Annotated in this window: 52 protein-coding genes and 1 tRNA gene; 35 read left to right on the top strand and 18 right to left on the bottom strand. The window is 57.5% G+C overall.

Annotation, left to right across the window (positions count from 1 at the left end; all coding sequences use genetic code 11):
* Positions 1 to 29 precede the first annotated feature (29 nt).
* The 5 genes from AC781_RS07215 to AC781_RS07195 form a co-directional block, all read right to left on the bottom strand.
* A complete protein-coding gene (locus AC781_RS07215) occupies positions 30 to 929 on the bottom strand; it encodes a hypothetical protein (protein ID WP_067775793.1) in 900 nt (299 codons plus the stop codon).
* 215 nt (positions 930 to 1144) lie between these two features.
* The gene (locus tag AC781_RS07210; RefSeq protein ID WP_067775790.1) at positions 1145 to 1867 is read right to left on the bottom strand and encodes an HAD family hydrolase; all 723 of its coding nucleotides are present in this window, start codon (positions 1865 to 1867) and stop codon (positions 1145 to 1147) included.
* Positions 1868 to 1873: 6 nt separating this feature from the next.
* Positions 1874 to 2788, bottom strand: coding sequence for an RluA family pseudouridine synthase (locus AC781_RS07205; protein WP_067775787.1), 915 nt, complete (start codon positions 2786 to 2788; stop codon positions 1874 to 1876).
* Positions 2785 to 3546: a Nif3-like dinuclear metal center hexameric protein gene (locus AC781_RS07200; protein ID WP_067775784.1), complete on the bottom strand. Its 762-nt coding sequence runs from the start codon at positions 3544 to 3546 to the stop codon at positions 2785 to 2787. The genes AC781_RS07205 and AC781_RS07200 overlap by 4 nt, the downstream gene beginning before the upstream one ends.
* A gap of 71 nt (positions 3547 to 3617) precedes the next feature.
* The gene (locus AC781_RS07195) at positions 3618 to 5090 is read right to left on the bottom strand and encodes an alpha-L-fucosidase (protein ID WP_067775781.1); all 1473 of its coding nucleotides are present in this window, start codon (positions 5088 to 5090) and stop codon (positions 3618 to 3620) included.
* A gap of 147 nt (positions 5091 to 5237) precedes the next feature.
* Here AC781_RS07195 and AC781_RS07190 point away from each other — a divergent pair, with 147 nt between their 5' ends.
* From AC781_RS07190 to AC781_RS07155, 8 genes are all read left to right on the top strand, one after another.
* A complete protein-coding gene (locus tag AC781_RS07190) occupies positions 5238 to 6404 on the top strand; it encodes an iron-containing alcohol dehydrogenase (protein WP_067775778.1) in 1167 nt (388 codons plus the stop codon).
* Positions 6405 to 6432: 28 nt separating this feature from the next.
* Entirely contained in the window at positions 6433 to 7380 is a 948-nt protein-coding gene (locus AC781_RS07185) for a PfkB family carbohydrate kinase (protein WP_172801810.1), read from the top strand.
* A 22-nt stretch (positions 7381 to 7402) separates the two neighbouring features.
* Entirely contained in the window at positions 7403 to 8959 is a 1557-nt protein-coding gene (locus AC781_RS07180; RefSeq protein WP_067775772.1) for a pyridoxal-phosphate dependent enzyme, read from the top strand.
* Complete coding sequence (locus tag AC781_RS07175) at positions 8953 to 9501, top strand: Maf family protein (RefSeq protein ID WP_067775769.1); 549 nt, start codon at positions 8953 to 8955, stop codon at positions 9499 to 9501. The genes AC781_RS07180 and AC781_RS07175 overlap by 7 nt, the downstream gene beginning before the upstream one ends.
* 468 nt (positions 9502 to 9969) lie before the next feature.
* Positions 9970 to 10713, top strand: a complete 744-nt coding sequence (locus AC781_RS07170; RefSeq protein ID WP_067775765.1) for a hypothetical protein — start codon at positions 9970 to 9972, stop codon at positions 10711 to 10713.
* Positions 10682 to 11800, top strand: coding sequence for a phosphoadenosine phosphosulfate reductase domain-containing protein (locus AC781_RS07165; RefSeq protein WP_067775762.1), 1119 nt, complete (start codon positions 10682 to 10684; stop codon positions 11798 to 11800). Before AC781_RS07170 ends, AC781_RS07165 begins: the two co-directional genes overlap by 32 nt.
* Positions 11797 to 12312 carry an IbrB-like domain-containing protein gene (locus tag AC781_RS07160; RefSeq protein ID WP_067775759.1) on the top strand — a complete coding sequence of 172 codons (516 nt, stop codon included), beginning with the start codon at positions 11797 to 11799 and terminating at the stop codon, positions 12310 to 12312. The genes AC781_RS07165 and AC781_RS07160 overlap by 4 nt, the downstream gene beginning before the upstream one ends.
* Entirely contained in the window at positions 12305 to 13186 is an 882-nt protein-coding gene (locus tag AC781_RS07155) for a helix-turn-helix domain-containing protein (RefSeq protein ID WP_067775756.1), read from the top strand. Before AC781_RS07160 ends, AC781_RS07155 begins: the two co-directional genes overlap by 8 nt.
* A 183-nt stretch (positions 13187 to 13369) precedes the next feature.
* Here AC781_RS07155 and AC781_RS07150 read toward each other — a convergent pair.
* Positions 13370 to 13462, bottom strand: a tRNA-Ser gene (locus tag AC781_RS07150).
* Positions 13463 to 13613: 151 nt separating this feature from the next.
* On the opposite strand from AC781_RS07150, the gene AC781_RS07145 reads away from it, so the two are divergent.
* The 9 genes from AC781_RS07145 to AC781_RS07105 all read left to right on the top strand — a co-directional run bounded on the left by AC781_RS07145 (position 13614) and on the right by AC781_RS07105 (position 24544).
* A complete protein-coding gene (locus tag AC781_RS07145) occupies positions 13614 to 14210 on the top strand; it encodes a hypothetical protein (protein WP_141675809.1) in 597 nt (198 codons plus the stop codon).
* A 301-nt stretch (positions 14211 to 14511) separates the two neighbouring features.
* Positions 14512 to 15888 (top strand): efflux RND transporter periplasmic adaptor subunit, encoded by a 1377-nt coding sequence (locus AC781_RS07140; RefSeq protein WP_083076721.1) that lies wholly within the window; start codon positions 14512 to 14514, stop codon positions 15886 to 15888.
* 64 nt (positions 15889 to 15952) lie between these two features.
* On the top strand, positions 15953 to 19207 hold the full coding sequence (locus AC781_RS07135; protein WP_067775747.1) for an efflux RND transporter permease subunit: 3255 nt from the start codon (positions 15953 to 15955) through the stop codon (positions 19205 to 19207).
* A gap of 120 nt (positions 19208 to 19327) precedes the next feature.
* Positions 19328 to 20797, top strand: coding sequence for an efflux transporter outer membrane subunit (locus AC781_RS07130; RefSeq protein WP_083076706.1), 1470 nt, complete (start codon positions 19328 to 19330; stop codon positions 20795 to 20797).
* A gap of 11 nt (positions 20798 to 20808) precedes the next feature.
* The gene (meaB, locus tag AC781_RS07125) at positions 20809 to 21822 is read left to right on the top strand and encodes a methylmalonyl Co-A mutase-associated GTPase MeaB (protein WP_067775744.1); all 1014 of its coding nucleotides are present in this window, start codon (positions 20809 to 20811) and stop codon (positions 21820 to 21822) included.
* A gap of 38 nt (positions 21823 to 21860) precedes the next feature.
* A complete protein-coding gene (locus AC781_RS07120; protein ID WP_067775741.1) occupies positions 21861 to 22223 on the top strand; it encodes a DMT family protein in 363 nt (120 codons plus the stop codon).
* A 77-nt stretch (positions 22224 to 22300) separates the two neighbouring features.
* Entirely contained in the window at positions 22301 to 23023 is a 723-nt protein-coding gene (locus tag AC781_RS07115; protein WP_141675808.1) for an SH3 domain-containing protein, read from the top strand.
* 24 nt (positions 23024 to 23047) lie between these two features.
* Complete coding sequence (locus AC781_RS07110) at positions 23048 to 23947, top strand: tyrosine recombinase (RefSeq protein WP_067775735.1); 900 nt, start codon at positions 23048 to 23050, stop codon at positions 23945 to 23947.
* A 57-nt stretch (positions 23948 to 24004) separates the two neighbouring features.
* A complete protein-coding gene (locus AC781_RS07105; protein ID WP_067775731.1) occupies positions 24005 to 24544 on the top strand; it encodes a LemA family protein in 540 nt (179 codons plus the stop codon).
* Between the two features lie 72 nt (positions 24545 to 24616).
* On the opposite strand, the gene AC781_RS07100 is transcribed toward AC781_RS07105, so the two are convergent.
* Both AC781_RS07100 and AC781_RS07095 read right to left on the bottom strand, forming a co-directional pair.
* Entirely contained in the window at positions 24617 to 24892 is a 276-nt protein-coding gene (locus AC781_RS07100) for a hypothetical protein (protein ID WP_067775728.1), read from the bottom strand.
* Between the two features lie 189 nt (positions 24893 to 25081).
* A complete protein-coding gene (locus AC781_RS07095) occupies positions 25082 to 26305 on the bottom strand; it encodes a saccharopine dehydrogenase family protein (protein ID WP_067775725.1) in 1224 nt (407 codons plus the stop codon).
* A gap of 204 nt (positions 26306 to 26509) precedes the next feature.
* On the opposite strand from AC781_RS07095, the gene AC781_RS07090 reads away from it, so the two are divergent.
* The 5 genes from AC781_RS07090 (at position 26510) to AC781_RS07070 (ending at position 32776) form a co-directional block, all read left to right on the top strand.
* Positions 26510 to 27730 carry an SHD1 domain-containing protein gene (locus AC781_RS07090; RefSeq protein WP_067775722.1) on the top strand — a complete coding sequence of 407 codons (1221 nt, stop codon included), beginning with the start codon at positions 26510 to 26512 and terminating at the stop codon, positions 27728 to 27730.
* Between the two features lie 103 nt (positions 27731 to 27833).
* The gene (locus AC781_RS07085; protein WP_067775719.1) at positions 27834 to 28355 is read left to right on the top strand and encodes an STAS domain-containing protein; all 522 of its coding nucleotides are present in this window, start codon (positions 27834 to 27836) and stop codon (positions 28353 to 28355) included.
* Positions 28356 to 28385: 30 nt separating this feature from the next.
* Positions 28386 to 29768, top strand: coding sequence for a DUF2851 family protein (locus tag AC781_RS07080; RefSeq protein ID WP_067775716.1), 1383 nt, complete (start codon positions 28386 to 28388; stop codon positions 29766 to 29768).
* 94 nt (positions 29769 to 29862) lie between these two features.
* Positions 29863 to 31587, top strand: coding sequence for a hypothetical protein (locus AC781_RS07075; protein WP_067775713.1), 1725 nt, complete (start codon positions 29863 to 29865; stop codon positions 31585 to 31587).
* Between the two features lie 142 nt (positions 31588 to 31729).
* Complete coding sequence (locus tag AC781_RS07070; RefSeq protein ID WP_141675807.1) at positions 31730 to 32776, top strand: hypothetical protein; 1047 nt, start codon at positions 31730 to 31732, stop codon at positions 32774 to 32776.
* A gap of 59 nt (positions 32777 to 32835) precedes the next feature.
* Here AC781_RS07070 and metG read toward each other — a convergent pair whose 3' ends face one another.
* The gene (gene metG, locus AC781_RS07065) at positions 32836 to 34428 is read right to left on the bottom strand and encodes a methionine--tRNA ligase (RefSeq protein ID WP_067775707.1); all 1593 of its coding nucleotides are present in this window, start codon (positions 34426 to 34428) and stop codon (positions 32836 to 32838) included.
* 108 nt (positions 34429 to 34536) lie between these two features.
* Positions 34537 to 34887: a hypothetical protein gene (locus tag AC781_RS07060; protein ID WP_067775704.1), complete on the bottom strand. Its 351-nt coding sequence runs from the start codon at positions 34885 to 34887 to the stop codon at positions 34537 to 34539.
* Between the two features lie 126 nt (positions 34888 to 35013).
* On the opposite strand from AC781_RS07060, the gene AC781_RS07055 reads away from it, so the two are divergent.
* Positions 35014 to 35658, top strand: coding sequence for a TetR/AcrR family transcriptional regulator (locus tag AC781_RS07055; RefSeq protein ID WP_067775701.1), 645 nt, complete (start codon positions 35014 to 35016; stop codon positions 35656 to 35658).
* 10 nt (positions 35659 to 35668) lie between these two features.
* On the opposite strand, the gene AC781_RS07050 is transcribed toward AC781_RS07055, so the two are convergent.
* A complete protein-coding gene (locus tag AC781_RS07050; RefSeq protein WP_067775698.1) occupies positions 35669 to 36580 on the bottom strand; it encodes a hypothetical protein in 912 nt (303 codons plus the stop codon).
* Positions 36581 to 36595: 15 nt separating this feature from the next.
* A complete protein-coding gene (gene hemB / locus AC781_RS07045) occupies positions 36596 to 37591 on the bottom strand; it encodes a porphobilinogen synthase (RefSeq protein WP_067775695.1) in 996 nt (331 codons plus the stop codon).
* A gap of 156 nt (positions 37592 to 37747) precedes the next feature.
* Here hemB and AC781_RS07040 point away from each other — a divergent pair, with 156 nt between their 5' ends.
* From AC781_RS07040 to ilvE, 3 genes are all read left to right on the top strand, one after another.
* Positions 37748 to 38464: an outer membrane lipoprotein-sorting protein gene (locus tag AC781_RS07040; protein ID WP_067775692.1), complete on the top strand. Its 717-nt coding sequence runs from the start codon at positions 37748 to 37750 to the stop codon at positions 38462 to 38464.
* Between the two features lie 29 nt (positions 38465 to 38493).
* Positions 38494 to 39054 carry a tRNA 5-(aminomethyl)-2-thiouridylate-methyltransferase MnmM gene (gene mnmM / locus AC781_RS07035; RefSeq protein ID WP_218107262.1) on the top strand — a complete coding sequence of 187 codons (561 nt, stop codon included), beginning with the start codon at positions 38494 to 38496 and terminating at the stop codon, positions 39052 to 39054.
* Positions 39055 to 39167: 113 nt separating this feature from the next.
* On the top strand, positions 39168 to 40034 hold the full coding sequence (gene ilvE, locus AC781_RS07030; protein WP_067775689.1) for a branched-chain-amino-acid transaminase: 867 nt from the start codon (positions 39168 to 39170) through the stop codon (positions 40032 to 40034).
* 60 nt (positions 40035 to 40094) lie between these two features.
* Here ilvE and AC781_RS07025 read toward each other — a convergent pair whose 3' ends face one another.
* Entirely contained in the window at positions 40095 to 40478 is a 384-nt protein-coding gene (locus AC781_RS07025) for a hypothetical protein (RefSeq protein ID WP_067775686.1), read from the bottom strand.
* Positions 40479 to 40600: 122 nt separating this feature from the next.
* Between AC781_RS07025 and AC781_RS07020 the strand changes: the two genes are divergently transcribed.
* Positions 40601 to 41116 (top strand): NUDIX hydrolase, encoded by a 516-nt coding sequence (locus tag AC781_RS07020; protein WP_067775857.1) that lies wholly within the window; start codon positions 40601 to 40603, stop codon positions 41114 to 41116.
* Positions 41117 to 41125: 9 nt separating this feature from the next.
* Here AC781_RS07020 and AC781_RS07015 read toward each other — a convergent pair whose 3' ends face one another.
* Together AC781_RS07015 and AC781_RS07010 are read right to left on the bottom strand one after the other, a co-directional pair.
* On the bottom strand, positions 41126 to 43003 hold the full coding sequence (locus AC781_RS07015) for a sulfatase-like hydrolase/transferase (protein WP_067775683.1): 1878 nt from the start codon (positions 43001 to 43003) through the stop codon (positions 41126 to 41128).
* A gap of 82 nt (positions 43004 to 43085) precedes the next feature.
* Entirely contained in the window at positions 43086 to 43577 is a 492-nt protein-coding gene (locus AC781_RS07010) for a YlbF/YmcA family competence regulator (protein WP_067775679.1), read from the bottom strand.
* A 194-nt stretch (positions 43578 to 43771) separates the two neighbouring features.
* Here AC781_RS07010 and nrfD point away from each other — a divergent pair, with 194 nt between their 5' ends.
* The 4 genes from nrfD to AC781_RS13285 are packed head-to-tail and all read left to right on the top strand — an operon-like array spanning position 43772 to position 48785.
* Positions 43772 to 45331 (top strand): NrfD/PsrC family molybdoenzyme membrane anchor subunit, encoded by a 1560-nt coding sequence (gene nrfD / locus AC781_RS07005; protein WP_071133444.1) that lies wholly within the window; start codon positions 43772 to 43774, stop codon positions 45329 to 45331.
* Between the two features lie 34 nt (positions 45332 to 45365).
* Positions 45366 to 45950, top strand: coding sequence for a c-type cytochrome (locus AC781_RS07000; RefSeq protein WP_067775673.1), 585 nt, complete (start codon positions 45366 to 45368; stop codon positions 45948 to 45950).
* 4 nt (positions 45951 to 45954) lie between these two features.
* The gene (locus tag AC781_RS06995) at positions 45955 to 47121 is read left to right on the top strand and encodes a hypothetical protein (protein ID WP_141675806.1); all 1167 of its coding nucleotides are present in this window, start codon (positions 45955 to 45957) and stop codon (positions 47119 to 47121) included.
* Positions 47118 to 48785: a cytochrome c gene (locus AC781_RS13285; protein WP_083076701.1), complete on the top strand. Its 1668-nt coding sequence runs from the start codon at positions 47118 to 47120 to the stop codon at positions 48783 to 48785. Before AC781_RS06995 ends, AC781_RS13285 begins: the two co-directional genes overlap by 4 nt.
* A 27-nt stretch (positions 48786 to 48812) precedes the next feature.
* Here the strand turns inward: AC781_RS13285 and AC781_RS06980 are convergent, their stop codons facing one another.
* Together AC781_RS06980 and AC781_RS06975 are read right to left on the bottom strand one after the other, a co-directional pair.
* Positions 48813 to 49331 (bottom strand): hypothetical protein, encoded by a 519-nt coding sequence (locus AC781_RS06980; protein ID WP_067775660.1) that lies wholly within the window; start codon positions 49329 to 49331, stop codon positions 48813 to 48815.
* A 112-nt stretch (positions 49332 to 49443) separates the two neighbouring features.
* Positions 49444 to 49635, bottom strand: coding sequence for a hypothetical protein (locus AC781_RS06975; RefSeq protein WP_067775657.1), 192 nt, complete (start codon positions 49633 to 49635; stop codon positions 49444 to 49446).
* Between the two features lie 22 nt (positions 49636 to 49657).
* Between AC781_RS06975 and AC781_RS06970 the strand changes: the two genes are divergently transcribed.
* The 4 genes from AC781_RS06970 (at position 49658) to AC781_RS06955 (ending at position 55946) form a co-directional block, all read left to right on the top strand.
* Entirely contained in the window at positions 49658 to 51721 is a 2064-nt protein-coding gene (locus AC781_RS06970; RefSeq protein ID WP_141675805.1) for an alpha-amylase family protein, read from the top strand.
* Positions 51722 to 52094: 373 nt separating this feature from the next.
* On the top strand, positions 52095 to 52892 hold the full coding sequence (locus AC781_RS06965; protein WP_067775651.1) for a LamG-like jellyroll fold domain-containing protein: 798 nt from the start codon (positions 52095 to 52097) through the stop codon (positions 52890 to 52892).
* Between the two features lie 479 nt (positions 52893 to 53371).
* Positions 53372 to 54115, top strand: a complete 744-nt coding sequence (locus tag AC781_RS06960; protein ID WP_067775649.1) for a PEP-CTERM sorting domain-containing protein — start codon at positions 53372 to 53374, stop codon at positions 54113 to 54115.
* Positions 54116 to 54344: 229 nt separating this feature from the next.
* Positions 54345 to 55946: a phosphoethanolamine transferase gene (locus AC781_RS06955; protein WP_071133449.1), complete on the top strand. Its 1602-nt coding sequence runs from the start codon at positions 54345 to 54347 to the stop codon at positions 55944 to 55946.
* Positions 55947 to 55980: 34 nt separating this feature from the next.
* Here AC781_RS06955 and AC781_RS06950 read toward each other — a convergent pair.
* Positions 55981 to 56812, bottom strand: an 832-nt coding sequence (locus tag AC781_RS06950) for a 4Fe-4S dicluster domain-containing protein (protein WP_141675803.1), incomplete at its 5' end; no start/stop codon positions are given.

Genomic DNA, 56812 nt, shown 5'->3' with positions numbered 1-56812 from the left:
CCCCGGAAAGTCAATGTCTAGAACTTCAATTAGAAGTTGTAAACGATGTTGGCGCCTGCGACGACCCCAAAGTTCTTGTAGGGCTTGTAGCCGTCTTCAACGCCCTTGTTGGCCTTGAGGGAGCCATTGCCGAGCCAGTTGAGGCTGACGAACGGTACGACGCTGAGGTTTTCCGTGAGTTTGGTCGGAAGTTCGGCCTTCACGAAGAATGCCTGGGAGCCGTTGGCGTTGCCGAGCCAGTTTTCGGAGTTGAAGTAGCTGGCCGTGGCGGACATGCCGAGCGTGGTGACGATGTCAGTGCGTTCGCAGAGGGTTGCCTTGTGACCGACATAGGGCTGGAACCACCAGCCGGTGACGCCCTGGAAGCCGTAGCTCGTGGTGACGCCGGCGAAGAAGTGGTCGCCGATGTCGTAATTCAGGTTCAAGAAGAATTCCTGAGTGACGGAGTGCGCCTTGTCCTTGCCGTACTTGGCATAGTTGCCGAGAAGGCCGCCGTAGTTCAAGTTCCATCCGACGGTAGCCGTGAGGTTCTTGAGGCCCATGTCCTTCTGCTGATAAGCGGCATAGATGTCGGCTTCGTTGTGGAACGAGGCTCCGTCCATGCCGTACAGGTGGTGACCGGAGGTGAGTACGTCATAGCTGATGCCGAAGAGGAGGGCTTCCTTTTCTGCGATGCTGTAGCTCATGTCGAGTGCGACCGGGATTACGCTGTCACCTTCAACCAGGCTGTGCGAAGCCACGATGCCGCGGCAATCGTAGTTCGATTTGTAGCCTGCCTGAACTGTTCCGCTGAAACGGCTTTCAACCTTCGGCTGTGCGACGGGTTGAGTCGGATTGGGGACTACCACTGTTTTGCCGGATCCTGCGAGGGCGATGCCTGCGAGAGATGCGACTGCGAGTGCTGCCGAGATAATGGTTTTCTTTTGCATGGTGGTTAATGTTGTGGGTTGTTTTGGAGGTTTCTCATAGTCACTGAGGTGATTACTTGTTCCTCCCTCGCATTTAAATTGCCAAATATTTTTGCCAAAGTAAAGCCCAATCCTTAAGAAAAGTGAATAAAAGTGAGTTTTTTGTCATATTTTATCATTTTTTACCTATCTATCTGATAGATAAGAGGAAAGGATGTATGTTCGGGCGGTTTTCGTCAGGCCCGGAAGCCGATGATGTTTTTCAGGATGAAGGCGAGAAAAGCACGCTTGCCGTGCCACGGGAGAGGCTGGCGGATAATTTGCCAATGATGCTCAGGTGCCTGATTGGCAAGTTGTGCGGAAGGATTGACAAGGACGCCCTGTTCGCAGACGGAGAGCATGGGGAGGTCGGCGCGGCTGTCTGTGTAGCAGATGCTGTCGGGAGTTTTGCCATCAGGCGGAATGATGCCTTTTTTTCTCAGGCGGATGAGCTTGGTGCCCCCTTTATTGTTGCCGGGCGGTTCGATGGCCGGAACGAGCGGCATGGCGAGTTGCATGACGATGGGGGTGGCGATGATGTCGTCGAAGCCGAGCATGCGGCCGATGGGTTCGGTGTAGAAGGAGGGGGAGGCTGAGACGAGAATGCAGTGGTCTCCGGCGGCCTGATGGTCGCGCAGGCGTTGGAGGACGCCGGGGTAGAGGATGGGGCGGATGTTTTCTTCGGCGAAGGCTTGCGCTTCCCGTTCGACCTGGCCGAGGGGCATGCGGTAGAGGTAGCTGAGGAAGATGCGTTTCATGCGCTCGGTGCGGATGATGCGCAGGGCGGCCAACAGGGCGCAGGGGAGCAGGAGGAGGAGGTAGAGCCGTCTCCACGGGTGGCGGGAGAGGATGCGCCCGGCGAAGCGGAGCTGGGAGTCTCCGGGGAAGAGGGTGCCGTCCATGTCGAAGAGGGCGAGCATGCGTGGTCAAGGGTTGAAGTGGTCGAGCCAGGGGGTGTATTCCGGCGGTACGGGGGCCTGCAGGGAGATGCGTTCGCCCGTAGCGGGGTGGTCGAAGGCCAGTTTCCATGCGTGGAGCATGAGCCTCCCGGTTTGAGCTTTCTGCCGGGCGGGTTTGGCGTAGATGGGGTCGCCGATGAGAGGGTGGCCGAGGTGGAGCATGTGGACGCGGATCTGGTGTGTGCGGCCGGTGTGCAGGGTGCACATGACGAGGGAAGAGTCGGTGGAGGGGTCGCGTTGCAGGACTTTCCAGTCGGTGATGGCGCTTTTGCCGGATCCGGGGTTGACGACGGCCATTTTGAGCCGGTTGACGGGGTGGCGGCCGATGTTGGTGAAGACGGTGCCTTCATCCTGTTTCGGCGATCCCTGGACGACGGCGAGGTAAATTTTTTCCGTGCTGCGCTCGGCGAACTGGGTGGTCAGCGAGAGGTGGGCCTGGTCGTTTTTGGCGATGACGATGCAGCCGGATGTGTCTTTGTCCAGCCGGTGGACGATGCCGGGGCGGCCTACGCCACCGATGCCGGAGAGGTCTCCGCAGTGATAGAGGACGGCGTTGACGAGGGTGCCGTCCGGGTTGCCGGCGGCAGGGTGGACGACGAGGCCGCTTTCTTTGTTGATGACGATGATGTCTTTGTCTTCGTAGAGGATTTCCAGCGGGATGTTCTGCGGCTGTGCTTCGGCGGGTTCCGGTTCGGGGATGTTGATTTCGATGGCGTCGCCCCGGTTGACGGGGGTTTTGGCTTTGGCCGGTTTGCCGTTGATGGTGATGTCTCCCGCTTTGACGAGGGCCTGGATGCGGGAGCGGGAGAGTTCCGGGAGTTGCCGGGCGAGGTATTGGTCGAGCCGCTGGGTGCCGTCTGCGTCGTCTGTGGTGAGGGTCATGCGCCGGTGGGATTGTCGATGAAGGTGCAGGGCAGGCCGAAGGTGCGTTCCAGCAGGGCGCCGAGGGCTTGTACGCCGAAGGTTTCGGTGGCGTAGTGTCCGCCGAAGAGGAGGTTGATGCCCATGTCTTCCGCCGTGGTGATGGCCCAGTGGACGGTTTCTCCGGTGAGGTAGGTGCGGATGCCGAGTTTGTGCAGGGCGTAGATTTCTCCGGCTGCGCCTCCCGAGCAGACGGCGATTTCTCCGGCGGGTGAGGTGAGGTCGTCGGAGATGATTCCGGTGACGGGGCTGCCGAGGATTTCTTCGTACCGGGTTCGGAGTTCGCCGAGCGTGCCGGGGTATGTGCCGCGGATGCCTATTTTGATGCCGTTGTACGTGACTTCCGGTTGCGTGTTTTCCAGCCCGAGTGCGTGCGCGATGCATGCGTTGTTGCCCAGTTCGGGGTGCATGTCGAGCGGGAGGTGGGCGGAGTAGATGGCAAGGTTATTGTCGAGGGCGGTTTGGATTTTTTTCTTCCACCATCCGGTGATGGGCTGGAGGCCGGGCCAGTAGATGCCGTGATGGAGGATGAGGAGGTCGGCACCCATGGAGATGGCGGCTTCGATGGTGCTTTGCGAGCCGTCCACGGCGGTGGCGATTTTGGTGACTGTGCCGTCGTTTTCGATTTGCAGGCCGTTCATGGCCTGTGGCGCATCGGGGATGCGGCCGATGTCGAGCGTGGTGTCGAGCAGGTTGACGATGTCTTTAAGCGGTGTCATGTTGCTTGCGGATGTTGATGGCGGCGGCATGGTGTCCGAGGCTGCCGCTCGGCGTGTTGCTGCGGGCGGTGTCAGATTTCGCTGGTCAGTTTGACGACGGGGACGGTGAGTTTGTCCCATGCTTCGAGAGGGACGGTGATGATGGTGCTGTGGGCGACGTCTCCTGTTGCCGGGATGTGTTCGTTGACGGCTCCGATGCCGGGCTTGATGCCGGGCATGCCGAGGAGGTCGGCATTGGCTGCGCCGAGTTGCCGGGAGTCGAGGACAAGCCAGTATTTTCCGTTGAGCATGGCGGCCTGTTTTTTTGCGATGTCAAGCGGCGGGAGGAAGATGTAGATGCCGTCCGGGGAGGTGGTGGCATAACATCCTTCGGGGAGGGTGAGTCCCTGGACGGGTTTGGCGGCGTAGATGGCTTCACCGTTGGTTTTGAGCCAGGGGCCGACTCCACGCAGGGCGGCGGCTACTTTGGGGGGGATGGTGCCGTCCGCCATGGGGTTGACGTTGATGAGGAGGTTGCCGCCTTTGGCGGTGCATTCTACGAGTTTGCGGATGATGGTTTCGGTTGATTTGACGTTGGTGTCGAATCGGTTGTAGCCCCATTTGTCACTGACGGTCATGCAGGCTTCCCAATCCGTGCCGGGGTAGCCTTCCGCTGGGATGTGCTGTTCGGGGGTCATGAAGTCGCCGCAGCGGACGTCGAGTCCTCCGAGGGCTTTCGTTTTGTCGAGGCCCGAGTATGAGTAGAGGCGGTTGTTCATGATGATGCCGGGGTGGAGTTTGCGGCACATTTCGATGAGGGATGGGGCTTTCCATCCTTTTTCTCCTTCGGCATCGCCCTGTGAGTAGTCCCACCAGATAATGTCGATGGGGCCGTAGTTGCTCAAGAGTTCGCGGACCTGTGTGTGCAGGTATTTCTGATAGGCTGTGTGGTTGCGGGGGATGCCTTTGTTTTTGAGGAGGGCGATCTGGTTTTTCGGGTAGCAGAGGTCGGGGCAGATGGTGTTGTCGTAGTCCTGTTGGTGCCAGTCGATGACGGAGTGGTAGAAGCCGACTTTGAGTCCCTGCTTGCGGATGGCATCCACATATTCGCGGACGAGGTCGCGGCCTTTTTTGTCTTTGGCGTCGTAGTCCGTCGTGGCGGTGTCGAAGAGGGCGAAGCCGTCGTGGTGCTTGGTGGTCATGACGGTATATTGGCAGCCTGCGTCTTTGGCCAGCTGGGCCCATTCATCGGCGAATCCGGGTTTCGGCTGGAAGAGGGGGAGGGCTTCGGCGGCATATTCGTCGGTGTCCACTTCGACGTTTTTCTGGATCCATTCGGAGCCGCCCTGTTTGCCTTTCCAGACTCCGGCGAGGCCGGAGTATAGGCCGTAGTGGACGAACATGCCGAATTTGGCGTCGCGCCACCATTGCATGCGGGCGTCGCGTTGTTCCTGCGTTTCGTTGACGGCGGCATGGTTGTCGCTGGCGGGGAGGGGCAGAGCCGGAGCCTGGGCGCAGACGATGCTGCCGAGGCAGATGGTTTGAAGGATGCGGGTGAAGTTCATGGAACGAATGATGATTGGAGAGAGGATATGATTTTCAGGGTGGGAAGTCAATCGCGAGTTTCTGCTGGCAGTGGCCGGGTTTCTTTGTCCGCGTTCTGCCATGTTGGGATATTGACTTTTTCCCGATGAATGTTACAATGAGCCTGTATGTTATCCCAATTCTCGTTTTTTATGCCGGCAGGGCTGCATTTCGGCCCCGGTTCCCTGAATGTGCTGGGCAATCAGAATGTGAAGCTTCCCGGCTCCAAGGCCCTGATTGTGACGGGCGGTTCTTCGGTGAAGCGCCACGGTTATCTCGACCGCGTGCAGCAGCTGCTTCGCACCCGCGGGGTAGAGAGCGTGGTGTTCGATAAGGTGCAGCCCAATCCTATCGTGGAGCATGTGATGGAAGCTGCCGAAATGGCGCGGGAGAGCGGTTGCGATTTCGTGATCGGCCTCGGCGGCGGCAGCAGCATGGATTCCGCCAAGAGTATTGCCGTGATGTTGAATAATCCCGGCCATTACTGGGATTATGTGAGCGGCGGTTCCGGCAAGGGGCTGCCGATTCCCCATCCGGTGGCTCCGATCGTGTGTATTACGACGACGGCCGGTACGGGTACGGAAGCGGATCCGTGGACGGTGATTACGAAGTCCGATACGAATGAGAAGATCGGGTTCGGCTGCGATCAGACGTTCCCGAAGATGTCGATCGTCGATCCCGAGCTGATGCTGACGGTTCCTCCGCATTTGACGGCCTATCAGGGTTTCGATGCTTTGTTCCATGCGATGGAGGGGTATGTGGCGAATTGCGCGACGCCGATGAGCGATCTGTTCGCTCTGAAGTCGATCGAGTTGATTGCGAAGTGGCTTCCGGTCGCCGTGAACGACGGCAGCAATGTGGAAGCCCGCAGTGCGGTGGCTTTCGCCAATACGCTGTCCGGCATCGTGGAGACGGGTTCCTGCTGTACGTCCGAGCATTCTTTGGAGCACGCCTTGAGCGCCTACCATCCCGAGATGCCGCACGGTGCGGGGCTGATCATGCTGTGCGAGGCATACCATGCCGCCTATGCGCCGTCCTGCCCGGAACGCTATGCGGATATGGCCCGCCTGTTCGGCGAGGAAGGCAGCATCGAAGGTTTCCTGACGGGGCTTCGCAAGCTGCGTGAGGCTTGCCATGTGGCGGATCTGAAGCTTTCCGATTACGGTGTGGATGCCGCCGATCTGGCGAAGTACGCCCGCAATGCCCGGCATACGATGGGCGGCCTGTTCGGGTTCGATCGTGCGACGCTCGATGAGGATGCCTGCATCGAGATTCTGCGGAAGTCCTATTATTGATTCCGTTCACCTGCACGTTTGCCCGGCTGTGTCTGCATCCGTTCTCGTTCATGGTGTGACGGGTCTCGATACTCTGACGACTCCTCTCGGCAAGGCCGGGGGGAAGCTCGGAGGCTCGGCTCCGTATGCCGCTCTCGGTGCAAGGCTGTTCTGTACCCATGTGGATATGGTGAGTCTTGTCGGGGATGATTTTCCCGCCCGTTACGAGGAGGCTTTGCGGGAGCGCGGCATCAATCTGGAGGCGACGGTGCGGCTGCCCGGCGAGACGTTCGCCTGGGAGGCCGAGTACGAGGCCGATATGAATAACCGGACGACGCTTTCGACGAAGTTCGGGGTGCTGGCGGATTGGAAGCTGGAGCTGCCGGAGAGGCTGCGCCGCCACAAGGTGATTATCGCGACGAATGTGACGCCCGCGCACCAGCTTGATTTGATCGGGCAATGCGAGAACCGGGCGTTCGTGATGTCGGATTACATGGCTTCGTGGATTACTTCGGATCGTGCAGATGTGGAGAAGGTGATCGCCTTGTCCGATCTCGTGCTGATGAATGATGGCGAAGCCCGCCTGTTTGCCGGTACGAGCGAGCCGCTGGTGGCTGCCGAGTGTCTGCTGGACCATGGCACGCGCTATGTGGTGGTGAAGCACGGAGCCTACGGGGCGACGCTGATGCACCGGACGGCGGCGGGTGAGGAGAAGCTGTTCCGCTGCCCGGCGTGGCCGCTTAAACGCCCGGTCGATCCGACGGGGGCAGGCGATACGTTCATGGGGGCTTTGGGCGGGTATCTGGCGCAATCGCTGGCCGGAGGAGATCCGGACTGGGAGGAGCTGAAGCGCGGCATTGCGTATGCCTCGGTCGTGGCTGCCGCCGTGTGCGAATCATTCGGCCCCGATGCCCTGTTTGCCTTGACCCGGCAGGAGGTGGAGCGCCGGATGCTGCATTTTTCGGAGATGACGTGCTGGACATTGCTGGGAAAATAGTGTATAGCAGCCCTGCAAGCTTATGAGCGTCCTCAGTGAAAAACTCTTTCAGGAAATTCTATTGGCACGGCAGCGCGTGTACGAAGTCGGGAAACCGACTCCGTTGCAGAAACTGAATCTGCGGGATATTCCCGCCGCCGTGTACGCCAAGCGCGAGGATTTGGGGCCGATCAAGGCCTACAAGTGGAGAGGCGCTTACAATTGCATGGCTGCGCTGACGCCCGAACAGCGGGCCGGCGGCGTGGTGGCCGCATCGGCGGGCAATCATGCGCAGGGCGTGGCTCTGGCGGCACGGCATTTGAATTGCAAGGCGCGTATTTTCATGCCGCTTTCGACACCCGAGGTGAAGCAGCGCGAAGTGCGCCGCCATGGAGGGGATCATGTGGAGATCGTTCTGCACGGCGATTCGTACGATGCCGCTTCGGCGGCGGCGCATGCCTATGCGCGGCAGAATCATTTGACGTTCGTGCATCCCTACGACGATCTCGTGACGATGGGCGGGCAGGGAACTCTGGCCGACGAGGTGGTGATGAGCGGTGAAGGCCCCTTCGACCGCGTGTATGTGCAGATCGGCGGCGGCGGCATGGCTGCGGCGACGGCCTGCTGGATCAAGAAGTTCTGGCCGCAGGCGAAGGTTATCGGCGTGGAAGGCGTGGACCAGGCTTCGATGAAGCTGGCCATCGAAAAGGGTGAGCGGACAAGTCTTGAGTACGTGGATGTGTTTTGCGACGGTACGGCTGTCCGCACAGCCGGGGAGAATACCTTCCCGCTGTGCCGCGAGTTGATCGACGAGTTCGTGACGGTGACGAACGATGAAGTGTGCCATGCGATGCGTGCCATGTGGGATTCTTCGCGCGTCGTTCCGGAAGCCTCCGGTGCGATGGGGCTGGCAGCTTTCATGCAGCAGTGGCAGCATGGGGAGATCGGCGAGAAGGAGAAATGCCTCGTGATTATCTCCGGCGCGAATATGGATTTTTCCCAGATGGGGCTTGTGGCCCGCATGGCCGGTATCGACGGCTGCGAGACGCGCTATCTGCGCATTCCGATGGAAACGAAGCGCGGCCAAATTCTCAAATACCTCCGCAGTGTGCCGGAAGGCGCTACGATTGTGGATGTGCAGTATGGCCGTGTGGCAGGAGAGATTCAATATCCCGTGTTCGGCGTGGCCGGTACGCAATCCGATTTCGAGATTATCGAACAGCGGCTGGCCGAGAAGGGGTTGAAGGCTGAAGATGTGAGCAATGATGAAGATGTGCGGTTCCGCATGATTCATTACGATGCGGAGCGGTTGAGCCATCCCGTGTTCGTGCAGATCGAGTTTTCCGAGCGCCCCGGGGCGTTCCTTGATTTCATGGCGGCCATTGGCGATTTGGCGTCCTTGTGCTACTTCAATTATGTCTATTCGGGCGAGCGGGTCGGCCGCGCGTTGATGGGGATGGAGTTTGAAAGCCGGGAAGACCGCGATATCTGCCGTGCCCGGGCCGATAAGCTGGCGGGAACGGTTATTCAGGGCATTCACGAAGTATCTCCGGCGGCGCGCAAGCGTATTCTGGATACCATGTCGCCGTCGTCATGCTGATACTCGCCTCCCAGTCTCCCCGCCGCCGCGATCTCTTGATGCGGGAAGGAGTTGCGTTCGAAGTCGTTGTCCGGCCGACGGACGAGGTGTGCGATGCTTCGATGGCGCCGGAAGCCCTGTGTGCGCTGAATGCCTCCGCCAAGGCGGAAGCGGTGGCTGCCGAGTATCCGGATCATGTCGTCATCGGAGCGGATACGCTGGTGTTCATCGACGGTATGCCTTTGTGCAAGCCGGAGGATATGGATGATGCCCGCCGCATGCTGCGCACGCTTTCGGGACGCACGCATTGCGTCTGTACGGCGGTTGCCGTGTGTATGCCCGGAGGGGAACGCCGGGATTTCGCCGAGAAGAGTTATGTGACTTTTCTGGAGATGTCCGATGCGGATATCGATCGCTACCTGTCTACCGTGCATGTGCTCGACAAGGCGGGCGCCTATGCGATGCAGGAACACAGCGAGTTGATTGTCGCCAGCGTGGAAGGCGATGTGGACAATGTGATCGGCCTCCCCGTGACCCGGCTGCTGGAGGTGCTGGGGCAGTGAATCTTCTGCGGTAGCCAGGGGTAAATTTTTTTGTTTGGCCTGCCGAAAGATTTTGTTCGGTTGCGTGCCGAATTTCATCGGTCATGGCATCCGTTTTTTGGGATTGCCCCTGTCTGCGTAGCTTGACTGTGTCATACGATTGCAGGCTGTTTGCTGTGGAGGTTTTTGGAGCATTCGATTCCTCGCACCTTGCTGATTTCTATACGGGAAGAGATATGATGAGTCCTTTTTGAAATATCCGGATCATAGCGGAATATCATTGGAATCAATGCAATCATCTGGCATTTCGTTTATCAGAAGATGAAAAAACGGATAGACAATTTATGAAAATATGATAGATTTTCTGCTCCGAATGAAAATTCGGATGTAAAATCGAGTATCTGTAAGCCCTGACCGTTTCCGCGTTCATGAAGGAAAACGGGATGTTGGCAGGGCTGTAGCCAGACGGGAAATTGCCATAGAACGACGATGAAGAAGATCTATCTCGGAACCTGTGATGCCAGCCATGAAATATCGCAAAGTATCGCTTCGTTCGGCGTCGAGCGTGTGTTCGTCGTCGGGGATGATATCGTGATCGATACCGCTGTGCCCGTTGAAAGAATTACCTACGCACAGTCCATCGAATACAGGTATTATTATTCGTGGCTGCAAAGCATCGGGCCGACCTCTCTTCTCGTTTGGAATAATGCCATGAGGACTGTGAACCGTTATGATCTGCATTACAACTGCATCCGCAAATACATGCAGCAGGCCGGGCACCGGCTCATTTTCGAACGGCTTCCGATCCGGAAGAGCAGGGAGGATTTTATGATTCTGTGGGATATGATGCAGAACAATCCCTATCTGAGAGAGCCGTATGATGAAGTGTCGTTTTCCGGCATCGAGATCGCCATGCGCGATGTTTCCGTCAGTGTCGAGGAGGTCCCTGTCGAATTGACAGACGAAGAATTGGACCAGTACGCCGCCGAGAAGGAGCGGATTATTGCCGGAGTGAAGAAGGATACGAACGTTGTTCCCCGCCGCCTGCTGAAGTTCTGCGAAGCTCTGGCAGCCCGGCATGCGGACGGGAAGTTCGATTCGAAGCGGATCATCAAGCCCTCCATGCGAGTTACCGTCACGCAGACGGGAGTCGATGCCTACTACATGGGGGAAATAGCATCCTATATTCAGGAGTTGAAGCATGTCCTCGAAAAAATACCATCTGAACACTAATGTGCTTGATGCGGCTATACGGCGCATCGAATACATTTTCGACGAGTTCGAAAATATCGTCGTCAGCATTTCCGGAGGGAAGGATTCGACCGTTCTTTGCCATCTCGCTCTGGAAGAGGCAAAACGGCGCAGCAGGAAAGTCGGCCTGTTCTACCTTGATGAGGAAGTCGTCTATACTTCTACCGTCGAGCAGGTCGAGTATCTGATGAATCTTGCGCCGGAGCATGCCGTGCGGTACTGGCTGCAGATCGAGTTCAATCTGACGAATGCCGTGGATTTGAGGCATGGGCAGTTTCATTGCTGGGATCCGCAGCAGCGACCGAACTGGATGCACAAGCGCAGTTCGAAAAACGTGCTGACCCGCACATGGACGCACGATACCACGATTATCGACAAGAACAAGGGATTCGGGTTCTATGATGTGTTGTCGAATTTCGAGCTCGGTTTCGAGAATACGGCTTTTCTCGTCGGTCTCCGCGCCGATGAGAGTCTGGACCGGTACCGGACGATGGTGAGGTTTCCCGGTTATAAGGATGTCATGTGGTCCACAGACAAGAAGCGCGGCAATTACGTTTTTTATCCGCTGTACGATTGGGCGTTCAGCGATGTCTGGAAATATATCGGGGAGCAGGAGCTTCGCTACCACCGCTATTATGATTTCTGTTTTCTGAAAGGCATGTCTCCCCATGGAATGCGGGTTTCGTCCCTGCTGCATGAGAAGAGTTTTAAGGCGGTGCAGGATTTGCCAAGTTTCGAGTTCAAGACCTACGAACGCCTTTTGAAACGGACGAAGGGAATTTCCTTCGCGCAGGAGACGGCAACAGACCGGAAGATGTTTCGGTGCCAGACTCTCCCGAAGAATTTTTCCACATGGCGGGCCTACCGCGATTTTCTGCTGGCAACCTATCCGGCGCCGGAACGAAAGGCGATTTTCAAAAGGCGGTTTTCCAAGCATCTGGACAATGAATACGTCGCCCGGCAGCAGTGCCGCCAGCTCGTGCTGAACGACTATGAAAACAATCTTCCCGTGAAGAATACGGAAGACCCCAAGACCGCACGCCTGAACCACTGGAAGGAAATCTTATGAATATCGCCATTCCCTGCCTGAATACGATCCTTGTCGATCGCGATATGATTCAGGCGAACAACTACAACCCGAACAGCGTTCCCCGCGACAAGATGGAGCTTTTGAAGCAATCCATCATCGATAACGGGTTCTGTTTCCCAATTGTCGTCAGTTGGAGCGAAGAGGACGAAAAGTATATCATTATCGACGGATTCCACCGTTTTACCATTTGCCAGCCGAACTGGCTGGATATCCGGCAGGTGCCCGTCGTCGTCCTGCAGCACGATCTCGCCCGGCGCATGGCGGCCACCATCCAGTTCAACAAGGCACGCGGCGTGCATGCCGTGGATAAGGATGCCGATGTGGTGAGAGCATTGCTGGAGCAGGGGCAAACGGATCTCGAAATCGCGCATTCCCTCGGATTGGATATCGATACCGTAATGCGTTACAAGCAGATGACGGGCATTCTCGACCTGTTCAAATATGTGGAGTATTCGGCAAGTTGGACTATAGAGCAGGACGATCATGAATGAGAAGTGGAAATACGACGGTTCCATCGACAAGTACCCGATCAAGGATGGGGAAGTGTGGGAGCAGAACGGCAATCTGCTGGCGGTGAACAATATTTTCGACGGCCTTCCCGAATGGATGAAGGAGGCAGACCTCGTCTTCGTCGATCCTCCGTGGAATTTGCGGAATGCGAACAGTTTCATCACAAAAGCCGGAAGAAACGATTATCTCGACGATTTCCGCGCATTCTACAAGAAGGTATTCGAACTTCTCGCGGAGATCGCTCCGCAAACGGCCTATATCGAAATCGGCAAGGAATATCTGGCCGATTTCATTACGGAGATGAGGAAGCTGTATAAGTATGTGACCTGCTACAATTCGACGTATTATTACAAAAAGGAGAATATCTGCTACATCATCCGAGGGAGCAATAGAGCGAAGCAACCGAAGCTCGATTACATGGATGAAGAGGAAATCATTGCATGGATATGCGAGAACGAGTCTTTCGAGTGCATCGGTGATTTTGTGATGGGGCGTGGCCTGGTCGGGTACCATGCCCACAGGAACCGCAAGAGGTTCGTAGGCTGTGAGCTTAATCCGGCCCGTCTGGCCGTTCTCATCAACAGGATCGGAGGTGATTGGAATGTCACCCCGGCGGAACGGGCGGCGCCTCTGATCAAGCGCCTGCTCGGGTACCGCGGCAAGGTGCTCGATCCGCAGGAGATCATCCGGAGACGGTTGCTGGAGCATGTCGAGACCGGCATGAAGAAGGTGGATGCCGTCGAAAAACTGGCCGCGCATTTCGGTGTGACGCGTATCACCATTTACCGCTGGATGTCCGGATCATGCGATTTTCCGGCGAAGTACTCCATGGTCGATAAACTTGCAACCCTTTGAGGCATTGGCAGAGGCCGTCTGGCTGCCAGCTGTTGAAAGTGCCCGTCTGCGCCGGGCGTTCTTTGCCGGGAGGAATCTGTATCGCATGATGATCCGTTCGGAGGCATCGGTCGGCACATTGTTGTATTGCCGGATACAAAAAAGCACCGTTTGGCAAACGGTGCAATCAGTGCATATAAAAGGTGGCGGAGTGGGAGGGATTCGAACCCTCGGTACAGTTTAAAGCCGTACGTTCCTTTAGCAAAGGAGTGCTTTCAGCCGCTCAGCCACCACTCCGTGGGGTGCGTGCGGGCGTATATTGCATGATTTTCCTGTTGCTGTCAACCAGGAAATTGACTGCCCCCGTTTTTTTTGTTGCCATGCGGCGTTTTCCGGTTAACGCAGCCTTCCGTTGACAATCCGGGGGAGGTTTTGGTATAACTGGCATGTGAAGAAATGCTGCCTTCTCGTGTGTGCCGGAATGGCCGCTTCCTGTTCGCAGGTGGGGACTCCTTCGGCTTCGATGCGGACGAAGGATGTTCCGCCTCCTCCCATGTATGTGGGTACGGTCGATATGGTGTACCCGGATAAGCATTTTGCCCTGATTCGTGTGATTTCTCCCATGCCGGATCCGGGAACGACGCTGATTTCGCATGCGCCGGAAGGGTTCAAGGTGCGTGCAGGCAATTTGGTGGTGTCCGAGGAGAGGCTGGATCCATTGCGTATTCCGGCCGATATCAGGAGCGGTACGGTGATGGTAGGCGATTATGTGTATGCCTACCGGCCGCTTTCCGAACCGAAGATCGAGGAACCGAAGGCTCCCGCCGCGTCCGGGGCTGCAACGGAGGGCGATCCCGGTGCAGAAGCTGCTCCGATTTCTACGCCGGAGGCTGTGACGCCTGCCGTGCGTACGGATGTGCCCGCCTGGCAGTCCGAGACGGAGGGCGGAGCGGGCGGTTCCATTCCGTCGGACAGCGTGCCTGCTCCGGATGTGATTCCCGATTCGGAGGGAACGGAGATGCTGCCTGTTGTGTCCGGCCGTTGAAGGTGAGGCTCCTTCCCGGTATTTTTGCCGCAAGTATTGTTTTTTGGTGTAATGTGTGCCGGAGCTGTGGTGAAGATGATTGGTTATCGTTGTTTTGACTGTTTATCTATTTAATTTTTATCATTTTTTAACTATTTTTATCGATTTATTTTAAGTTTGTTATCAAGTAATTTATTGCATGTTGCATGACGTGCTGACGTGGAATTAGGGCTTGACCTGTTTTCGTGAAAAGGTGAAAATAACGCGCCTTCCCGTATTGTTGTTCAACCGTGCGAGAAGTTCCTGATTTCATTTTCCCATTATGACGACTCATCGCTTATTTTCCCTTATTGCCCTCGGTATGACGGTTGCCGTTTCCGGTTCTCTGCTGTCTTCCTGCAAGGATCAGGCTTCCGCCAAGCAGCACGGCGAGATGCCGGCCGCCCCGGTGCAGGTAACTCCGATCATTCACGAGAACGTCAATGTGTCCGAGGAATGGTACGGGTATCTCCGTGGTGTGGAAGATGCCGCCGTGAAGCCGCAGGTGACGGGGGTGCTGGTGGAGAAGAGCTATAAGGACGGTTCCCTCGTGGAGAAGGGTGCGCCTTTGTTCGAGATCGACAAGTCTCTTTTCCAGGCGACTCTCGATCAAGCCAAGGCAACGCTGGCTCAGGCCAAGGCCGCCAAAGCGCAGGCTCTGGCCGCCCAAGGCAAGAACAAGCAGGATGTGGAACGTTACGCCAAGCTGGTTGCGAGCGGTTCCGTGTCCGAGAAGAATTTGACGGACGCCCAGCAGGCGTTGAAGGAGAGCGAAGCGCAGGTATTGCAGGCCGAAGCCCAGATCCAGATGGCAGAAGCCCAGATCGAAACCGCCCGCATCAATCTCGAGTATGCGACGATCAAGGCTCCGATTTCCGGGATTGCCGGTGTGGCGGCTCCTTCCGTGGGGGATTTGCTGTCTCCTGCCAATCAAAATCCTTTGGTGACGGTGTCGTCGATCAATCCGATCCGTGTCGATTTCGCCGTGAGTGACAAGACGGTGCTTGAGACGCTGGGCAAGTTCAAGAAGGGTGAGCGCAATCTGGATCTGATTCCCAAATTCCAGCTGATTCTTCCCGACGGCAGGACGTACGGAGAGGATGGACATGTGGTGGCTCTCGACCGCGCAGTCGATATGGGCACGGGGCAGATCAGCGTGGTCGGCCAGGTGCCGAATCCCGATTTCGTACTGCGTCCCGGCATGTCCGTGCGCGTACGTGCCGTGACGGAGACGATCGAAAATGCAGCCCTTGTGCCTGAGCGCGCCATTGTGAGCGTGCAAAGCGCCAATTTCGTGATCGTACTCGGGAAGGATAACGTACCTTCGATGGTTCCGGTCAAACTTGGTCCCGTGACGGATGTGAAAGTGAAGGAAGAAAACGGCAAGGAACGCGTGCAGCCGATGCAGGTGATTACGCTCCTTCTGCCTCCGGACAAGATGCTTCCCGCCGGTACTCAGGTTGTCGTGCAGGGATCGACGGCGGCCATGCAGGCTGCCGGAATGCATAAGCCCGTCCGGCCTGAACCGTTCGTGTATTCACCACCTCAGCCGACGATCGAGTCGAAGAGTTCGAAGGTGTCGGAAACGGCCGACGGAGCCGCCAAGGATGCTGCGATGCATGCTCCGGCTGCCGGTGAGAAATCAGCTCCTTCCAAATAAGCTGCCATCAATCGACTGAGGGCGACCTTCCGGTTTGTCGTCCGCATGTTTAACTTGTTTTCTTATGTCTTCCTATTTCATCAAGCATCCGCTTATCGCGATGGTGATCGCGATCGTTACATCTCTGCTGGGCGTGATTTCGTTGCTCCGGTTGCCGATTTCCGAGTATCCGGATATTGCGCCTCCCACGATTACTCTGTCGGCGACCTATCCCGGCGCCGATGCCCAGACGGTGGCCGACTCGGTGGCAACGCCGATTGAGTCCCAGCTTTCCGGTCTGACGGGCATGGATTACATGACGTCCGTGAACTCAAGTAACGGTACATGCTCCATGAACGTGGTGTTCGAGACGGGCACGAATCCGGACATGGATCAGGTGCAGACGTACATGCGCTATGCGCAGGCGACGACGCAGCTGCCCACGGAAGTGGCTCAGATGGGCATTACGATCAAGAAGTCCACCGGGGTGCCTTTGCTGCTGTATTCGCTGACGTCTCCCGACAATACGTTCGATGCAGTGTATCTGGCGAATTATGCGTATGTGTCGCTGGTGGATCCGGTGAAGCGCGTACCCGGTGTGGGCGACGTGCAGGTGTTCGGCGCCGGACGTTACGCGATGCGTATCTGGCTGGATACGGTGACGATGGCGCAACGAGGAATTTCGGTTTCCGACGTGCAGAATGCCATCCGTACGCAGAATACGGTGAATCCCGGTGGTCAGATCGGCTCTGAACCGGCTCCTGCAGGGCAGGAATTTACCTATACGGTGCGTACGAAAGGGCGCCTGAAGACGGAGACGGAGTTCGAGAATATCATTATCAAGGCGGACGGAACGAAGTTCGTTTACCTGAAGGATATCGCCAAGATAGAACTCGGCGCACAGACGTACGCCTTGATGGGACGTTATAATGCCGAGCCAGCCGGTGTGATTGCCGTGTATCAGGCTCCCGGTTCCAACGCTATTGAGACGGTGGACGCGGTAAAGGATTGTCTGGCGAAGTATGAGAAGAGTTTCCCTCCCGGTTTGCAAGGTCTTGTGGCTCTTGATACGACCCTTTCGGTTCGTTCCTCGATCGAAGAAATTCAGAAGACGCTGATCGAAGCTCTTGTGTTGGTGGTGATCGTGGTGTTTGTTTTCCTGCAGGGCTGGCGCGCGACGCTGATTCCGGCGATTGCCGTGCCGGTGTCCATCGTGACGACGTTCTGTTTCTTCCCGATGCTCGGATTCACGCTGAATACGGTGTGTTTGATGGGTATGGTGCTGGCGATCGGCCTTGTGGTGGACGATGCCATCGTGGTGGTGGAAGCCGTAGAATCCCATATGGAGCGCGGCATGACGCCGCGCCAGGCTTCGTTTGCCGCCATGAAGGAAGTGTCCGGTCCCGTGGTGGCTATTGCGCTCGTGCTGGCTGCCGTGTTCCTGCCATCTCTTTTGTTGCCGGGTATTACGGGGACTCTGTTCCAGCAGTTCGCGGTGACGATCGCCATTTCGATGCTGATTTCGGCATTCAATGCCTTGACACTATCGCCTGCCTTGAGTGCGATTCTGCTTCGCCCGAAATCGCTGGAAGGCCATTCGCCGCTCCGCAAGTTCTATCGCTGGTTCAACAAGGGGTATGATGCGACGGCGCACGGTTATGCCCGTACGTGCGGTTTCCTGTCACGTAAGCTGCTGATCAGTATTCCGCTTCTGGCCTTGATCTCGCTTCTGATCATTCCTGTGGCCAAGCAGGTGCCCGGCGGTTTCCTGCCGACGGAAGATAAGGGCTTTTTGATGATCGGCATGACGCTGCCTTCGTCCGCTTCCATGCAGCGTACGCTGGAACAGGTGAAAGAGGTCGAAAAGATTGTCCAAAGCAACGAAAATGTGAAGGCTGTATGTTCGGTGATCGGGATCAACGTGATGGCGAATATCCAGACATCGAACAGCGGTTTCTTCTTTGTGACATTGAAGGACTGGGATGAACGTCCCAATCGGGATCAGGGTGCGGTCGCGCTGAAAGAGCTTTTCGAGAAGCAATTGAATAATTCCAAACGGGGGATCGATGCCATTGTGTTCGTGTCAACTCCGCCTGCGATTGACGGGGTGGGTACATCCAGTGGCATTACCTTCATTCTGGAAGACAGAGAAGGGCGCGGTGTGCCTTATTTGAGCCAGCAACTGAACAAGTTTGTCGCCGAGGTTCAAAAGCTTCCCGCCGTGGCTAATGTGAATAGCCCTCTTCAGATGATGAATGCCGTGCCGCAGAAGCGGTTCGTGCTGGATGAGAAGAAGTGTTTTGCCCAAGGGGTGAAGCTGGAGGATGCCTACAAGCTTTTGCAGGCCTACTACGGTTCGCTTTTCATCAATTATGTGACGTTGTACGGTCAACAGTGGCAGGTGTATATTCAGGGCGCCGGTGAAAACCGTACCAATGTGGATATGCTGAAGAATTTCTACGTTCGCAATGCGAAGGGAGAGAACTTCCCTCTGTCTGCCTTGGTGCGGGTTGAAGATATTTTCGATGCCGAGTTCGTGATGCATCAAAATCTGTACAATGCGGCGCAGCTCAATATCGAGGTGAAGTCCGGTTTCTCATCGTCAGAGACGATGAAGGAGCTGGAAAGGGTGTTTGCCGAGACAATGTCGCCCGATATGGGCTATGAATACAGCCAGATGAGCTATCAGGAAGAAAAGGCGCAGAAGGGGCTTGGCCTCGGTGCTATCTTTGCCATGTCCGGCCTGTTTGCCTTCCTGATTCTGGCTGCCCTGTATGAAAAATGGGCCTTGCCGCTGAGCGTGTTCCTTACGGTGCCGATCGCGGTGCTGGGTGCGTTTGTCGGCTTGGCTGCTGCACATGTGGAACTGAATCTGTATGCCCAGATCGGTCTGGTGATGCTGATCGGACTTGCGGCGAAGAACGCGATTCTGATTGTCGAGTTCGCCGTGCTGGAAATGGAGCGAGGCAAGCCTCTGTTCGAAGCGACGCTTTCCGCGGCCAAGCTGCGCTTGCGCCCGATTCTGATGACGTCCTTCGCCTTCATTCTCGGTTGTTTGCCGCTGGTGCTGGCGACGGGGCCGGGCGCATCGGCCCGTTTCGCCATCGGTATCGTGGTGGTTGTCGGCATGCTGTTCTCGACGATTGTCGGCTGTTTCCTGATTCCCTGCAGCTTTGTCTTTGTCGTGAGGCTGTTCCGCGTGAAGATCAAGAAGCACCACGTGGGCCCCGACCCCGATGAAGAATATGCCTACAAGGTGCTGGCTGCGGAAGACGCTGGCCTTCCCGAACCTCCGGCAAGTGAAGCGGTTCCCGCCGAACCGGGCAATGCAGAAAAATAACATCTTTTCCTCTCAACCATGGATTGATAAGAATAGGGACATTGATTGCCCGCCTGACGGTAGATGATAGTCCGGGCGGGCAGGAGGTGTCCTGTTCATCCAGACAAATGATCGACATTTATGAATAAAACCCAATATATGAAATCTCACGGCAGCCTTGTGTGGAGAAGTGCAGCGTTGGCAATCGCTGCACTGGCTCTGTCTTCCTGCAAGTTCGGTCCCGATTACAAGAAGAACGATATGGCCGTTCCCGCCGAATTCCGGGGCGGCAATTCGTCTTCCGAGTCCGTGGCCGATCTTCCCTGGTGGAAGGTTCTGCGCAACAATGAGCTGCAGAGCTTGCTGCGCGATACGTATGCCAATAACCGCGATTTGAAGTCCATGATGGCGAATGTGGATAGCGCTCGCCAGTATGTGACGATCGCGCGCGCTCCGCTGTTCCCGTGGGTTTCCTACGGCGGCGGCGTGTCCAAGGGTTCGAACTACGCCATGGGCAACATGACCCAGATGAATGGTGTGACGACGGCTCCGGGCATGATGAAGGGCGCCGTTTCCTGGGAAATCGATTTGTGGGGCAAGACCCGCCGTGCGACGGAGTCCGCCGTGGCCCAGTACCTCGCTTCCGAGGAAGGCCAGCGCGCCCTGATGCTTTCCCTGCTGCGGCAGGTGGCGGACGGTTATCTCCAGTTGCTGCAATTGGATCAGGAGCTGGAAATCACGCGTGAGGCTGTGACTTCTTACACGAAGTCCTTGAATCTTTTCCAGGCTCAGCTTGACGGCGGTATCGGCGATAAGCTCCAGGTGGCGTCCGCCGAGGCGGCTCTGGCAGCCAGCAAGGCGCAGGTGCCTGCGTTGGAAGCCGAGATTGCCGCGCTGGAGAATACGCTGAGCGTTTTGGCCGGCCGCACCCCGGGTTCGATCCGGCGTAGCGGTTCTCTGCAATCCGTGGCCGGTGCGGCTCGCGTGCCTGCCGGGCTTCCTGCCCAGATTCTGGCCAATCGTCCCGATGTGCGTCAGAAGGAGTTCGAGCTGCGTTCGGCGAATGCCGAGATCGGCGTGGCAATTACCAATTATTTTCCTTCCATTTCTTTGACGGGCGGAGGCGGCCTCGTGTCGTCCGATCTGGCTCGTGCGACGAAGCACAAGTCTGCATGGGGCGTGGGCGCGGATTTGTCCGGACCGCTGTTCCAGGCAGGTACGTTGCGTGCGAATGAGCTGGTTGCCCGCAATAATTTCCTTGCGGCCAAGAATGCGTACGAGCAGTCCGTGCTTTCGGCTTTGGCCGATGTATCTACGACGCTGATCCAGCGTGCCAAGCTGAACGAAATTATCGTCGAGCAGGAGAAGGCCGTAGCTGCCTACCGCACGGCGGTGGAATCGTCCATGGACCGCTATACGAACGGTCTTTCGAGCTATTATGAGGTGCTGACGGCGCAGCAGAATCTGTTCCCCGCGCTGACGGCGCTGAGCCAGTACCGCTACCAGTATGCTTCGACCCTTCCGACGCTGTACACGGCGCTCGGCGGCGGCTGGCAGCAGGATAACCGCGAGATGCTTTCCGGAGCTTCCAATAAGAATTCCCAAGACTGAGTATCGTAGCCATGAGTTTGCCCGGTTCCAAGTCGCGTTTCGATCCCGAGGCCTTGTCGCGCGGGGTGCTGGATGGCAATCCGGCCATGCTCGGCCGTGCCATTACGCTGATTGAGAGCAATGCCAAGCGCGATCAGGAGCCTGCGCGCGAGTTGATCTCGCGTCTGCTTCCGCATTCGGGCAAGGCGATTCGCATTGGGATTACCGGTGTGCCGGGAGCCGGGAAGTCGACGTTTATCGAGGCATTCGGTTGTTATCTTTGCGAACGGGGGCTCAAGGTGGCCGTGCTGGCGATCGATCCTTCTTCTTCGTTGTCGAAGGGATCCGTAATGGGCGACAAGACCCGCATGGAGGTGCTTTCCGGCCATGAGAATGCGTTTATTCGCCCTTCGCCTTCCGCCGGAACTCTCGGCGGCGTGGCCCGCAAGTCCCGCGAGACGATGATCGCCTGCGAGGCGGCCGGGTACGATGTGATTCTGGTGGAGACCGTAGGCGTCGGGCAGTCCGAGACGACGGTGCGTTCGATGGTGGATATTTTCTTCCTGCTTCTGATTACGGGGGCAGGGGACGATTTGCAGGGGATCAAGCGCGGCATTATGGAGCTGGCCGATCTGTTGATCGTGACGAAGGACGACGGCGACAACCACCAGCGAGCCCTTGCCCACCAGCAGGAGCTCAAGATGGTGCTGCATTATTTGCAGTCGCCCACGCCGGGTTGGACTCCCGAGGTGCTGACATGCTCTTCGCTGGAAGGGCGGGGCCTTGATGCGATCGAACACATGCTGATGGATTTCCGAACGAAGCAGCAGAAGAACGGCCAGTGGTACGAACGCCGCCGCCGCCAGTCGCTCGACTGGGTGCAGGCTCTCGTACACGAGGCGTTGCTGCATGCCTTTGCGCAGCATCCCGATGTAGCCAGCCATTTGCCGGATTTGGAGAACAAGGTCGCTTGCGGCAAGCTTGATCCCGTGTCGGCCGCGCACCAGCTGCTTTCCCATTTCACTTATCCGGTGAAGGGTGAATGAAATCCGCGGTATTCGTGTTTTTTTTGCTGTGATTCGCCATGAAGGTGTTGCTGACGATCGGTCTGCTGGTTATGAGCAATATGTTCATGACGTTTGCGTGGTACGGCCATTTGAAGAAGGGTTCCGGAGATGCGAAGCCCCTGTTCTGGATTATTCTTCTGAGCTGGGGAGTGGCGTTTTTCGAGTATTGCTTCATGATTCCCGCCAATCGCATCGGAGCGGAATCCGGCCTTTCCGTCGCGCAGCTGAAGATTATTCAGGAAGTGATTACGCTTTCGGTGTTTGTTCCTTTCGCCCTGCTGTATCTCGGTGAGCAGTGGCGGTGGGATTACCTGTGGGCCTTTTTGTGCATCATGGGGGCTGTTTTCTTTGTCAATCGTCAATATTTGATGAATTCCTGACAGCGGGCGCATATTCTGCTTTTCGGAATGTGTGGTTTGTGTTATGTGTGTGTTGTATGAAGCGTGAGATTCTGTTTATGCTGCCAGTGCTTTGCCTGGCGTCATGTTCATGGTTCCAGAACAATCCCTATGAGCCTGTATACAATCGTCCGGATTCCCCTCTGGATCCGGTAGGCATGGCCCACCACAAGCGCGAAGCACGGGATCGTGCCTCCCAGGGATCGTTCGAGGTAGGTTCGGAGGTATCCGTGGCGAAGGGCATGGTGACCATGTTCGAGAAGAATCCCGAGCTTTATCCGTCTGCGGCCGGTTTTATGGAGAAGGCGGAGAAGGTGAAGGTGCTGGCCAATGACGGCAGTTTTGTGAGAGTCGAACTGCCCGACGGCAAGGTCGGGTTCATTAACGGGAGCGATTTGGTTAATCCCAAGGCGCTGGTGCCGATGATCGGGCCGGACGGCCAGCCGAGCCTGTTCGATGACAGTACGTTTGTGGGAAATCTGCCTGCCATCGGCGGCGATTTTACGACGGCGAATCTGTTGGATGGTTCGACGGGGGATGTCAATTTTGTGCCGGCGGCCAACAAGCCCTTGGAAACAAGGCTTCCCGGCGCTCCTGCTTCGACGCAGCAGACTTTGCAGCCCAAGAGCAGCAAGGTGAGCGATCTTTCCGGCAAGAGTGTGCAGGGCGGTTCCACGCTTCTGCAGCCTGCCGCCAAATCGAATCCTCTGGTTACCCCGGATGTCGGTACGCCTCCTCCGTTGCCCGATGCGGCGAATTCCTCCGGCGCAAAGAAGGATTAAGGGTGTTTCCCGTGTTCCGTGGCCATGGAGGCTGATGCGCAGCAATCGCTCGTAGAGCAGTTCGTCCTGTATCTGGCGGCGGAACGCGGCCTGAGTGTCAACTACCAGCTTTCCGTGAGGCAGAGCCTTGAGCATCTGCTTCGTTTTCTGGAGGAGCGCGGAGTTGCCATTCCTGCTGTGGAAGAGGGAGATCTGTCTGCCTTTTTAGGCGAGATGGGGCAGAGGTTGGCTCCATCGTCTTTACGTGTGGCCAGTGTGCATGTGAGGATTTTTTTCCGGTTTCTGTTTTCCCGGCAGTTGATCGGGAAGGATCCGGCGATGTTTCTGGATAATGTGAGGATGGGCAGGACGATTCCGGAGACGTTGCCGGAAGGGCTTGTGGCGCGTCTGTTGGAATCCGTTCCTTTGGATGAAGAGCCTTTCGGCGCGAGGGATCGTGCCATTCTTGAGGTGCTGTATGGCAGCGGGCTGCGTGTGAGCGAGCTGACGAATCTCAGGAATGAGCAGGTCGACGAGCAGGAGAAGTTTATTCGCGTGACGGGGAAGGGTGGCAAGACGCGTTTCGTGCCTTTGGGAAGTTCGGCGATGGAGTGTCTGTCTGTTTACCGCCGGAAAGCCCGCGGTATGCTGTTGGGAGACAGGAGGTCTCCGTATGTGTTTTTGAATCGTAGGGGCGGCCGTTTGACGCGCGAGAGGATTCGCCAAATTCTGAAGGAGCGAGCGGAACAGGCAGGTATTGCGGAGCATGTGTTCCCCCACATTATGCGGCATTCGTTTGCTACGCATCTTCTGGAGAACGGTGCCGATCTGCGCGTGATTCAGGAATTGCTGGGGCATGCGGATCTGGCGACGACGCAGGTTTATACGCATGTGGAGCAGAAGCGCCTGATCGAGTTGCACCGCAGATTTCACCCGAGAGGATGATGCCTGTTAGTTTTAACTCCTCGACAGTGCAGTATTTTCTGGTATAAAAGGGATGGAATGAACTATTTGATTGCTGGCGGCTTGTTGTTGTGCGTGCTGGGGTGGCTTGTTTCGGCATACCAGCGTATGCTGCAGTTGCGTGAGAATGCGGTGCGTTTCTGGATGCAAATCGAGAGGGAGGTGAAGCATCGGCACGATATGTTGATCGAGTTGCTGGGTAATGCGGTTGCCGATTTTCCTCTGGTGGGGCAGGAAATGTCGAAGGTGATGTCGGTCAATGATTCCTGCATGGCTTTGTTGCAACAGACTCCTCTGATGGATAATTCCCGCGAGATGGAGAATTTCGTGCGGCAGGAGAAGGAATTGAGCGTGGTGATGGAGAATCTGTTTGCCGTATGCGAGCAACATCCCGAATGGAAGGTCGGTGAACACCTGCCGAGGTTGAAGCGAGAGTATGGGGTATCGCGCCACCAGCTGGCCCGGCTTCACCATTCCTACAATGTGGCCGTCTGTGTGTACAATGATACGATCCATGCCTTCCCTTCGGCGATCGTGGCGCGTGCTTTCCATTTTTCGGAAGCGTCGCTTTGCGAGTAGTCCGGCCAGCGATGATGAAAAAACGCAGAAGCCCGGAAGCTTCTGCGTTTTGAGACTGGATGTCAGGAGAGGTCAGGCTTCGGCAGGAGCATCCTTGGTGCAGGTGCCCTGTTGACCGCCGTTTTGTCCTTGTCCCTGACTCTGGCCTTGGCCCTGCTTTTGACCCTGGCCCCTTTTGCCTTTACCGTGGCGTTTGCCGTCACGCTTCTTCTGCTTGTTGCCGTCTTTCTTTTCGCAGTCCGGTTTGTCGCAGGTTGTCTGGTCGCAGGCAGGTTTGGTGTCTGCAGCTTCCTGAGCCATGATGGGAGAGGTGAAGGCGAATGCCGCCATGACGATGTACTTGATCATATTTTTATAAGTTTTTGATTTTGTTTGTTTGAAGTTTGGATTGGCAGTGCACTTGCTTCTCCGTGTATGATAACCCCGTTTTTTGAATCGGGTTGCAGAATTGTGTGTGTTTTTGCGATTTTCATGTTCAAGAAAAGAACCCCGCTTCGGCGGCGAAGCGGGGTTCCTGAGTATGAAGGTGTCCGGCCTTTATTGGACGGCAAGCATTTCTGCCTGTTCGCGAGTCAGTTCGATGCACTGCCAGGGAAGGCCCCATTTGTTGAGTTCTTCCATGAAGGGGTCGGGGTCGTTCTGTTCCATGTTGACGACTCCATCCTGATCCCATACTTTCCGGAGCATGAGGCTGCCACCAATGGCGGCGGGTACTCCGGTGGTGTAGGAGATGGCCTGTGAGCCGACTTCGGCGAAGCATGCCTCGTGGTCGCAGATGTTGTAGATGTAGATGGCTTTGTATTGCCCATCCTTGATGCCGGTGATGACGTTGCCGATGCAGGTGCGCCCCTGTGTGGTTTTGCCGAGATCGCCGGGGTTGGGAAGGACGGCTTTGAGGAATTGGAGCGGTACGATTTCGACGCCGTTGTACTGGACGGGATCAATGCGCGTCATTCCGACGTTCTGCAGTACCTGAAGATGGTTGATGTAGTTCGGGGAGAAGGACATCCAGAATTGCGCACGTTTGATGGTCGGGATGTGTTTGACGAGGCTTTCCAGTTCCTCATGGTACATGCGGTAGATTTCGTAGGTGCCGACTTCTTCCGGGCAGGTGAAGGGGCGGTGCATGCTCATGGGGTCGGTGGTGCGGAAGTCTCCGTTTTCCCAATGGCGGCATTCAGCCGTGACTTCGCGGATGTTGATTTCCGGGTTGAAGTTGGTGGCGAATGCCTGTCCGTGGTTGCCTCCGTTGACGTCGATGATGTCGAGCGTATGGATTTCGTCGAAGTGGTGTTTGAGAGCCCATGCGGTGAAGACGTTGGTGACGCCGGGGTCGAATCCGCTGCCGAGCAGGGCCATGAGTCCGGCATTGCGGAAGCGGTCCTGATATTCCCATTGCCACGAGTATTCGAATTTGGCGACGTCGAGGGGTTCGTAGTTGGCTGTGTCGAGGTAGTCGATTCCTGCATTGAGGCAGGCATCCATGAGGTGGAGATCCTGGTACGGGAGGGCGACGTTGATGACGAGCTGCGGCTTGATTTCCTTGAGGAGCGCCGTGGTGGCGGCTACGTCGTCCGCATCGATGGCGTGCGTGGTGATGGTACGTCCCGTTCGTGCCTTGACGTCTGCGGCAATGGCGTCGCACTTGCTTTTGGTGCGGGATGCGAGATGGATTTCATCGTAGGCAGCGTTCATCTGGGCGCACTTGTGCGCAACGACATGACCAACGCCTCCGGCTCCGATTATCAGGACTGTGTTCATACCGCGAGAAGAATGCCCGAAAGGGTCATGCAGGTCAATCATAAATGTGCGACGCTTTTGACACATGCACGTAAAACAGGCTTGCCATGGATGGGCTGTTTGTGCCATATTCATACGGTACGATGCGTGCATCTCTTCCGATTCCGTTCGTGAAGGGTTTTTCTCCGTGTCCGACTCCCCATTCAATTTCAATATCCTGCTCCCATGATGTATAAAAGGTTTTTCCGGTTGTTTCTGCTTTTGAGTATTTCGTCGTCCGCGCTCGCCGATATGCGCGAGTGGACGGGCGCGAACGGCGCCAAGATTCAGGCCGAGTACGTGAGTACTTCCGGCAATCAGGTGACGCTGAAGCTGAAAGGAGGCAAGATCGTGACGTTCGGTATGGATAAGCTGAGTCCCGAGGATTTGGCTTACGTGCAGGCTGCCTCCAAGGTGAGTGCGGAGAACCAGAGGCGAGGTGCGACGCTGGATGTGAAGAGCAATTTCTCCGCCAAATGGCCCAGTTCGTCGACACCTGATGAGAGGACTCCCCCCAAGCTGGTGTCGGAAGAAGATGGGGAGTATGTGTATGAGACCGCACATTTCCGGTTTCACAGCAATGCGAAGCTGTCGGTGGACGTGATTCGGTCGGTCGGCCGTTTGTTCGAGGGAACGTATTCCGCCAATCAGGATATTCCGTTCAACAATCCCTGCCGCTACCACGGCGAGGGGCAGAAGAAGTACGATGCCTATCTGTACGAGACGAAGGAGCAGTATATTGAGGCGGGCGGGCCTCCTCCTTCTGCCGGGGTGTTTCAGGGTGGCGGCCCGCATGGGGCGATGGGCAGGATTCTCGTGCCGTTCGATAGCCTCGCTCTCGTGAAGAAGGGGGCCAATTACGTGGTGGCGGGGAAGAGGGATTACGGTACGCTGATTCATGAAATTACCCACCAGATGTCGATCGGCAGCTACCAGTATCCGGGCTGGTTTGTCGAGGGGCTGGCGGAGTATGTTTCCATCAGCAGTTCTCCTTCATTCAACGGGACATTCGGTTTCGCCTCGAATAAGAGCGCTCTGCTTGAGCGTTGTATTGAGCTGCCGAAGCGGCCGGGGCCGGCCAAGGGGCGGTTTTTGGGGAAAACTCCCAAGGTGGGGCCTTTGGAAACCTTCATGAAGAAGGCCTATCAGGAGTCGTTCATGCATCCCGACGATAATGTAAAGCAGCTGTATTACGGGTTTTCCCCGATGCTGCTGTATTATTTTGCCCATGTGGACGGAAAGGGCGATGCCGCGCGTATCAAGAAGTTCGTCAAGGCGATTCAGGATGGCGAAGGGGAAGAAAAGGCGTACGAGTATCTGCTGGATGGCCGTACCTGGGATAAGCTGCAAAAGGATGTTACAGCCGGTATGAAGAGGATCGGCGGCGTGACGCCCGATTTTTCCTGATGTGTTTGCCACGCGTTTGCCGTTTTCCATTCTTCGGACGAGGAATGCGCTTGACGTGTAGCTTCACGCCATGCTATCCTTGAGTTTCCAAGCCGATTTTCCAATGGTGAATACCGATTCCTCCATTACATACCATGTGTTTGACCGGTTTCTGTGGGTGCGCTGCGCCAACAGGGGCAGTTTCGTCAATAGTTCTATTCTGAAATCCATTGCCGATCAGTATGTCGACGATGGAGGGAGGTGCGTGGTGGTGGATCTGGAGATTTGCGCCGGAGTGGATTCGACTTTCATGGGGACGATGGCCGGCATTGCCCGCCGTTTGATGCCGCTGGGCGGGTCGCTTCAAGTGGCGACGCCGAGCGAGCGTTCCCGAGCGGCGCTGGAAAGTCTGGGGCTTGATGCCCTGATGGAGATCGATCCTCCTACCGCTCCGTGGCGCGGCCATCTGGATGAGCTGCGGGCCGAGCTGCACAGTTCGGATATTCCGATGGATATGCCCGATCTGGATCGTACGAAGCATGTGCTGGATGCTCATAATACTCTGAGCGATATCAGCCCGGAGAATGCGGAGCAGTTCAAATATGTGCGCGAGAGCCTCGAAGAGGAGATCAAGCGCAAGAGCTGACAAGAGGCTGTGCCTTTTCCGCCGGTTGCCATGAAGGAGACTCCGATAGAACTGGCGGAAAGCTATGCTTGTCTGAGGGAGTCCGTTCTCGGCGAAGGTGTGTCTGAACCTTTACCCGGCGAGTTGCCCGGAGAGGCCGTTCTGCAGGCATGCTGGCAGGCAGGTCTTTTGGGGCGGGAATGGACGATGCAGGATGGGCGCAGGGTGCGCATGCTGGATTTCGGCGTCTGGAATCGCGGCGCGGGACCGGATTTTCTGAATGCGACGATGGAAGTGGACGGTCGCCGCCTGCAGGGTGATGTGGAGCTGGACAGGCAGCCGGAGGATTGGGAGCGCCACGGGCATGGAGTGAACGGGCGGTTCGACGGCGTGATGCTGCATGTGGCGTTTGCTCGTCCGGGTCGCGTTTGGTTTACGCGCAATAGTCGCCATGAGGAAGTTCCTCTGGTGGTGGTGCCTGCCGAGGCATGGCATGCCGCCACGGGGGTGAGGCTTCCTTTGCCTTCCGCGCGTGCGGATTTGTGCCGCCTGCCTCTGGCGGAGATGTCCGATGCGGATGTCGTTTCCCTGCTGCAGGCGGCGGCAGCCTTCCGCATGCAGGCCAAGCGCAGGCGCTTTCGCAGGAAGGCGGAATTGTGCGGCGATCATCAGGCATGGTATGAAGCATGGGCGGAGACGCTGGGCTACCGGGTGAACCGCGAAGCCATGTCGTTGCTGGCCGGGCGTGCGCCTCTGGCGTCGTTGCATGGGCAGGAGGAAGCGGTGTTGTTTGGGACGGCGGGTTTTCTTGTACCCGTGCTGCCCGATCGCTGCGATGAGGAGACTCGCGCCTACCATGGCCGCATCTGGCAATCGTGGTGGGAGCGGCGCGATGAATTCGAGCTGTCGGAAGAGCGGCGGCTGCCGTGGTCGTACGCCGGAATAAGACCCGCCAACCATCCGCACAGGAGGCTGGCCGCGCTGTGCCTGACGGTAGCCGGGTGGAAGGAGTTTTCTTCGTTGCTGCGTGCCCGGGAGACGCGGCGGCTGGAAACCTATCTGAACGGGTTGACCCATCCGTACTGGAGTTATCGCGTGAGTCTGCCGTCCCCTGTCTTGAAGAACAGGCTTGTGCTGGTCGGGAAGGATCGCGTGCGGGATTTTCTGGTGAACCATGTGCTGGCCTATGACGAGGATCCGGTCGCATGGGAAATATATTTGCGCCTTCCGGGCGGCTCGCCCAGTGCTCGTGTGGTGCGGATGTCGGATCGTCTGTTCGGATCGCGCTCCGGCGGGGAGGTTCTGGTGAAGCGTGCCTATCAGCATCAGGCCCTGTTGCAGATCGAAGAGGATTTTTGCCAGCCGTCGTTGTGCGAGGAGTGCCTGTTTCCCCGGCAGCTGCAGGATTGGCGGGCTGAAAGGCGGTGTTTCTGATAGAAAATGTCAAATTTTCAATGAAAAAGCGTCTGTAACGGTGTAAAAGTATTGCAAAATCTCTTGTTTATCGTTTAATTACTCCAGTACATCTATGACCAAAGAGGACCATTCTCAAAAGAGTGGCAACAACGTGCCGCTTGATCTCTCCGCTTTGACCGATTTTCAATTCGGTCCGGCATGGGCTCGCGGCGGCGCGTCCGGTGCAACTTTCCCTGCACGCGAAATGCCTGCCCGCCCGGCGGCTCGTGAACGCCGTTTTTCCCGCGAATCCGCCGATGGTGGAGAACGTCGTTCTGAACGCCGCCCCTTCAACCGTGATAACCGTGGCCGCGACCAGCGGGATTACCGGGAACGCCGTGAGGGCAGGGATAATCGCGAAGGCCGCAGGCAAGGCGACCGTGGACCGCGCGAGATGCGCCCTGTGCGCGAACTCCCGGAACCGACTGCCGGTTTGCGTGTCGAACTGCGTCCGGTGGATAGTGTTCTGACAGTGTTTTCCAGCGAGGTTCACAAGCAGAAGCGTGCCGTTTCCCTGCTGGAGATGGCCAAGGTGGTGATGGGTGCCAAGGAGAGGTTCGACCTCGTGTTCATGAAGCAGGAAGGCGGCCCGGAACTCATTCATTCCAAGAAGGGCGACGGCGCCTGCTGGATCGAAAAAGAGGAGAGCGTGGCCTATTTGTGGCAGTCTCCATGGTTCGACGAGTTGTATGAAGCCGTGGATGAGACGGTGGAAGCTCCGAAGGGCGTGTTTTCGGCGATTGCCAAGTGCGGTTTTTCCGGCCAGTTGATCGGCCCTGTGAACTGGCATGGCTACCAATCTGCCGTAATGGCTTTGCACCGCAGCAAGTTTTCCAATATGCCGTTCGAGAAGTACCGCAGCCGCATCGTGATTGAGAAAGGTGACGAAGTGGTGGCGGCCTGGCTGGAACAGGCGACGAAGAAGACCGTTTGGAAGCCGAAGCGCGAAGGTGCGGCGGAGACGGTGCTTGCGGACGAAAAGGCCGTAGAAAAGGATTTCTGCGACTTCCATTTCGACGAAGTGTATGAAGTGGTGGATAAGGTGTTTGTAAACGGTGCGACTCCCCGCCGCCTGCTGGCTCCGGGACTGGGTGCGCATCTGGCGATTCTGTCGGATAAGACGCGCAAATTCCCGCAGATGCTGATTCCGAATCTCTGCCACGGCATGGCTCGCCATCATATGCCCATTTACAAGTGGAGCGGCGGCCATTACACCGGGCCGAGCCGCCCCAAGTGCATTCCGGAAGGTACCGTGCTGGCCGATCGCATGATGGCTATTGCCAGCTGGGTGAAGGAAAATTCCGGACAGACGGTTGACAAGCTTCTTGCATCCCTGTCAGGCGTCGCCGTGCCGGGTGAAGATGCCGATGCGGAGGCCAAGGAACAGGCTGCCGCCGCTCATGATCCCTTTGTTGCGGATATGATTTGGCTGATGGAGCAGGGTTTTATTCTGGTGATGAACGACAATACGGTCTGGAATCCGAAGAATGATGCTGCCAGGGATCAGCAGCAGAAGGAGAAGCCCGCTTCTTCCAGGAAGAAAAAGCAGGGTTCCAGAAAGACGTCCGCTCAGTCCAAGGAAGCAAAGGCTGCCGAACCGAAGGCCGAACAGGCTGCTGAGGAGGAAGCTCCCGTGCAGGCTGAAGCCGCTGCCGATGAGCAGGCGGTCGAGGTGTCTGAGCTCGAAGCTGAAGACGAACCTGCTCCTGTTGCTCAGGAGGCGGAAGTTCCGGCAGAACAGCCTGTGGAGCCCGCAGAAGTGGAAGTTTCTTCCAGTGATGAGGAGTCCAAGGGCTGATCGATAGCTATTGTTTTTTCTTAAAAGGGCAGTCGCGAGGCTGTCCTTTTTTGTTTCCTTCTTGCGGTAAGGAACAATCGATGAGAGAATATTCGGCATGAAGTGTAGATGCGTTGTGTCGGGGCTGCTCATGTTTCTATGTGTGGCTGCAGCCGAACCCGGAGCAATGGCGGCAGTGCCACAAACATTATCGTCCGAGCAGATGGAAGATGAAATGGATGACATCTATGAGAATATCCCGGAATTGGCTGTATTATTGCATGATGCGTCTCGCATGGCGGAAGATGCACCTGTTTTGCGAAAGGCATGGCAACAAGTCCGGAAGATTGTAGATGCCGAAGAAGTTGAGCTTTTCCCCGGAGCTCTTCTGGCATGGCAAGCTGCTGCCGTCGAGAATGGCGATCCTCGGTGCCGGGTTTCTCCGGTATCGAATGTTCTGTTGGGATGGGAGCGATATTATTGGAGTATGGTCAATCTGGACCGACCCGACAGTGAGGCTATTGAGCGGGTAAGTTCGATGATGCAGGAGATCGCTTTGGGAAGACCGATTTTGTCATGCTGCGTTCGGCTGTCGGCTTTATATGAAGAATTGGCGTTGTGCCGGGAATGGCTATCGGTCTGCGAACGCTTGAAGGAGGCGTACGCGGCTTCTTCGAATGGCAGCAAGTATAGAGAGTCCTTTGCGTTGGCATGGTATGAACAGGAGATCGCTGCTGCAAAGAATAGGGGCGTACATGTGGAGCGGCGTATTTCATCTCTGGAAGCCGCGATGAAGGTTGTTGCCCGTCTTGAACCATCGTCTCCCATGTGGCACGGTTCATTGGCCGCTTATGTGAAACGGGCGGATGCTTTGGTGAAAAGAGGGGAACACAGGCTGCAATCCGCCGTGATCAGGAAAGATGATGGCGGGGTAGAGCATAAGATGATGGAGAATCAACGCCGGATTCTTTTGGCTCAGGCCCGGCGTACACGCGAGTCGATGGCGGCGGTGGAAGGTGAGTTGCAGCGGCATTTGGAGTTTCTGGCGACAATCAAGGATTCGGATGCGATGAAGAAGGACAGGATGAGTGCGCTTCTTGCGGAGCGCGATACATTGTTGCTCCGTATGGATGTTCTACGGGCGGTGCAAGATTATGCCGCCATGTTTCCCGTGCTGGAGGCTGAATTGGCCTTGGATACATGGCGATAAAAAAACCGGGAAGAGGGCTTCCCGGTTTTTCGATGGAGGTTTGCAGGCGGTTGCCCGTTTTATTTTTTGGCTTTGGCTGCCAGTTTGGCCTTTTCTTCTTCCGAAAGGATGCGGGGGAAGATGGGGCTGGGCGCCTGTATGGTGTGGCCTGCGGGCAGGATGTCCCATTGCAGGGTGGCCGGTGTGAGGGCTGCGAAGAGTTCGGTGGCCTGAAGCTGGTCGAGGATGCGGGCGCTGGCATCCGGGAGGACGCAGGCGAGGAGGTAGCCGATGTGGGCGCAGCTTTCGAGCAGGTGGCGGAGGACGCGGGCCAGTTCTTCCGATTTTTCCGGGTCCTTGGCGAGTGCCCATGGCTGTTTTTGTTCGATGTAGCCGTTGCAGGCTCCGACATGGGCATTGAGGGCGGCGAGGGCTTCGGAGACGTCGTTGCCGTTCATCAGGTCGATGAATTTACGTTCGGCGGCAGCGAGCGATTCGCGCAGGGCGGCGGATGCTTCGTCGTCTCCGGCAGCTGCGGGGAGGGTGCCTTCACAGTAGCGCAGGCACATGTTGAGCGAGCGGTTGCAGAGGTTGCCGAGGTCGTTGGCCAGTTCGGTGTTGTAGATCATTTTGAGGCGGTCGGCGTCGAAGTTGGCGTCTTTGCCTGTGGTGATGTCGCGTACGAGGTAGTAGCGGACGGCTTCCGCGCCGAAGGCGTTGACGAGGTCGTTGGGGTCGACGACGTTGCCGATGGATTTGGACATTTTTTCGTTGTTGATGTTCCACCAGCCGTGGACGAGGAGGGAGGGCATGGCTTCGTCCGGGAAGCCGATGGCATGGAGCATGGCGGGCCAGTAGATGCCGTGGGCAGGGACGAGGATGTCTTTGCCGATGATTTCGCAGCCTGCGGGCCAGAGTTTGGCGAAGTTCGGGAGGCCGCTGCCTTCTTCGGCGAGGTAGCCGGCGAAGGAGATGTAGTTGATGAGGGCGTCGAACCAGACGTAGGTCACGAATTCCGGGTCGAAGGGCAGTTCGATGCCCCATGAGAGGCGGTTTTTCGGGCGCGAGATGCAGAGGTCCCATTCAAAGGCCTGGTCGACGGCGTTGAGCAGCTGCACTTTTTTGTCGGCTGGCTGGACGAAGGTGTCGCTGGAGGTGATGAAGTTTTTGAGCCACTGGGCCTGTTCGGTGAGTTTGAAGTACCAGTTTTCTTCTTCGATTTCGATGACTTCGCCCCATTCCGGGCCGAACTGGCCGTCTTCTCCTCGTTCTTTGTCGGTGAGGAATTGTTCCTGACGGACGGAGTAGATGCCTTTGTATGATTTTTTGTAGAGGAGGCCTTTGTCGTGCAGGTCGATGAGGATTTTCTGGACGCAGGTTTTGTGGCGCGGGTCGGTGGTGGAGGCCCATCCGTCGTAGGAGATGTTGAGCCGTTCCCAGAGGGCGAGGAATTTGCGGGTGACGTTGTCGGTGTACTCCTGAGGTTCGATGCCTTCTTTTTCAGCGGATTTCTGGACTTTCTGCCCATGCTGATCCACGCCGGTGAGGAAGTAGACTTCTTCGCCCATCATGCGGTGCCAGCGTGCGAGGACGTCCGCGAGGACTTTTTCGTAGGCGTGCCCGATGTGGGGTTTTCCGTTCGTGTAATCGATCGCTGTTGTGATGTAGTACATGTCGGCACGATTGTACTGCAACCGCGGATGCTGTGCAATGGCAAATTCAGACCGCTGCGCCTGTTTGCGTATGGGGAGGCGCGGAGCAGGGAGGTGCGGTAGCTTTCGTTATTTGCCTCGCAGTGGCGGTGGGGTGGTGCCCGGTACGGGGCGGGATGCGCCGGAGCCGTCCCGTACTGCGCCTGCCGGGCGGCCGTCGGGGCGGGTGTATTCGGTACGTCCGTTGCGATGGACGGATGTGCCGACGGGTTGTCCGGACGGGTCGCGGTGGATGGTGCGCTGCGTGGTTGCAGATGGGGCTGCCGGGGCGGAGGTTGCGGGTTTGCTTCCGATGCCGGATATGCCTCCTGTGCGGTCTGTGGTGCCGCCGATGCGGGCAGGAGGAACCGCGCCGACCGCAAGATCGGCGGAGATGAGGCAGGCGAGCAGGGCAAGGGTGTGTTTTGTTGAGGTTTTCATGCCGGAGGAGTAGACGGTGTTTGACGGTCGGGCGTTCAATTATTTTTTGCCGGCATGGTGGGGAGGCGGGTTGGGGGGTGCCTTTGTGTCTTGACACGCTGCGGGCTTCTCCGTATAAAGTGGGGTATGAGCAGGCCGCAGGAGAGGAAGGTTTCAAAGTCCGAGGTGTCGAAGGGGGCGATTATGCGGGCGGCTGTGGAGGATTTTACGCGGCGGGGTTACGAGGGAGCGACGATTCGGGATATCGCGACGGCGGCGGATGCTTCGATCGGGCTGATCCGGTACCATTTCGGGCATAAGTCGGATTTGTACCGCGATACGCTGGCGTTCGTGTCGGAGCAGTATAATGAGGTTTGCCTGGAGGCTTTGGCTGAGGCGAAGGCGTCGGGCGAGGCCGGGAAGATCGTGTTTTCGTGGATGGCTGCTCCGTTGACGGGGTGGAGGGATGATTCCGTGGTGTCAGGCGGGCAGGTGCTTTGTTTTCTGAATAAGATGGGGTATGAGAGTCCGGAGTTGACGCGGGATGTGTACGAGTCCCATTTTTCGTATGCGATCCGCGAGTGGCATGAGGCAATGCGGGCGTTTTTCCCGGGGATGGCGGATGGCGATTGGCTGTGGTGCCTGACGATGCTGCGCGGGATGTATTTCAATATCGTGGCGCACAATGAGACGAATCTGTGGTCGCTGCCTGCGGTGAGCAATAAGGTGGCTGCTCTGCAACGGCTGGCCGAGGATGCCGTGCTGCTGATGCGGTCTTACGACAGGGTGTGACAGGTTGCCGTCAGTGTGGCCGGGTGTCTGGCTGTGACAAGGTGGTACTCCGGTAGTAGAGGTGCATTTGCAGTGCGTTGAAGAGGTTGTGGTAGATGACGTAGAAGACGGGGCCGAGGAAGACGAGGGTGTTGTCCGCATAGGTCATGGCGAGGTAGATGGTGATGATGGTATTTTTCTGTCCGAGGGCCTGGGAGCATTCGCGTTTGTAGTGCGGGTAGCCGATGCGGTAGCCGAGTAGGAAGCCCGCCGCGCAGACGATGAAGGAGATGGTGGCGACAGGAGCCATGGCCTGCCACGGGATGTGGATGGCGCTGATGGTGGAGACGGCCCGTGCGGCGATGAGGATGAGGGAGAATATCCAGAGGGCGAAGGAGACGTCCGCGAGGCGGTTCGACCACTGGCGGCTGGCGGGGTAGAGGCGCCGGATGGCAAGCGCGGCAAGGGCCGGGAGGATGAGGAGTGAGGTGACGCGCCCGGCGATGTCGAAGAAGAAGCCTTCGTGTACGTTGCCGATGACGAGTGGCATGAGGAGGGGGAGTGCTGCGGTGATGGCAAGCTGGCTGAGGACGAGGGCGGTGACGCAGAATTCGACGTTGCCCTTCATGAGTTTGACGATGACGGGTGCCGAGGCGGCCATGGGTGCGATGCCGCAGAAGAAGGCGGCTTCCGCCCAGACGGGTTCTCCGAATAGTTTCAGGATGCCCCATGCGGCAACGCCCAGAAGGATGTTGGCGGCTATGAGCAGGAGGTGGAGTCGGTTGGGTTTGAGTTTGGGTAGTTGGAGTCCGAGGAAGGTGATGCCGAGCATGAGGATGATGTTCCACTGGAGCAGGTAGTCGAGGCTGCTCAGGGAGGGGAATAGCCCCCCGATGACGAAGGCGATGACGAGGGCGCCCGTTCGTATGGCGGAGGGGTTCATGCGGCGGGAGTTCCGTTATTGTTCCCGGAGCCATTGGGCCGCCTGGGGCGCGGCGTAGGTGAGGATCATGTCCGCTCCGGCGCGGCGGATGGAGAGGAGGGTTTCGAGGGTGGCGCTGCGTTCGTCGATCCAGCCGGAGGCGGCTGCGGATTTGAGCATGAGGTATTCCCCGCTGACGTGGTAGGCGGCGATGGGGAGGCTGCAGTGGGCACGCATGGCGGCGATGACGTCGAGGTAGAGGGTGGCGGGTTTGACCATGAGCATGTCCGCGCCTTCGTTGATGTCGAGGTCGGCTTCACGAAGGGCTTCGCGGATGTTGGCGGGGTCCATCTGGTATGTTTTTTTGTCTCCGGTTTTGGGCGAGCTTTCGAGGGCTCCCCGGAAGGGTCCGTAAAGGGCGCTGGCGTATTTGGCGGTGTAGGCGAGGATGGAGACGTTGTCGAGGGCTTCGCTGTCGAGGGTGGCGCGGATGGCGGCGACGCGGCCGTCCATCATGTCGCTGGGGGAGATGATGTCCGCCCCGGCATCGGCATGGCAGAGGGCCTGCCGGCAGAGGATTTCGATGGTTTCGTCGTTGAGGATTTCGTAGGTGCCATCCGGCCGGAATTCGACGATGCCGTCGTGGCCGTCGGAGTTGAAGGGGTCGAGCGCGACGTCGGTCATGATGGTGATGTCGGGCAGGGCGTTTTTGAGGGCGTTGATGGCCTGGGGGATGATGCCGTCCGGGTTCCATGCTTCGTCGGCCGTGGGTGTTTTTTTGTCGTCGGGGACGACGGCGAAGAGGTCGACGGTGGTGATGCCGAGGTCGATGAGCCGCCGGCATTCTTCGACGAGTCCTGCGACGCTCCATCGGGTGCAGCCGGGGAGGCTGGAGATGGGTGTGTTTTCCGTGCCTTCCTGGACGAACATGGGGTAGATGAGGTTTGCTGCGCTGAGGGATGTTTCGCGGATGAGGCCTCGGATGCCTTCGCTTTTGCGGTTGCGGCGTGGACGGATCGGAAGGTGGAACATGGAAGGGAGTATGCGCCCGTGCGTTTTTGTTGTAAAGTGGAATTTCAGGCATGGATGGAGGCTTCGCTTCCTTGTGCCGAACGGGGAAGGTGAGGTTTTTGCGGCAGCGGGGAATCTGTTTTTGCATTGCGGAATGCGCTGTGGTAGGGTGTGGGCATGAAGAGTTTCTTCAAGAAGATTTTAGGGGCGGCATGTATTGGCCTGTCGCTGGGCGCGTTGCAGGCGGAGCCGAGCGCGGACGAGTTGCTGAAGGCGATGCGCGATATGTCGGTGAGCCAGGGGGAGAAGGATGTGCAGGGGCAGATCCGGAAGGGGCGTACGAAGATTCCGTTCGGGATGAGCGTGCGCAACGGCGTGATTGCGTTCCAGTATAAGCTGAATGATGTATGGAATCGTTTCGATTTGCATATCAAGGCGAAGGGGGTGGATATCATGGAGGTGAAGGATGGCAAGGCGACGGTGCTTCCAGTGGCGAAGTACGCAACTCCGCTGGCGGGTACGGATGTGTGTTACGAGGATATGTCTCTGCGTTTCCTGTACTGGAAGGGCGGGGTGCTGGAGGATGCCGGAGAGGATGCCCGGATCAAGGGGCGCGATTGCTGGGTGGTGCGTATTCAGAATCCGACGAAGTCGGGGCAGTTTGCCTGGGTGCGCGTGTGGATCGATAAGGAGAACGGGACGACGTGGCAGATCGACGGTTACGGAGCCGACGGGGAGTTGAAGAAGAGGATTTCGATTACTTCGGTGCAGAAGCTGAAGGACGGTTCGTGGTTTTTCAAGCAGATGAAGCTGGAGGTGCGCGATCCGAAGGATTCATCCCGGACGGTTGCCCTCGATTATATCGAGATGGACGATCTTCCCGGCAAGAAGTGATGGCAATGGCGGATGGTGTGCATGGTTTGATGCGGCCTCTTGCCTGCGCCCACGATTGGGTGGAGCGTGTGCTGGTGCCGGGTGATTCCGCAGTGGATGCGACGGCGGGGAACGGGTACGATACGCTGTTTCTCGCCCGGCTGGTAGGGCCTTCGGGGCATGTGCATGCGTTCGATGTGCAGGCCGCCGCGCTGGAGGAGACTCGCCGCCGGCTGATGCGGGAGGGTTGCGGGGAGAGGGTGTCGCTGCATGAATGCAGCCATTCCCGCATGCGCGAGGCGGTGCCGGATGGTGTGAAGGCGGTGATGTTCAATCTGGGTTATTTGCCCGGAAGCGATCATGCGGTGAAGACGGTGAAGGAGGAGACGGTTCCTGCCGTGCAGGCTGCTTCGGAGTTGCTGCTGCCCGGCGGTGTGCTGACGGTGATGTGTTATCCCGGCCATGAGGGAGGGCGCGAGGAGTGCGAGGCGGTGGAGGAGTTTCTGGAATCGCTGCCTCTGCCGCAGTGGAGGGTGGTGCGCCTTGCGAGTGCGAACGGCAGTTCGGATGCTGCGTTTCTGCTGGCTGCTCTGCGGGTTCCGGGGAAGTGACGGTGCGAGGCGGCGCCGGGTGAGAGGTTTCCTGAGGGGCTGTCTCATTTTCTCCTTTCATTCGGTTGATGGAAGGTGTATGTTCACCGCGCTCAATATTTTATTTTTAAGACATGAAGATCTGGTTCGACGGAAAGTTGGTGGATCGCGAGGACGCGAAAGTGTCCGTGTTCGATCACGGTGTTCTCTATGGTGACGGTTGTTTCGAAGGCATCCGTTTTTACGATGGCAAGATTTTCCGTCTGGAGGATCATTTGGTTCGTTTTTACAATTCCGCGCGCTATATTTTCCTGACGATTCCTTTTACGATGGATGAGCTGGCCGCCGCCTGCTGCGATACCGTGAACGCCAGCGGTCTGAAGGACGGTTATATCCGCCTTGTGGTGACTCGCGGCGAGGGCAATCTGGGGCTGAATCCGGCTAGCTGCCCGCGTGCCTGCGTGTTTGCGATTGTGTCTGAAATCACATTGTATCCCGCCGAGATGTACGAGAAGGGGCTGACGCTGATTACGAGTTCCGTGCGCCGCAATGCTCCTGCAGCTCTTTGCCCGCAGGTGAAGTCCCTGAATTACCTGAACAATATCATGGCGAAGCAGGAGGCCGTGCAACGCGGCGCAGGCGAAGCCCTGATGCTGAATGAGCAGGGTAATGTGGCCGAATGTACGGGCGACAATATTTTCATCGTGCGCGACGGCGTGGTGACGACTCCGCCCGTGACGGACGGTGCGCTTGACGGTATTACCCGGCAGGCGGTGATCGATATCTGCATTGAGCTGGAGATTCCGGTGGATGAGCGTACGATCAACCGCTACGATGTGATTTGCGCCGACGAGTGTTTTCTGACCGGTACGGCTGCCGAGGTGATTCCGGTGTCGTCTCTGGACGGCCATTCGATCAGCGACGGTATGGCCGGCCCGATTACGACCAAGATTCTGGCCCATTACCAGAATATGGTGCGTGCGACCGGTACGGTGTGCTAAAAAAGCAGATTTTTGTTTCAAAGGGGTAGCCGACTTTGGTTGGCTACCCTTTTTTCATGATCAATCGCCTGCTTCCAAAAGGCCGCTGGTGGGGTTGAGGGCAATCCAGCAGGACGGGGCAAAGAGACGAGGTGTCGGTTGCGTGAGGGTGGGCTGGTCGGATAGTGTGGTTTCCTCGAGCGAACATAAGAGATGGCTGGTGATGAACATGGCTGCCATGATTGCGATTTGGGCACGACGTGAGATGATCCGGTGAGCTCCGCACAAAAAGGCTGGGATGGCGAATAGCGCATAGAGGTAGTAGGTTGCGTGGGTATAAGTGTGCAGGCCTATACCAGCAGAACGCCCGCTGATCAGGATGTCGAACGATAAGATGAGGCAGAGCGCAAAGAGTATTTTCCTGAATTTACTGCCGGGGAAAATCGTTTGTTTTTTAGCGTTCACGTTTTTTATGCTGGATTGTTTGTGATAAGTTGTCAACAATATTGTCGATGCCTTCCGTTGTGCAGTATGCCAAAACTTGCGAGGGTTGGAAGGAAAACAAGTTACTGTCATATTTTGTTCTTATGGATCGTGTGTTGGGCGAAGGCCGTTTTTTGAAGTTGGTGCGTACGGCGCAGGGTTGGGAGTATGCGGAGAGGACTCGCGGTACGGGCGCGGTGATGATGTTTGCTGCGACGGAGGATGGGCGTGTGGTGCTGGTGGAGGAGTTTCGCCCTCCGGTGGGGTGTTCCTGCATTTGTTTTCCCGCAGGTTTGAAAGGTGATGTGGAGGTTGGCGAGGCGGCGGCGGATTCGGCTCGCCGTGAATTGCTGGAAGAGGCCGGGTATGAGGCGGAGGAGATGAGGTTTCTGTTTACGGGGCCTTCTTCGCCGGGTATGACTTCCGAGACGGTGGATTTCTTTCTTGCTCAAGGCTTGCGGAAGGTGTCGGCAGGCGGCGGGGTGGAGAACGAGCGTATTACGGTGCATGAGGTGCCGCTCGACGGTGTGGACGCATGGCTGGAAGCGCGGATGCAGGCCGGGGCAATGGTTGATCCCCGTGTGTATACGGGACTTTATTTCCTGTCGGAACGGGGATAGGTTTCCGGTTCAGGCGTGAGGCTTCGGTGTGCCGATGGCTGCTTGTTGCCGTTCTTTCGGTTCGGTTGAAGCTGTATTCTGTTGTTTTTTGAGGCATTCCGGCATGTCTCCGGTGTAGGGAGATGCATTGGGCCGGGTGAGGTCGAGTGTGGGGTCGTAGTACGGCGTAGCGATGCCGAAGAGGCCGAGGAGGGTGTGGAAGATGTGTTCCTGCCCGATTGTTTTTTCGGTGTTGCTGCGCAGTCCGTCCAGTGCCTTGGCGTAGTGGGGATGAAGTTTTTCGAAGGAGGGGGAGGTGATGAGGAAGAAGGGGACGATGCACCCGGTGGTGTCGTGGTAGCGCAGGGTGGAGTTGCCGAGGCCGCCGCGGCCCCAGATGCCGTCATGCCCGAGGAATTCGCCGTGGTCGCTGATGTAGAGGTAGACGAAGGGTCGGTTGCCCATGTAGCCGACGATTTGGCGGATGTAGTCGTCGAGGTAATAGACGGTGTTGTCGTAGGCGTTGTTGATGCCTTCGGCATTGGCCTCGGGGTTTTCGAAGCTGGTGAAGGCCGGTTGGAAGGGGGCGTGCTGTTCGTCGAAGTAGCAGAAGGGTGTGTGCGTGCCTTCGTTGTTGATGAAGAGGACGAGGTTGTTGCTGCCGTTTTCATCGATGGTCCGTTTGATGTCCGGCAGGCCGCTCATGGGATAGGCGGGGGAGTTGTAGCTTTGTTTCGAGACCTGGGTGAGGAGCCGGACGACGCGGTCGTATTTGAGTTTCTGGGCGACTTTGTTGCCGAAGAAGGAGTAGATGTCGAAGTTGTGTTTGGCGATGATGTTGAGGATGGAGCCGGTGGTGGGCTGCATGCATGGATCGGTGTCGCGCAGGCCCCGGCGGCCGTTGGTGAGGATGCTGATTTGGGCCTGGCAGGTGTCCGGCGCGACGGAGATGGTGCGGGGGAAGTTGATGAGGCCCGGAGCTGTGTTCAGATAGGGGGTTGTGATTCTGTGGTATCCGTTGAGGGAGAGCCTGTCGGCACGGACACTTTCGCCGATGTGGACGACGAGGATGATGCCCTGGTTCGGGAGGATGGTGTCGCACCGAGATGGTTGTTCGGTGGGGTCGGGAAGGCTTTTTACTTGGTTGATGGTGTCTTCGTTGGTTTCGACTGCTTCGATATAGGCGTTGGCAAGGTTGTAGAATTCACTGCCGGGCCAGTAGTAGTCCTGGCTTTGCCGCTCCATGGGGATGGAGAGGCCCCAGAGGGCCATGATGCCGAGGGAGGCCAGTCCGGTGCGGAGAAGCTGCATTTTCGGGAAGGTGCGCATGCAGCGGTGGAGGCCGTAGCAGACGGCGGCGGTGACGATGAGGAGCCCGGTGAAGCTGAGGATGTTGCCCCAGCCGCTGTAGGCGGATATTTCTTCAGGCGAGGCTTCGAGCGTGGCTGCGACGACGAGGGAGTTGATGGTGGTGCCGTACTGGATGTACATGCAGGTCTGCATTAATTCGAGCAGGAAGAAGGGTGCCCATACGATGAGTGCCCATGAGCGCATGAGCGCCCATGTGGCGGCGAGCATGCCGAGGGTGGTGGCGAGGATGAGAGGGAGTTTCCACGGGTCCGTCCACAGGTAGAGGTTGTATACGATATTGAGGACGAAGCTGAGGCCGAGGAGTATCAGGATGCTTCGGGAGGAGAGAAAGGAGGTGTCTTTGCGGAGAGTTTTCAGGGTGAACCATGCGCCTGCCAGCAGGGCCATGAAGGCATAGGCCGAGATGTGGATGGCATCGAAGGGTGTGAAGAGGTGTTTGGCGCCGAAGGCGATGCTGATGGCGGCAAAGATGAGAAGCAGGATCAGTGGGCAGCGTGCGCTGAAGAGGTGCCGCTTGATGCTGTGCAGGGAAAACATGGGGGTCGGGAGTGTGCCTGGCAGTCGGAAAAACCGGCGGAATCTCACGAGAGAGTCCGCCGGCCGGGAAGTGTAAGCTGGATCAGTGGCTGCACTTGCAGTCGCCGCCATCCTTGCAGTCGCAGTCGTCGCCGCATTCTCCGTCGCAGCCGCAATCGCCGCCGCAGGAGCAGGAGGAGCTCATGGATTGTTTGCGTGCTTCTTCCACTTCTTCGAGGGAGGGAGCGCGGCCGAGGTCGATGGACATGCCGATGAACTGGCTGATGGTGCCGAGGATTTCATCGATCTGCTGGCGGGATTCGAGGAAACCGCGGGCAAGTTCGTTGGAGACGACCGCTTCGCGCAGTTTGTCGAATTTGGAGATTTCCTCTTCGGTCGGCGGCATGCCGGCGAGGTGTTTGTTGCGGAGTTCTTCGCCGTAGGAGTTGACTTCCTGGAAGAGTTTGGTGGCTTCGGCATTTTGGAAGAAAAGGCCGATGCGGGCTTTGGCGGAGATCACTTTCTGGTCTTGGGCAAGGGCGTTGCAAAGTTCCTGGGTGAGCCGGACGATGTCTGGATTGAGCGATGTGTTCATTGCCCGGCAATGATCTCATAGTGGGGGGCATAATGCAATGACGAAACATTTCATGCAGCCGGGGGAATGGCAAATTCGAGTTGCCTCCGGGGTGGCGGGGTTTGAGCTTGTGTCGTCTGGTGGTGTGTGGTAGGGTTTTGCGTCCTTACCGTGGCGGTGTTTCTGGTGTCCGTCCGGTGTGGGGCATGGGTGCCATGTCGAGTCGTGATGCAGTGCAGTTGAGTTGTTTGCCGGAGGAGTCGGTGCGAGCCGTTGAGGCCCGCAAGGGGCTGCTCTGGTGGCTGGGCGTGGCGTTGTGTGCGGGGCTGGCTTTGTACGGGCTGGGCTGGAGTGCATGGAGGCTGGCTTCGGAGGGTGTGGGGCTGCTGGGGGTGAATAACGATGTGCCCTGGGGGTGGGATATTGTGAATTTCGTGTTCTGGATCGGGATCGGCCATGCGGGGACTTTGATTTCTTCGGTGCTGCTGTTGACTCATCAGGGGTGGCGTACGCCGATTGCACGGGCGGCGGAGTTGATGACGATTTGCGCTGTGGTGTGCGCGGGGATTTTTCCGCTGGTGCATGTGGGGCGTATCTGGGTGGTGTGGATGGTTTCTCCGTTTCCCGATGCGAGCGGGGTGTTTCCGGATATCGGTTCGGCTTTGGTGTGGGATGTGCTGGCGGTGGGGACGTATTTCTGCCTTTCGCTGTTGTATTGGTGGATCGGGATGATTCCCGATTTGGCGTTGATGCGCGATCGATGCGCTTCGTGGTGGCTGAAGAGGTTTTATGGTGCGCTGGCCTGCGGCTGGCGCGGGACAGGTCGGCAGTGGGCGGTGTTTCGCCGGGCGAATGTGGCGATGGCCTGCGTGCTGGCTCCGCTGGTGGTGACGGTTCATTCGGTGGTGAGTTGCGATTTTGCGACGACGGTGAAGCCCGGTTGGCATGAGACGATGTTCCCCCCGATGTTTGTGGCGGGAGCGATTCTGAGCGGGATGGCGATGGTGCAGCTCGTGGCGTTGTTCGACCGGGGAGTGCGGCTGCGCGCTGCTTCCGTGCAGCAGGTGATGAGCCGGTTCGTGTTGGGTTTCTCGTGGATGATGGCGGTGTTCTATGCGGTGGAAGCCGGAATGGCGTTGCTGGAGGGCGGTACGGTGGCCGAGGTGATGGTGCAGAGGGTGTGCGGTGAGTATGCCTGGTGGTTCTGGGCGATGCTGGCGGGGAATGTGCTTGTGCCGCAGTTGTATTGGGTGAAGCGGTGGAGGTCGAATCCGGCAGTGGTGGCGGCGGTTTCCGTGTCGGTGTTGTTCGGGATGTGGCTGGAGCGTGTGGTGATTGTGGTGGGGAGTTCGCTGGTATCGTTTTTGCCCGGGCAGGAGGGCGGGTATGTGCCGAGTCCGACGGACTGGTGGATGCTGGCAGGGAGCGTAGGGCTGTTTGTTTGCCTGTATGCCTTGCTGGGCAGGCGGATGCCTCCGGAGTTCGGTTTGCATGGGGACGGTTCGCCAGCGGTGCGCCGCCGGGCGTGGAGGGCATGGATTCCCGCGGCTGGCGCCGTGTTCGGGATGGCGGTGGTGCTGGTGTGGGTTTGGCTGACGCAGGATTGTGCGACTTCGGCGGTGGTGCAGGGGCGTGCGCCGGGATGGGAGCGCTGGGTGGATTTTGTGCCGGCGGTGTTTGTGGGCGGTTTGCTGGGTGCCGGGTTGTGGGCGGTTGCCGGTTTTTTTGCTTGTTCGGGGTTGCCACGGTGGTATCATCCCGATTTCGATGAGTAGTTTGATGATTCAATGATGGAAAGGATATGACGGGATGCAGCGTGTCGGTTTGATTGTTTGCCTGATAGCCGCTTTTGTCGCGGCGGTGGCGGGATGGAATTATTTGGAGCGGGCCGACCGGAATGACGGGCGGCTGGTGCGCGATATGGTGCAGGTGCAGGAATCCAGAGATTGGGAAGTGCCTTCCAAGACGGCTCCGCAGAGTACGACTGCCCATGCGGACGGGTTCCGGAGGCAGGACGGTTCGTACGAGATGTCCGGAAATTCTTCGGATGGCGGTGCGGAGCTGCCGGTAAAGTGGAGTTCCGCGAAGGAGGTGATCAGGATGCAGGGGCTCGGTGCGAGGGTGTATGCCAATCATTGCGTTTCGTGCCACGGGGTGCGGGGTGCGGGGGACGGGAAGTCCGCTGCGGCTGAGGGGATGCCTGCAGTGGCGGCGTTTCAGAACGAGAAGTATGCGACGTTTTCGCTCGGGCGGTTTTATAAGAGTATTGCGGACGGGCAGGGGAATATGCCTGCGTATGGCGATAAGCTGACGGTGGAGGAGCTTTGGGCGGCGGCTTTGTGGGTGTTCCATTTGCGTACGCTTTCACCGCTCAATTTGGAGAATAATGGGTGACGGTGTGTCCAGCGGTGTATCTGGCGGTTCTTTCGCTTTTTCGCGGCGGGGGGTGCTGCTGCTGTGCCTGGGTGTGCTGATGGTGGCGGGGGTGATGTTGCACCGGGTGTATGAGGCGTGGCCATCGGATGAGGGTTCGTTTTTCGGGGTGCCGATGTTCCGGTGGAAGGCTGCTTTGGCGACCGGGGTGTTTTGTTCCGGGGTGTTGGCGGCGGCGCTGGGGTTGGGTGCGTTGTTTTGGTGGATGGTGTTGCGGGTGACGGGTGCCGGCTGGAGCGATGATGTGCGCGGTGTGTGGTGTGGCCTGTGCCGGGCTTCGGTGTGGGGCTGGCTGTTGGTGTTGCTTGTTTTGCAGGTGATGCTTCCGGTGCTGTACCCATGGGCGATGGAGGCGGCGCGCGCTGCGGCGGCAGGGCAGGCGGTGGATTGGGGCGGGAACGATGTGCGCGGTTGGTGGCTGGCGGAGCCGTTTTTCAAGGGAAGGTCTTGTGCGGTTTTCGGTTTGTTTGCGGTGATGTTTTTGCTGATGGGGATGTTCCGCCGGAGGGGGCGGGTTCGGCATGAGCGTCTTGTGGCGGCGGTGTGCCTGCCGCTGCTGGTGGCGGCAGTTGCCGTGGCGGGGGTGGATTGGTGGATGGTGCGGTCGGCCTGGGTTTCGTCGATGCTGCCTTTCTGTTTTCTGGCGTTCGGTGCGACGGCGGCTGTTGCTTCGGCAGTGCTGGCCGGTGCCGGTTCTTGGACGAAGAGTGTGGTGAGGAAGATGGGTTTGCTGCTGCTGGCGGCTTTGGCTTTTAAGGTGTATTTTTCCTATTCCCAGTTCATGTTGATTCAATACGGCAATTTGCCGCATGAGTGGGAGTTTTACCGCGTGCGTTCGGCGGGGATGTGGGAGGGCTGGCTTCCGGCGATGTTCGGCGTTTGGGTGTTGTGCGTGCTGGCGATGGCTTTCGTGCCTGCCTGCCGCAGGCGGCGGGGTGCGCTGCGGGTGGTGGCGGTGCTGGCCTTGGCGGCGAGTGCGGCGGAGGGGTTCTGGTATGTGGCTCCGGGTATCGTGTGGGATGTTCCCGATGCTGCTTTCGTGTGGGTGTATGCCGGGTGCCTGGCCGTGGTGGCCGGGATGGGCTGGCTGGTTTTCAGGGCGTTCGGTTCCGGAAGGGAGGCGGAGGAATGAAGTCTCCGTCCGTGCTGCCTTTGTCGGACGATGTGTCGCGCCCCGGCGTTCCGGTGCCGCGTCCGCTTCCGTCGCCCGTGTTGTCCGCCGAGGCGTTGGCATGGCTGCGGTGGTCGTTGCGGTGGCTGTGCCTGGCTGCTTTGGCAGGGCTGGCTTCATGTATGCCGGTGTGCGCGGCCCGGTGGCTGCCGGGTGTGCTTGTGCCGCCGGAGGTGCCGTATGTGTTCCAATCCCTGTTTTTGGCAGGATGGGTTTGGATGGGGCTGTTTGCCGCTTTCGTGCAGGCGATTCCCCCGGAGTGCAAGTCGGTTTTGCGGCTGGTGCGCCTGCTGCGCGACGGCTGGAATGTGCTGGTGGCCGTGGCGGCCTGTTCTGTGTGGGGAGGCGTGGGGAGCGGTTTTTGGTGGATGCCAGCCGCACCGTGGCTGGTACCCTGTTTTTTGCTGTTGATGGCCGGGAGTTGTTGTGTCGTGGGGATGGTGCGGCGTGCCGGGGTGGCCCGGTGGGCGCAGGCGGCGGAAGCCGGGCTGTTTGCCTTGGGTTGTGGCGTTCTGGCGGGGTCATGGCTGGATCCGTGGGGTTGGGTGCCGGGCTGGTGCGGATGGGCCGTGCTGATGGCTGCCGGGCTGTGCTGGGTGTTCAGGTTTGCGGGTAGCCGGGGGGTGTGGGTGCGCTGCTGGTCGGCGGCGGTGTGGAGCGTGGCCTCCGGTTTGCTGTTCGGGCTTCCGGCGGTGTATGGTTGGGGGTATCCGCTGGGCGGAGCTTGCCTGCTGTTTGTTGTGGCCTCGGTGTGGGCGTTGTGCAGGTTGAGGCGGCGGCATGGTGCAGCGGGCGGTTCGAAGAAGGCTGCGTGCGATTGTTCGTGGCGGATGGGAGTGGGCTGTGCCGGTCTTGCCGCGGCGGTTGCGGGAGCGTGTTTTGTGTTTATTGTTCCGATGCAGGATGCTGCGGCATGGAAGAGCGACGGTGCGCGGGTGTTGGCGGGCAGAGGTTGCCTGCTGTGCCATGCTTGCGGCCCGGTGTCTTCCGTGACGGGGCTGGGGCCGTCGCTGGACGGTTTGATGGGGCGCGTGCAGGGCAAGGTGTCCGTGGAGGAGAGGATGGTGGCTTCTCCCCGCGAGTGGTTGTATCTGCATCTTTATAATCCGGGCGATCGTTTGTGGGGAAAGGTGCGTTCGGCCTGTCCGGCGATGCCCGGTTTGTTTGAAGAGAGGGATTGTTCCGTGAAGGGCAGGTCACCGGAGGCGTTGCCTGTGCGTGTGTCTGCGGGGAGGGAGCTCGTTCCTTCTCCGGCGGCGGTGGCGCTGGTGGATTTTCTGTCGTCGCTCGAAGGGGCGGCTGGCGGTGCGGAGGATGCAGCGGCTTCGCAACAGGTTTTGCTGGCGAAGGGGAAGAGGCTGTATCTTTCCAAATGCGCCGTGTGCCACGGACGGAACGGTGCGGGCGATGCGGTGAATTATCCTCCGCTGGAGGGTTCGGAGTGGCTGGTGGAGGACGATGCCCGGTTGCGCGATGTTATCCGCAACGGTCTCGAAGGGAAGATCAAGGTGAAGGGCCGCGAGTGGGATTCCCTGATGCTGCCGCCGGGCGTGACGAAGGATGAGGATGCCGAAGCGATTATCCGGTATCTCAAGGCGGAGTTTGCCCCGAAACCGAAGCTGTGAGGTGTCGGTACGTGATGCGGGCGGCGTTTATTTGACAGGGACGCCGTTGTTTTCGAGGTAGGCGAGGAGGGTGGCCAGTTCTTCGGGAGTGAGGTCGCTTTTGACGACCCACAGGGCGAGGCGTTTGCCTCCGAGGAAGAGCAGGGCATCCGGTGTGAGATGGACGGAGGTGAAGGCGTTCAACGGGCCTTCGACTATTTCGCTGCCTTCGTAGCCGAACTGGAATTTGTCCGGGTAGAAGCGGTACGTTTTCCGTTTGTTGTAGGACGGAGAGAGTTTGCTGACTTTCAGCGCCATGTTGACGAGGTAGGGGATGTAGCCGAAGAGGGCGATGCAGCTCATGACGAAGCCCGCGATGGCGATCCACGCGTAGGTGGTTTGCCCGGTGTACATGAGGAGGATGGATGCCGCCGTGAAGAAGATGAGGACGATGGCGTCGAGCCAGGGTTTCCATTTGGGTTTGGAGACGCCGTACCACTGGGTGAGGATTTTTTTCATCATGTCGTCGCTGGGGGCGCCTTTGATGATTTCGATGTATTCGGCCATGGTGTGAAGAGGATGATGGTGGGATGCGGTGAAGGATGTGCGGACTGTGTGCCGCTTGCCGCAGTGTACACGTTCAGCAGGACTTTTGGCAAGTCCTTTTCATGAACCGTTTTCAGAAGTCGGCTGCCGGCGGTGGCGGGATTCGGAAGTTTTCTTCCGGGAGCACGTGTTCTCTTTTTTCGTCATACTGGTATCCGGGTTGAGGGGCGGGAGGCCGGAAGCGCTTCAATGCGGCTTGTTCGGGAGTGTTTTCGCGAGAGAAGGAGAGTGGTGCATGCCTCGTCCGGGGCTTGCGTTTCTCCATGATTTGATGGTATGATAGACACATGACTTCATCAAAGATTCTGACCGGATTGTTGTCTCTCGGCATGATGGGTACGGGCGTGCTTTGTGCCGCTTCCACTCCTGACGCAGCCAATGCTCCTGCTTCTGGCGCGAATGTGTCCAGCCAGCAGGCCGATGGCGTGCTGGCCAACGATCTCGTGGAACTGCGCGTGCAGACCGCAGGCCGCAAGCTGGCCAATATGATTTTCACGGATAAGCTGAACGGACGTACATACGACCTCGGCCCCGATTTCTTTTCTCTTGTGATTGCCGATTCCGAGCCGGACGAGTTCCTGAGCAAGGAGGTCGTCAAGGAATCGACTCATGTGTTGCGTGCTTCCGATCTGGCGGCAGGGAAGCTGACGAAGACGGATATTCCCGGCGATCCGAAGGCGCGCCGCCTGGTGGAACGTGCGAACGGCTCCCGCCTGACTCTTCCTTTCGCGAAGACGGATAGCGGCCTGCAACTGACGTGGTGGGCCGAAGTGCGCGAAGGCCATCCTTATGTGCGTATTGGGCTGACGATTCTGCCCGAGCAGGGTTCCCTGCCTGCCCGCGAGATTACGGTGCTTGATTTCGCCGCTCCCGAAGCGGAGGTGGTCGGTTCCGTGAAGGGAGCTCCCGTAGTGGCCGCAGGTCGCCGCCTGTTTGCCGGGGTGGAACATCCTCTTTCCGTGAATGAGGCGGACAAGGGCCGGGTGACGGCGAAGATCAAGCACAAGACGGATCTTCCCAACCGTGCCGCAACGACGGTTTCTTCCGTGCTCGGCGTGTCGAATCCTTCCCAGCTTCGCCGCACGTTCCAGCTCGCCTATCTCAATGAAGAGCGTGCGAGGCCGTATGGCGCTTTCCTGAATTACAACAGCTGGTACGATATCGGCTATTTCGATCCCTACGATGAGAAGGCGGCGATGAACGTGGTGCAGACGTTCGGCGAGGAGCTGGTGCGCAAGCGCGGCGTGGTGCTGGATTCCTTCCTGTTCGACGACGGATGGGACGATACGCAGACTCTCTGGAAGTTCCATAAGGGGCTGCCGAACGAATTCCGCGATATTCGCAAGCTCGCCGAATCGTACGGTGCGGCTCCGGGCGTATGGTTCTCCCCGTGGGGCGGCTACGGCAAACCGAAGGAAAACCGTTTGGCTGCCGCCAACGGCAAGTTCGAGACGAACGAGAGCGGCTTTGCTCTTGCCGGGCCGAAGTATTATGACCATTTCCGCGATATGTGCCTGCACATGATCCGTGAAAACGGTATCAACCATTTCAAGCTCGACGGCACTTCCGGCGTGGAGCGTCTGATTCCGGGCAGCAAGTTTGCCAGCGATTTCGAGGCGATTATCAATCTGATCGACGGTCTTCGCAAGGAACGACCCGATTTGTATGTGAATCTGACGACGGGTACCTGGGCTTCGCCCTTCTGGTTCGGTATTGCCGATTCCATCTGGCGCGGCGGCTGGGACCACGAGTTCATTGGCGAAGGCAGCGACCGCAACCAGTGGATGACGTTCCGCGATGGGCAGATTTATGCGAATAACGTAGCTGTTTCTCCCTTGTTCCCGATCAACTCGCTGATGACGCACGGCGTGATCTATACGAAGCGCGCCCGCAATCTCCAGAAGGTGGAAGGCAACGACCTGACGAATGAAATCTGGTCGGGCTTCGGTTCCGGCACGCAGATGCAGGAGATGTACATTACTCCGTCGCTGCTGACCCAGCCGGAATGGGATACGCTGGCCGCGGCTGCCAAGTGGGCGCGGAATAATGAAGGAACCCTGGTCGATACCCATTGGGTCGGAGGAGATCCGGCGAAGCTCGATGTGTACGGCTGGGCCGCATGGTCTCCCGAAAAGGGGATTCTGACGCTGCGCAATCCGTCTTCCGTGCCTCAGACGTGGAGTTTCGAAGCCGCCTCTGTCTTCGAACTGCCTGTCGGCGCTCCCTTGCGCTACAAGCTGTCTTCCCCGAAGGGCGACAAGCTTCCGGTGGACAGGATCGAAGCGGGCAAACCCGTGAGCCTGACGCTGCAACCCTACGAGGTGGTCGTACTTGAAGCGACCCCGGAATAATAAAGGTTATACGATTTGATTTGCCACACGCGCCGGCATGTTCCGGCGCGTGTTTTTTTGCCAAATAAGTATTTTGTTGTTAGTGTGTTTATTTGTTTGCTTTCAGTTTTATATGGTGATTTTCAGATCTTGCGGATTTGGAATCCTATGTTCTTGACATGAGTTTTCTATTTATGTTAAATAATAAAGAGTCAACGCATTTGATGGGATGGATTCGATAGAATATTATTCCCGGAAAATGCGATTCTTGTATCAGGATACATTGTTAAATCGTTTACTGATTGAAACTTTCGTGTGTTTTTCTGTTGACACAGGATTCCAAATCCGCTAGATTAGATTTCAAGAACAATTTTACTTATCATTCTTACTTCATATGAAAAAAACTATCTCCATTTTATGTGCTTTGGCCGGCATCACGACTTCTGTTTCGGCAGGGACGGTGATGGATCAAAGCCTGTTCGGCTATACGAAATTCTCGGATGCCTTGCAGGCCGATGTCGGTTCAAGCAAGGAACAGGTGACAGGTTCGAAGGGTGCGGGTAATCTGGTGTGGTACGAGATGCTTCGCACTTATGGTGCCGGCGGGGCTGTGTTTTCCGGATTGACGATGACCCAGAACCATGCGACCGGAAACCGCATGATGATGACGGTAACCATGATGGTCGATACCTCCAAGATGGTGTTGCCGACTGCGTCGGGCAGCATTGCAACGATTTTTTCGACGGGCGGTGCGACGCAATGGGGGCTTGGCGTGCGGTCATCCGGCAAGCTGTGCTGGATGTGGGGTGGCAATGCCTGGGGGTCGGATATTGATTATACGCTTCCGACGAATGGTTCGCTGATGCTTTCCATGGTGACGGGACGCATCAATGGTGTGGCCGATGGCACGGAAGGCGCCCGTATTTATATCGGGGGAACGGATGTGTTCTTTGATGCCGGCGGCCTGAAATCCAATACGAGCGCCAATTCGCTGAGTATCGGGGCGAACAATGCCGGTAACAATACTTTGGCTTTGGCTGTTCAGCAGCTTTATGTACACAATACGTCTCTTTCCAAGGCGGAAATCGGCGCGTTGATGGCGGAAATGGAGCTTGTGCCGGAACCGGCAACAGCGACATTGAGTTTGCTTGGGCTTGCCTGTATGGCCTTGCGCCGTCGCCGTGCGGCTTGAGGGTGCTGCCACAGTGTTTTGTGCCGCAGGGCGAACCGTTTGACGGTTCGCCCTGTTGCCTGCCGGGATGTTGGGCCGAATTGGCTCCGTTGATTTTTCTTGCATTTCATTTTTGTTATTTTGGAGATTCGAAATGAAATGATTGAGTATGAAAGGAAGAAGATGATGGTTTATGTTGGGCGGATAATGAATCCGATGTCAACATGAAATGCTCAAACAACAGATAAAAGAACGTTTTAGAGAATAATACGATACACTATTTGCTCCAAGCGCCGGAATGATGTTTTTCATGGGAAAAAGCAATCATCAAACATCCATATTGTTACGCCAAATATATTCAACGATCAAGCAATAAGGATTCATTATCCGCTAGGGTACACGTGTCCAATTCAACTTTCTCTCTAATTGATATGAAGAAAACAATTTCTATTTTATGCGCATTGGTCGCTTTAGGTTCATCCGTTTATGCCGGGGTTTTGATGGATCAGAGTGTTTTCGGCTATACGCAATTTGCCGACGGTTTGTCTGCAGATGTGGGTACCCAAAAATCCTCCATTACGGGCACATTGGGCACGGGCAATGAGATTTGGTACGGTATGCTCCGCACACGCGGAACATCGGCCGCCCATTTTTCCGGCGCGGCTTTGTCCAGCATGCCATACGGCAGCGGCAATACGCGTGTTGCCATGTCGGTTTCTCTGATGCTGGATACGTCGAAACTGGTACGCCCCACCACGGGGTTTTCGACCATTTTCTCGGCCAGCAATGCAGCAGGTTTACAATGGGGACTGGGTATTACGAGTACCGGTAGCCTTTGCATGCTTTGGCAGCCGAACAGCAGCGGCTCGATTACCAATTACGCAACATTGGGCTATACGGTGCCTGCGACGGGATCGTTGTCTCTCTCTCTGGTGACAGGGCGCTATGAAGGAACTACCGATGGAACACGCCTTTATGTGGGCAATAGCAGCACCTATTTCACCAATACAGGGCTGAAATTCGGCGGAACCAGCATTACGCAGCTGAATGTCGGTGGAGATCGTACGGACAATTCCCGCCTGCAGGCGGCTGTGCAACAGCTGTATGTTCATGACAAGGCTCTTTCCCAAACCGAAGTCGGTTCTTTGATGGCGGAAATGGCGGCTGTGCCGGAACCTGCTACGGCAACGTTGAGCCTGCTCGGGCTGGCCTGCATGGCATGGCGCCGTCGCAGGGCTGCATGAAGCCGGAGGCTTCCATGTGTTTTGCAAAACGGATCGCGATGCGATCCGTTTTTTTGTTTGATGAGACATATGCCGTTTTGTGGGGAGGGTGGCAATAAGAGATGTTCGGGGCGATGTCTATAAATATGCCGTTGACATCGCATAGGTAGGTTATTATGATTTCGCGATTTCTCTTGATGCCGCACAGAGATGAAAGTATGTGGCCGAATGGAGATGAAATGGACGCGAGATGCCGATGACGAAGTGGTGGAAGATGCTGGTGCGTAGAGAACGGTTGCCGCAATGGGCATACTGGCTGTATGTGTTGATGGTGGCAGTTGTCCTGTATTATGCTACGTATACGGTTTCGTTCGGGGCGGATGATTTCTCCTCGGTCGATCGGTCGCTTGGGGCGCATTGGGCATCGCTGTGGAGTTGGAATGGCGCTGTGGCCACCTTGTTTTTTGCCGTTGCTCTGGATTTGTTCATCCGGGCAAGGTTTTGGGGTATGCTGTTTTGGGTGCCGTTCATGCTGTACCAGACGCTGCGGATGTATATGTATTATTGTCTGGGCATTTCCGACCCTTCTTCCTATGTCGGTATTTTTCTCGGGACGGATTGGGAGGAGGCACGCTCGTATATGACGTTCGGGAATGCGATGTGGCTCGCGGGGAGCGTGTTGGCGAATGCCGGGATTTATCTGCTCGGCCGTTTTTTGATCGTTCGATGCCGAATAATCGCATGGAGGTGGATTCCGGCGGCTGAGACGGCTTTTCTGGCTGGATGGGTCTGCATGGTGGAGTTTGCCTATATTTATATTTGCCCGCCGTATGATTCTTTTGTGATTGCCGTCTTGGATGCTCAGAAGACGATTCGCAAAGGTGGGGAGCTGGCTACATTGAAGAAGCTGCCGAAGGCGGCGGAGGGGGCGTCTTCCCTTGTGCAGCGGGGAGGCCCGGTGACGGTGATTTTCATCGTGGGGGAGTCGGTGCGGGCAGATCATTTGCAGGTGTGCGGCTACGAGCGCAGGACGACCCCGCTTTTGGCGGCAAGGAGGCAGCGGGGTGAGCTGGCTGTTTTTCCGAATGTGCTTTCGTTTGATACTTCGACGGAGAAGAGCGTGGTGGGGATGATGACCAATGCGGCGAATGATCGGAGGGTGCCGACGGTGGGTTCTTTTGTGTCGCTGTTCCGCAAGCATGGTTTTCAGACGGCGTTTTTTTACAATATGCGCCGGGAGGCGACGCCGCCGATGATGCTTTTGACTGAAGATTGCGAGGATCGGTATTTTTCGGATTCGTTTCTGGCGGATGGGATTTTGTCGCGTGTGAAGGATGTGTTGGCTGAGGGCGACGGGAACAGGCTGATCGTGTTGCAGACGAAGGGTTCCCATTACCATTATTCCAATAAGTATCCGCGTGAAGGGTTTTCCGTTTTTCTTCCCGATGAGCATGACCGGGATTTGAGTATGCAGAAGCCCGATCTGGTGAATGCCTACGATAATTCGATTCTGTATCTGGATTATTTTCTGGATTCGCTGATGGAGTTTTCGCGGGAGAGGAATGTGGTGCTGGTGTATTGTTCCGATCATGGAGAGTCTTTCGGAGAGGGTGGCCGTTTTCTGCATGGAGGGCCTCTGTCGATGATGGAGCAGCGGCAGGTGCCGTTGCTGGTCTGGTGTTCTTCGGCGTACCGGGAGAAGAATCCCCGGTTGTGGGAGAATTTGACGCGGAGGCAGGGAGGGGCGGCGGAACACGGGAATCTGTTCCATACCGTGCTGGGTTTGGCTGGGATATGGTCGGTCTGGTACGAGCAGGCTCTGGATTTGGCTGCGGAAGAGGCTGCCAGTTGATGTCGGCCTGTGGCCGGGAAGCAGGGACTGCAGGTCAGTCCCGATTCGGAGGCGGACTGTACCGGGAGAGGTAGGCGGTGCGGGGGCGGGTGCCGAGGTTATCCAGCAGGCGTGAGGCGCGGGGGGATGATTGGGCGTTGTAGGTGGCCGAGGGTTTGGCGAGTTTGAGGAGGTTGCCGAAGGTGATGGCCTGCTGGGGGCAGGCTTGCTGGCAGGCTGTTTGTACGGCTCCGTGCGGGAGGCGGAGCATGTCTTCGGTGAGTTCCAGTTCGGTGGAGGGGCGTTCGCCGGTTCCCTGCATGAGGCCGGAGCGGTGGCGGGCTTTGGCTTGGACGATGCGCTGGACACAGTAGCTGCATTTTTCCATGACGCCGCGCGAGCGGACGGTGACGTTGGGATTGCGCTGGTATTTGGTGTCTGCCTCGGAGGCTTTGGCGTAGTCGAAGAAGTTGAATTTGCGTGCTTTGTACGGGCAGTTGGCTGAGCAGTAGCGGGTGCCCCAGCAGCGGGGGTAGACCATGGCGTTGAGTCCGTCGTCGGTGTGGACGGTGGCATTGACAGGGCAGACGGATTCGCAGGGGGCGGCTTCGCACTGCTGGCAGGCGACGGGGACGCTTTGGAGGGTGGGGGAGCTGGCGCCGGGGCGGTGGCGGAGGTAGCGATCAATGCGGATCCACTGGAGGTCGCGGCCTTTGATGAGTTCTTGCTTGCCGACGAGGGGGATGTTGTTTTCCGCGCGGCAGGCGATGAGGCATGCGTTGCAGCCGGTGCAGATGTTGAGGTCGATGCTCATACCCCATTGTTCCCGTGTGTCGGGTGTACGGTCGGCGAGGTTGAGGGTGGGGGGCTGGCCGGTTGTTCCGGGC

This window comes from Neoakkermansia glycaniphila (genome assembly GCF_001683795.1).
Classification (GTDB): domain Bacteria; phylum Verrucomicrobiota; class Verrucomicrobiia; order Verrucomicrobiales; family Akkermansiaceae; genus Akkermansia; species Akkermansia glycaniphila.
The sequence above is the reverse complement of the archived record's forward strand: the minus strand, read 5'-3'. Positions and strand labels throughout refer to the sequence as shown.

Excerpts from the sequence above, each read along its gene's own strand:
- AC781_RS07215 (WP_067775793.1), bottom strand. The coding sequence starts at position 929 with ATGCAAAAGAAAACCATTATCTCGGCAGCACTCGCAGTCGCATCTCTC.
- AC781_RS07210 (WP_067775790.1), bottom strand. The coding sequence starts at position 1,867 with ATGCTCGCCCTCTTCGACATGGACGGCACCCTCTTCCCCGGAGACTCC.
- AC781_RS07205 (WP_067775787.1), bottom strand. The coding sequence starts at position 2,788 with ATGACCCTCACCACAGACGACGCAGACGGCACCCAGCGGCTCGACCAA.
- AC781_RS07200 (WP_067775784.1), bottom strand. The coding sequence starts at position 3,546 with ATGACACCGCTTAAAGACATCGTCAACCTGCTCGACACCACGCTCGAC.
- AC781_RS07195 (WP_067775781.1), bottom strand. The coding sequence starts at position 5,090 with ATGAACTTCACCCGCATCCTTCAAACCATCTGCCTCGGCAGCATCGTC.
- AC781_RS07190 (WP_067775778.1), top strand. The coding sequence starts at position 5,238 with ATGTTATCCCAATTCTCGTTTTTTATGCCGGCAGGGCTGCATTTCGGC.
- AC781_RS07180 (WP_067775772.1), top strand. The coding sequence starts at position 7,403 with ATGAGCGTCCTCAGTGAAAAACTCTTTCAGGAAATTCTATTGGCACGG.
- AC781_RS07175 (WP_067775769.1), top strand. The coding sequence starts at position 8,953 with ATGCTGATACTCGCCTCCCAGTCTCCCCGCCGCCGCGATCTCTTGATG.
- AC781_RS07170 (WP_067775765.1), top strand. The coding sequence starts at position 9,970 with ATGAAGAAGATCTATCTCGGAACCTGTGATGCCAGCCATGAAATATCG.
- AC781_RS07165 (WP_067775762.1), top strand. The coding sequence starts at position 10,682 with ATGTCCTCGAAAAAATACCATCTGAACACTAATGTGCTTGATGCGGCT.
- AC781_RS07160 (WP_067775759.1), top strand. The coding sequence starts at position 11,797 with ATGAATATCGCCATTCCCTGCCTGAATACGATCCTTGTCGATCGCGAT.
- AC781_RS07155 (WP_067775756.1), top strand. The coding sequence starts at position 12,305 with ATGAATGAGAAGTGGAAATACGACGGTTCCATCGACAAGTACCCGATC.
- AC781_RS07140 (WP_083076721.1), top strand. The coding sequence starts at position 14,512 with ATGACGACTCATCGCTTATTTTCCCTTATTGCCCTCGGTATGACGGTT.
- AC781_RS07135 (WP_067775747.1), top strand. The coding sequence starts at position 15,953 with ATGTCTTCCTATTTCATCAAGCATCCGCTTATCGCGATGGTGATCGCG.
- AC781_RS07130 (WP_083076706.1), top strand. The coding sequence starts at position 19,328 with ATGAATAAAACCCAATATATGAAATCTCACGGCAGCCTTGTGTGGAGA.
- meaB (WP_067775744.1), top strand. The coding sequence starts at position 20,809 with ATGAGTTTGCCCGGTTCCAAGTCGCGTTTCGATCCCGAGGCCTTGTCG.
- AC781_RS07120 (WP_067775741.1), top strand. The coding sequence starts at position 21,861 with ATGAAGGTGTTGCTGACGATCGGTCTGCTGGTTATGAGCAATATGTTC.
- AC781_RS07115 (WP_141675808.1), top strand. The coding sequence starts at position 22,301 with ATGCTGCCAGTGCTTTGCCTGGCGTCATGTTCATGGTTCCAGAACAAT.
- AC781_RS07110 (WP_067775735.1), top strand. The coding sequence starts at position 23,048 with ATGGAGGCTGATGCGCAGCAATCGCTCGTAGAGCAGTTCGTCCTGTAT.
- AC781_RS07105 (WP_067775731.1), top strand. The coding sequence starts at position 24,005 with ATGAACTATTTGATTGCTGGCGGCTTGTTGTTGTGCGTGCTGGGGTGG.
- AC781_RS07100 (WP_067775728.1), bottom strand. The coding sequence starts at position 24,892 with ATGATCAAGTACATCGTCATGGCGGCATTCGCCTTCACCTCTCCCATC.
- AC781_RS07095 (WP_067775725.1), bottom strand. The coding sequence starts at position 26,305 with ATGAACACAGTCCTGATAATCGGAGCCGGAGGCGTTGGTCATGTCGTT.
- AC781_RS07090 (WP_067775722.1), top strand. The coding sequence starts at position 26,510 with ATGATGTATAAAAGGTTTTTCCGGTTGTTTCTGCTTTTGAGTATTTCG.
- AC781_RS07085 (WP_067775719.1), top strand. The coding sequence starts at position 27,834 with ATGGTGAATACCGATTCCTCCATTACATACCATGTGTTTGACCGGTTT.
- AC781_RS07080 (WP_067775716.1), top strand. The coding sequence starts at position 28,386 with ATGAAGGAGACTCCGATAGAACTGGCGGAAAGCTATGCTTGTCTGAGG.
- AC781_RS07075 (WP_067775713.1), top strand. The coding sequence starts at position 29,863 with ATGACCAAAGAGGACCATTCTCAAAAGAGTGGCAACAACGTGCCGCTT.
- metG (WP_067775707.1), bottom strand. The coding sequence starts at position 34,428 with ATGTACTACATCACAACAGCGATCGATTACACGAACGGAAAACCCCAC.
- AC781_RS07060 (WP_067775704.1), bottom strand. The coding sequence starts at position 34,887 with ATGAAAACCTCAACAAAACACACCCTTGCCCTGCTCGCCTGCCTCATC.
- AC781_RS07055 (WP_067775701.1), top strand. The coding sequence starts at position 35,014 with ATGAGCAGGCCGCAGGAGAGGAAGGTTTCAAAGTCCGAGGTGTCGAAG.
- AC781_RS07050 (WP_067775698.1), bottom strand. The coding sequence starts at position 36,580 with ATGAACCCCTCCGCCATACGAACGGGCGCCCTCGTCATCGCCTTCGTC.
- hemB (WP_067775695.1), bottom strand. The coding sequence starts at position 37,591 with ATGTTCCACCTTCCGATCCGTCCACGCCGCAACCGCAAAAGCGAAGGC.
- AC781_RS07040 (WP_067775692.1), top strand. The coding sequence starts at position 37,748 with ATGAAGAGTTTCTTCAAGAAGATTTTAGGGGCGGCATGTATTGGCCTG.
- mnmM (WP_218107262.1), top strand. The coding sequence starts at position 38,494 with ATGCGGCCTCTTGCCTGCGCCCACGATTGGGTGGAGCGTGTGCTGGTG.
- ilvE (WP_067775689.1), top strand. The coding sequence starts at position 39,168 with ATGAAGATCTGGTTCGACGGAAAGTTGGTGGATCGCGAGGACGCGAAA.
- AC781_RS07020 (WP_067775857.1), top strand. The coding sequence starts at position 40,601 with ATGGATCGTGTGTTGGGCGAAGGCCGTTTTTTGAAGTTGGTGCGTACG.
- AC781_RS07015 (WP_067775683.1), bottom strand. The coding sequence starts at position 43,003 with ATGTTTTCCCTGCACAGCATCAAGCGGCACCTCTTCAGCGCACGCTGC.
- AC781_RS07010 (WP_067775679.1), bottom strand. The coding sequence starts at position 43,577 with ATGAACACATCGCTCAATCCAGACATCGTCCGGCTCACCCAGGAACTT.
- nrfD (WP_071133444.1), top strand. The coding sequence starts at position 43,772 with ATGTCGAGTCGTGATGCAGTGCAGTTGAGTTGTTTGCCGGAGGAGTCG.
- AC781_RS07000 (WP_067775673.1), top strand. The coding sequence starts at position 45,366 with ATGCAGCGTGTCGGTTTGATTGTTTGCCTGATAGCCGCTTTTGTCGCG.
- AC781_RS13285 (WP_083076701.1), top strand. The coding sequence starts at position 47,118 with ATGAAGTCTCCGTCCGTGCTGCCTTTGTCGGACGATGTGTCGCGCCCC.
- AC781_RS06980 (WP_067775660.1), bottom strand. The coding sequence starts at position 49,331 with ATGGCCGAATACATCGAAATCATCAAAGGCGCCCCCAGCGACGACATG.
- AC781_RS06975 (WP_067775657.1), bottom strand. The coding sequence starts at position 49,635 with ATGGAGAAACGCAAGCCCCGGACGAGGCATGCACCACTCTCCTTCTCT.
- AC781_RS06970 (WP_141675805.1), top strand. The coding sequence starts at position 49,658 with ATGACTTCATCAAAGATTCTGACCGGATTGTTGTCTCTCGGCATGATG.
- AC781_RS06965 (WP_067775651.1), top strand. The coding sequence starts at position 52,095 with ATGAAAAAAACTATCTCCATTTTATGTGCTTTGGCCGGCATCACGACT.
- AC781_RS06960 (WP_067775649.1), top strand. The coding sequence starts at position 53,372 with ATGGATCAGAGTGTTTTCGGCTATACGCAATTTGCCGACGGTTTGTCT.
- AC781_RS06955 (WP_071133449.1), top strand. The coding sequence starts at position 54,345 with ATGCCGATGACGAAGTGGTGGAAGATGCTGGTGCGTAGAGAACGGTTG.